Genomic DNA, 53,726 nt, shown 5'->3' with positions numbered 1-53,726 from the left:
ATGGGTGATGATCGCCTCGACCAGCGGGCGCAGATGCGCGTGGGTGTGCAGGTCGAGGCGCTGGTGGGGCGCGAAGCCGGTCGCACGGCAGACGGCGGCGATGTAGGCGCCGGTGTCGTTCTCGATCCCCGGCGCCCAGCGGTGCAGGATGGCGGCGACCGTGTCGAGGCCGTGGCGGTCCTGGTAGCGGATCAGCAGGCTGGCGAGCGCGCGGATGCCGAACTCGTGGCTCTCGAACACCGCGAAGCGGCCGTTGGGCGCATCTTCCTTCCCGACCTGGCCCTGCCAGGGGTTGTTGGCCGACCAGTCTATGTTGCCGGGATTACGATTGCGATAGCCGCGAGAGGATTTCGGGTCGGGCATGGGTCCAGGATTCCTCGTGAGGATGCTGGACCATAATCCTATAGAACAGTTTGTGTCAATAAAATCCTATGATTTCTTCGCTTCACCGATCAGCCCGTTCTGGCGCAGCGCCTCCGCAATCTGCACCGCGTTCAGCGCGCCACCTTTCCGCAGATTGTCCGCCGCGCACCAGAAGGCCAGCCCGTGTGGGACGGAAGCATCGCGGCGCAGGCGGGACAGATAGACGCTGTCCTCGCCGGCTGTCTCCGCGGGCGTCGTGTAGCCGCCATCCTCGCGGGTATCGAGCAGCGTGACGCCGGGGGCGGCGCGCCAGGCGGCGCGGGCCTCGGATTCCGTGACGGCGCCTTCGAATTCCACATGCACGGCGGCGGCGGTGCCGATGAAGACCGGCACCCGCACGCAGGTCGCGATCACCGCGATGTCCGGGTCGAGGATCTTGCGCGTCTCCTGCGCCATCGCCGTCTCGGTGCGGGTGGCGCCGTCCGTGCCGATGGTGTCGGTCTGGGGGATGCAGTTGAAGGCGATCTGCTTGGGGAAGTGCTCGGGCGGCGGCATCTCGTTCACGAACATCGCGCGCGTCTGCGACCACAGCTCGTCCATCGCCTCCTTCCCGGCCTCGGAGACGCTCTGGTAGGTGGCGACCGAGATGCGCTTGATCCGTGCGATCCCGTGCAGCGGCTTGAGCGCCATCAGCATCGGGACCACGGCGGAATTCGGGTTGGCGATGATGCGGCGCTTGGGCAGGGCCTTGATCGCCTGCGGGTTCACCTCCGGGATCACCAGCGGGATGCCCGCTTCCATGCGGAATTCCTCGGTGCAGTCGATCACGATGCAGCCCGCGGCCGCCGCGCGCGGCGCGTGGGTCGCCGACATGGCCCGGGTGCCGGCGAAGAAGGCGAGGTCGACGCTGCCGAAGTCGAAGGCATCGATCGCGCGCACGGTCAGCACAATGTCATCGCCGAAGGAGAGCTGCTGGCCGAGCGCCCGTCCGCTCGCGAGCGCATGGGCGAGGCTCACCGGAAATTCGCGTTCCGCCAGGGTTTTCACGATCTCCCGCCCGAGGGCGGAGGTGGCGCCGATGATGGCGATGCGGTGGGGCATGGGGGGGCTCCTGTTCGCTGGCTCGCGTAGACCCTTGATCGCGGGCCTCCAAGCTCCGATTGTAAGCGGGATGGGTTCGCACCGGGCGCACCCGCAGTGGGAGACGATGACATGAGCTGGAAGAAGCCCCGCGTGACCGAGGTTTCGGTTGCCATGGAAATCAACTGCTACGCCTGCGCCGCCACCAAGTGACCGGGTGCTGGCCATGCGGCCAGCCCCAATAGCCAAAAATAGAAGACGGGGGTCCGGGGGAATTCATTGCCCCGTTCTTTCGTTCTGATGCGCGTCATCATACTGGGTTCCGCCGCCGGTGGCGGCGTACCGCAATGGAATTCCGGCGGGCTGTCTTGCGTGTCCGCCCGTTCCGGCAAGATCCTGCCACGCACCCAATGCTCTCTCGCCGTCTCGGCCGATGGCGAACGTTGGGTCCTCATCAACGCCTCGCCCGATTTGCGCCACCAGGTCAACGCCACGCGCGCCCTGGTTCCGGTGACTCTGCGTGGCAGTCCGATTGTCGCCGTCGTCCTGACCGGCGGCGAGATCGATGCCATCGCCGGCCTGCTCACGATGCGGGAGAGGCATTGCTTCGCGCTGCACGCCGCCCCGCAGGTCCTGGCCCTGCTCGCCGCCAACCCGATCTTCTCGGCACTGGCCCCGTCCATGGTGCCGCGTCGCGCGATGGCACTCGGCGAGGCGTTCGATCTGGCAGGCCTGCGGTTCGAGGCTTTTGCCGTCCCCGGCAAGGTGCCCCTGTTCGCGGAGCGCGATGGTGCCGATCCGGGGCGCGCGGATGACGGGGAGACGGTGGGGCTTGCGGTTTCGGCCGGGGGCGGCGGTTCGCTTGTGTTCATACCCGGTTGCGCGGCGCTCGACGACGCGGTGCGTGCGCGCATCGCCTCCGCGGAGCTCCTGATGTTCGACGGAACGCTGTTCCGCGACGACGAGATGATCCTGGCGGGCGCCGGCCCGAAGACGGGGCTGCGCATGGGGCATATGAGCCTCGCCGGTCCGGATGGGACGCTGGCGGCGCTGCGCGACATCGCGCCACGCCGGCGCGTGCTGATCCACCTCAACAACACCAACCCCGTCCTGCTTCCCGACAGCGCGGAGCGCGCCCAGGTGGAGGCCGAAGGCTGGATCGTGGCCGAAGATGGGATGGAGTTTTCGCTATGAGCGATGTGTTGTCGCCCGAGGGCCTCGAGGACGCGCTGCGCGCCATCGGTGAGGAGCGCTACCACATCCGCCATCCCTTCCACCGCGCACTGCATGGCGGGTTGCTCGACAAGGGCCAGGTGCAGGCCTGGGCGCTCAACCGCTACTATTACCAGGCGAGCATTCCCCGGAAGGACGCGACCCTGCTCGCGCGCCTGCCCACCACCGAGCTCCGCCGCGAATGGCGCCGCCGCCTCATCGACCATGACGGCACCGGCGACGGCCCGGGCGGTGTCGAGCGCTGGCTCGCGCTCACCGATGGGCTCGGCATCGACCGAGACTACGTTATCTCCACCGAGGGCCTGCTGCCGGGTACGCGCTACGCGGTGGATGCCTATGTCGCCTTCGTGCGCGAGCGCACGCTGCTCGAGGCCATCGCCTCCTCGCTGACCGAGATGTTCTCGCCCAACATCATCTCCGAGCGTGTGGCGGGTATGCTGCGCAACTACCCCTTCGTGAATGAGGCGACGCTCGCCTACTTCACGCCGCGGCTCACCCAGGCGCCGCTCGATGTGCAGTTCGCGCTCGGCTATGTCCGCGAGCACGCGCGCACGCCGGAAACGCAGGCCGCGGTGCTTGGCGCGCTGCGCTTCAAGTGCGACCTGCTCTGGGCGCAGCTGGATGCGCTGCACTTCGCCTATGTGGCACCGCGCCTGCCTCCGCCCGGCGCCTTCGTCCCGCGATGAGCCTGACCGAGGCCAGCGCTCCGCGCCTCGCCCGCGGCTACCGGCTGCGCCGGGACGCCGCGCGCGACCGCATGGTGGTGCTCGGCCCCGAGCGCGTCTTCGAGGCCGACGAGACCGCGCTTGCCATCCTCGCGCTGATCGATGGCGAGCGCAGCGTCGCGGAGATCATCGATGCCCTTGCCGCGCAATACGCCGCACCCCGCTCTGAGATCGCCGGCGATGTGCTGGAGATGCTCGCCGACCTCGCCGAGCGCGGCGTCATCGCGCCATGACGATCCCCCCGCCGCTCGGGCTGCTGGCGGAACTGACCCATCGCTGCCCGCTGCGCTGCCCCTATTGCTCGAACCCGCTCGAACTCGCGCGCCTGGCCGCCGAGCTCGACACCGCCACCTGGCTGCGCATCTTCCGCGAGGCCGCCGAGCTCGGCGTGCTCCAGCTCCACCTCTCCGGCGGCGAACCGGCGCTGCGCCGCGACCTGCCCGAGCTCATCCGCGGCGCCGCCGCGGCGGGCCTCTACACCAACCTCATCACCTCGGCCGTCACGCTCGACGCCGCTCGCGTCACCGCGCTGGCCGAGGCCGGGCTGGACCACGTCCAGATCTCCTTCCAGGACGCGGACCCCAGCTCCGCCGACCGCATCGGCGGCTATGCCGGCGGCCACGCGAAGAAGCTCATCGCCGCCGCCGCCATCCGCGTCGCCGGCCTGCCCCTGACGCTGAACGCCGTCGTCCACCGCCAGAACCTCGAACGCCTGCCGGAGATGATCGAGCTCGCCCTCGCGCTCGGCGCCCGGCGCATGGAAGTCGCCCACGTCCAATACTACGGCTGGGCCCTCGCCAACCGCGACGCCCTGCTGCCCACCCGCGCCCAGCTCGACGCCGCCACCGCCACCGTGGATGCCGCCCGCGCCCGCCTCAAAGGCCAACTCACCATCGACTACGTCGTCCCCGACTACCACGCTGCCCGCCCCAAGGCCTGCATGGGTGGCTGGGCCCGCAGCGTCATGGTGATCGCGCCCTCCGGTCGCGCGCTGCCGTGCCACGCCGCCGAGAGCCTGCCCGGCTTCGACTTCCCCAACGCCCGCATCCAAAGCCTGCAGGACATCTGGACCAACAGCGAGGCCTTCAACCGCTACCGCGGCACCGCCTGGATGACCGGTCCCTGCGCCGGCTGCCCCAACGCCGAGATCGATTTCGGCGGCTGCCGCTGCCAGGCCTTCGCCCTGACCGGCAACGCATCCAACACCGACCCCGCCTGCGCCCTCTCGCCGCACCACGCCCTCCTCGCCGACGCTCTTGAAACCGCCACCCAGCCCCACTTCACCTACCGCGAGCCGGGACGAGCGCCGGGAGGGTAGGAAGGCAAGGCGGGGGGCTCCGCCCCCCTTCGACGTATACGTCGAAGCCCCGCCAGGAGCCTGTGGCCCCTGGACCCCCCTTTGTTGGTCCTGGGTTTGGGGGGTGTTGAGCCTCGCCGAAGGCAAGCCGGGTTGGGGAGGGGGCGCATGAAGCTTGCGCGGCACGGGAGTTCCGTCGACGCGCCCCCTCCCCAACCCGCTCCATCACCGCAAGCACACACGTCCCAATCTCAAGAACCAACAAATGGAGGTCGAGGATCGACACGATCCTCGCGGGGTCCAGGGGCAGAGCCCCTGGCCTTGCTTCCTTTGCCCCCTCAGCCCTTGCACGACTCGTGTGGGTGGGGGGATGAGTGGGGGATGTTGCACATGATCAAGTTGTCGGTTGGGCCTCGGGATGTGGCGCAGTTGGCCGCCGTTCAGGCGGCGCGGTTGGCGTCGGAGCCGCCGTTGCGCGCGTGGACCCGGATGATTCCGAAGCGTGCGGCGGAGGTGTGTGACGGGGGTTCGATCTATTGGGTCGTGGCGGGGTTCGTGCGGGTTCGGCAGCGGGTTCTGGCGATCGAGGATGCGGAGTGGGATGACGGGCGGCGCGCGGCGGCCCTGGTGTTGGATCCTGAATTGGTGCCGGTAGCGGCGCGTCCGACGAAGCCGTTCCAGGGCTGGCGGTATTTGAAGCCGGAGGATGCGCCGCGGGACGTTGGGGGAGATGGCGGCGACGTGATGGGGCTGGAGGCCTTGCCGGCGGGGCTGCGCGCGGCGCTGGCGGAGGCGTGCTTGATCTGACCGTCTCGCGCGGCTCGGAATCATCGATTTTTGTGCGTTGCGGCATTTTAAGCCAAGGCCAATGTCGCGGTTAGGTTTGCGGGACCAAGGTTGCTGGATTGCGGTGGCAGACTCCCGGCAACGCCGCCGTTCGACTGGCGCCCGATGGGATGGCCGATGGGCCGGTTGGAGCGATCCGACCGGCCCAATCTTTTTTTGGCACGCCGTGCTCAACCCGCTGACCGTACGCCTGAGAGGCGTTGCGGCGAGACATCGGCGCTCGGGCGCGCATGCGGTCGCACCGTGTCGGCCGTAAGCATGGAGCGCATGATGCGGATGGCGGCGTCCGCGTTGGTCTGATCCATCCGCATCCGTTCCATCGCCTCAAAATCGGCCCCGAGGTTTTCCAGCGATCCGCGCGGATTGATCGCCGCCATGGACCATTCGCCGAAGGCGCGCGTCTCAGCGATGGTGAAGTCGATCAGCCGGAGGTCCCGGTGGCGCATGTCGGCACAGATGCGCTCGAAGGTGGCCTCGACGGCTTCGAGGGGGCCTTCCAGCGCCTGGACGAACATGCCCGACGAGAACAGCAAGGCGCCGGTGATGCCATGCCGTGCGTTGGTCTGCTGTGCATTCTCGACGAGCGAGACGACCTGCGCGTCGACCTCGTCTGGCTCGCAGTCCAGGGCGCAGTGGCTGCTGTAGAGCAGTCGATGGAGCGTTGCCATGATCCCCCCTTCAGGCGACGGCGGATGTCGGCAGGGCGTCCGCATCGAACATCGCGCGGACGTCCGAGGCGGTCACGGGCTTGCTGAACAGGAATCCCTGCAGCTGGCCGCAGCCGGAGGCGGAGACGAAACGCCGCTGGGCATCGGTCTCCACGCCTTCGGCGGTGACGGTCATGCCGAGCTGCTGTCCCAGCGTCGCGATCGCCCGCACGATCGCGGTGCTCTCGCCATCCTCGGGCAGCTGGCGCACGAAGGACTGGTCGATCTTGATCTTGTCGAAGGGGAAGCGGCGCAGGTAGCTGATCGAGGAGTAGCCGGTGCCGAAGTCGTCCATGGATATCCGTATCCCGAGCGCGCGGAGCGCGTGCAGCATGGCGATCGTCCGCCCGTCATCCTGGAGCAGCGCGTTCTCGGTGAGCTCGAGCTCCAGCCGCGCGCCGGACAGGCCGGTCTCGGCCAGGATGCAGGCGACGCGGGCCGCCAGGCGCTGGTCGCGCAGCTGCATCGGCGAGAGGTTGACCGAGACCGTCATGTGCGAAGGCCAGGTCATCGCGTCCGTGCAGGCCTTTCGCAGCACGAACTCGCCCACGGCGCCGATCAGGCCGAGATCCTCGGCGAGCGGGATGAAGGCGGCCGGCGAGACGATGCCCTGGTCGGGGTGGTTCCAGCGCACCAGCGCTTCGGCTCCGTCGAAGCGTCCCGTCGTGCTGTCGACCTGGGGCTGGTAGACGACGAAGAGCTCCTGGCGCGCGATAGCCCGGCGCAGGTCGTGCTCGAAGGTGCGGCGCGCCTGCATCCGGGCATTCATCTCCTGCTCGTAGAAGCGATAGGCGCCGCGGCCTTCCTCCTTGGCGCGGTAGAGCGCGAGGTCGGCGCTGCGCGACAGCGCCTCGGTCGAGGTGCCGTCGGTCGGCGCGAATGCGATGCCGACGCTGACCCCGATCTCGATGACCTGGCCCTTGATGATGAAGGGGCGCGCGAGCACCTCGATGATGCGTTCCGCCGCCGAGCTCACATCCGCGGGCTGGCGCGCATTGTCGAGCACGATCGCGAATTCGTCCCCGCCCAACCGCGCGAGCAGATCGGCGGTGCGGATCGCCTTGGCCAGGCGCTGCGCGACGCGCTTGAGCACCTCGTCGCCGACGCCGTGGCCGAGCGTGTCGTTCACGATCTTGAAGCGGTCGAGATCGAGCATGAACAGCGCGAAGGACCGCCCACCCTCGCGGCGCGAGGCGAAGCGCGTGGACAAGTTGGTGTTGAAGCTGAACCGGTTGGCCAGGCCGGTCAGCGTGTCCTCATGCGCCAGGCGGCGGATCGAGGCCTCGGTGCTGATGCGCTCGCGCTGGTCGCGCACCGCGACGACGATGCGCGTCTTGCCCGCGATGTGGATGAACTTCGCGATCACCTTGACGGGCACCGGGTCGGCGCCTTCGACTTGCAGGGTCGTATCCGTCTCGGCCGCACCTGGCGCCACCCCGCCAGGGAGCTGCGGCAGCAGGGTCGCGATCTCGCGGCCAATGACCTGGTTCCGGTCGGTGCCCAGGATCATCTCGAGGCTGCGGTTCATGCCGACCACGCGATTGTCTTCGCAGATCAGCAGCCCCTCGATCGAGATGTCCGCGAGGTCGCGCATCTGCAGCCAGACCGCGGCGATCGACAGCGCGACGATGCCGAAGGCGAGGTTGGCGACCATCGCCGCGAGCAGGGTGAGGTTGATGCCCTCGCTCGGCTCCGGGATCGTGGGATCGAAGGCGATGGTGACCGCGCTCATGCCGATGAAGTGGTCGAGACACACTGCGAGGATGAGCGCGACCGGCGCGAGGTGCCGTACCCCCCGCGAACGGCTGGCAGGCATCAGCGCGGCGGCCACCGCGAACGCGATGCCGAACGCGACCGAGACCCCGATCACCGGCATGTCCCAGACGAGCGCGCCCTGCGTGCGGAACGCGTTCATGCCGGTGTAGTGCATGGCGGAGATGGCGAGGCCACCGATGCCGCCGCCGATCAAGCGCCCGGCGAGCGACGGCATGGTGAGGATGACGGCGGAGGCGGCGCCGAACAGCGCGAGGGCGATGACGAAGGACCACACGCTCGTCGCCGTGTCGAAGCGATAGGGCAGCCCGGGCTCATAGGCGATCATCGCGATGAAATGGGTCGCCCAGACCGCCGAGGAGGCTGCGAGCACCGCGGCAAGGCCCCACGCCCGCCTGGCGCGCGCCGTCTGCGCCCGCACCGCTTCATGCCCCAGCGCGAAGGACGTCCAGATGCCGACGGCGCAGAGGATGGCCGCCACTGCGACGAGGGGAAGATTGTGGCGCTCGGTGACACACAGATACAGCGTACGCATGCCCAGCGGCACCTCCGGTCTCGACGCGCGCGATCGACGCCGGAGGATGTTTTCATGATTGCAGTAACAAACGATGAAGGCAGCGCCCGGGCGCCCGGGCGCCCGGGCGTCAGGGGCGCCCTTCGGCTTCGAGGATCGCGAGCAGCCCTTCGAGGAATTGCTCGGGCGTGGGCGGGCAGCCGGGGATGACGAGATCGACGGGAAGCGCGGCGCCGGCCCCGCCCTCGACGGCGTAGGTGCCCTTGAAGACCCCGCCATCGATGGCGCAGTCGCCGGCCGCGACCACCCATTTGGGGGCCGGCATGGCGGCGTAGGTGTGTTCCAGCGCCTCGCGCATGTTCGCGGTGAGCGGGCCGGTCACCAGCAGCACGTCGGCGTGGCGGGGGGAGGCGACGAAGCGCAGCCCGAAGCGCTCGAGGTCATGGACGGGGTTCTGCAGCGCGTTGGCTTCGAGCTCGCAGGCGTTGCAGCTGCCGGTATCCACGGACCGGATCGCCAGGGAGCGGCCGAGGCGTGCGCGTGCCGCGGCGTCCAGCCGGGCGCCCAGGGCGGAGACGGTGTCGGGCGGGACGTGCGGGCCGGGCGCGGTGACCGGGTGGGAGAGCAGCGCGCGGATCAGGCGAGGCCAAAGCACCTCAGTGGTCCTTGATTTCGCTGAAGGTGATGCGGTTGCCGAACGGGTCGTGCACCGACACGTCGCGCCATCCCCAGGGCCGATCCTCGATCCCCGGGCGGGCATGGCGGTAGTTCTTGGCCGTGAGGTCAGCGTGCAGCGCCTCCAGCCCGGCCATGCGGATGAGCACATGGGTGCCCGGCGTGCCGTCGCCGAAATGCTCGCTGAGAAAGAGCAGCACCGGCCCGCGCGAGATCTGCGCGAAGAGCGGCGCGTCGGGCGCGAAGCGATGCTCCCAATCCCAGGCGGAGCCGAGGAAATCGAGGTAGAATTCGCGCGCCTTGGGAACATCGAAGATGCGCAGCGTCGGGATGGCGATGTGCAGGGCCACGCTCATAGGTCCACCCCGGAATAGCTGGCGTTGATGCTTTTGTTGATGAGCGGGAAGTCGGCGACGATGTTGTCGCGCACGGCGGCTTCGAGCAGCGGCCAGTGGAGCCAGGAGGGGTCGCGCAGGAAGACGGATCGGATCAGCCCGCCATCGTCGAGGCGGAGCCAGGCGAGGCATTCGCCGCGGAAGCCCTCGACGAGCGCCGCACCCTCGCCGGCGCGCTGCGGCATCGGGGCGGCGAGGTCGCCCGCGGGCATATGGTCGAGCAGGGCGGTCATCAGCCGGATCGCTTCGGGCAGTTCAAGGCGACGGATGCGGGCGCGGGCATCGACATCGCCGGTGGTGAGCGTCGGGATGATGGGCGGGTTTGCGTCATAGGGCGGGTAGGGCAGGGCGGTGCGCGCGTCGAAGGCGCGGCCCGAGGCGCGGCCGACAGGACCGCCGGCGCCAAAGCGCGCGACCAACGCGGCATCGAGAGAGCCGGTGCCGACGACGCGGTCCTGCAGGCTCGCATGGGTGTCGTAGACGCGCGCCAGCGCGGGCAGCTCCGCGGTGATGGCGTCGAGTGCCACCAGCAGCGCGTCGCGGCCATCGGGCGCGATGTCCTGGGCAACGCCACCGGGGATGATGGCGTCCATCATCAACCGGTGGCTAAAGGCCAGGCGGGTCGCGCGCAGCAGGCCCTCGCGCAGCGTGGCGCAGCGCGCGTGGATATAGGCGAATGCCGCGTCGTTGCAGATGAAGCCGAAATCATTGAGGTGATTGTGGATGCGCTCGGCCTCGGCCATCACGCCGCGCAGCGCGGCGGCGCGCGGCGGCGCGGTCACGCCCATCGCGGCCTCGGCGGCGCGGGCGAAGGCGAAGGCGTGGGCGACGGTGCTGTCGCCCGACAGGCGCGCGGCATAGCGTGCCGCGGCGCGCGGCGAGCGGCCGAGCATGAGGCTCAGCGTGCCCTTGTGCGTGTAGCCAAGCCGCGCCTCGAGCCGCACCACGATCTCGCCCTGGACGTGGAAGCGGAAATGGCCGGGCTCGATGATGCCGGCATGGACGGGGCCGACGGGAATCTGGTGGACGCCCTCGCCCTCGACAGGGAGGAATTGCGGGTCCGGCGGGGCGGCGTTGTTCGGCGTTGGGCGCGTGGCCATCGGCGCGGTGACGGCCCAGCGGCCATGGTCGAGCCAGGGGCGGAGATCGATGCCGCCGACGGCCTCCAGCCCCCAGAGGTCGCGCACCATCCGCTCGAAACGGACGGCGCCGGGCCGGGCGGGGGAGAGGGCGGCGTAGCGCCCCTCGGCGGCCGGCGCGCTGGCCAGCAGCAGGGCGGGCGTGGTCTCGTCGAAGAATGCGGCATGGACCAGGCCGGGGTCGGCCCAGAGCGCCAGCAGCGCGAGGCCCGGTTCCAGGGCGAGGGCTTCGGGCAGGGCGTCCCAGGCGCTCGGCGTGAGCAGGTGCCGCGCGCCATCGCGGGGTGCGGCGGTGATCAGGGTGCTCGCCGCGCCGCTCACCGGATCAGCCCCGCGGCGTCGCGCAGCAGGCTGGCGAGGAAGGCGGGCATCGCCAGCGCGAGCCACACCGCGAGGCCCAGGTGCAGCCACAGCGGCAGGGTGGCAGCGACGGTCGTCCGCGCCCCCTGCACGTCCGGGGTCGGCGCACCCAGGCACAGCGATTGCAGCGCGCTCACTAGCGCGGCGGCCGCCGTGAGCAGCGCGATGCCGAGCGGGAGCGCAAGCCAGGGGTTCGTCGCCATGGCCTCCGCCACCAGCCCGAATTCCGAGACGAAGAGCAGGAAGGGCGGCAGCCCCGCGATGCCGGCGATGGCGAGCGCGAGGCCCCAGCCGAGCCCCGGGTGGCTCGCGATCAGCCCGCCGATCGCGGCCATCTTCTGGCTGCCCTTGAGGATGCTCGCCTGGCCCACGCCGAAGAAGATCGCGCTCTTGATCAGCGAATGTCCGAGCATGTGCAGCAGCCCCGCCAGGGTCGCCGCACCGCCGATGCCGAAGGCGAGGGCGGCGAGGCCCATATGCTCGATGCTGCTCCAGGCAAACAGGCGCCGGGCATCCGCGCGGCGCCAGAGCGCGAGCGAAGCCAGCAGCGCCGAGGCGAGACCGAGGGCGATCATGAAGGGGCCGGTGGCGAGCGTGTCGGGATTGCCGCCAATGATGGATTTGCCCCGCAGCACCGCGTGCATCGCCGCGTTGAGCAGCAGGCCGGACAGCACCGCAGAGATGGCGGTCGGGCCCTCGGCATGCGCGTCGGGCAGCCAGGAATGCAGCGGCACCAGCCCGGACTTGGTCCCGTAGCCGACCAGGAGGAACACGAAGGCGAGGTTGAGCAGCCCGGCATCCATCTGCGCCGCCGCACCGTTGAGCGCCTGCCAGGACAGGCCGGCCTCGCCCAGCACCGGCTGCGCGGCGACATAAAGCAAGATCGTGCCGAACAGCGCGAGCGCGATGCCGACGCCGCACAGGATGAAGAATTTCCACGCCGCCTCGATCGCCGCCGGCGTGCGGTGGATGGCCACCATCAGGACGGTCGCGATGGTCGCGATCTCGATGGCGACCCACATCACGCCGAGATTGTCGGCAAGAAGGGCCAGCGCCTGCGCGCCCATGAAGATCTGGAAGGCGGCGTGGTAGGCGCGCGCGCCCAGCGCATCGAGGCCCTCGGCATCCAGCGTCGCGGCCGAATACACCGCCGTCGTCAGTCCGACGACGAAGCCCACAGCCAGCAAGGGCAGGTTCAGCGCGTCCAGATGCGTCCAGCCGGACAGACCCGCGGGCTCGCCGAAGGCGGTGAGCGCGAGGACGAGCGAGACGGCGGAAACGCCGATGTTCACCCGCGCCGCCAGCCGCCCATTGGGGATCGCCGCCAGCACCAGCGCGCCGAGCCAGGGGAAGAACACGATGGCCCAGGGCAGCGGCATCAGCCCTGCTCCCCGCGATGGCGGTGCAGCGCCTGGGTGTCGAGGCTCTGCAGCCGCTCGCGCATCAGCAGCGCGATGACGGCGGCCACGACCGCGAGCATCAGCACCAGCGCCGCGGTCGACAGCTCCACCACCAGCGGCATCCCCGCAGCACCGATCGCGGCCAGCAGCAGCCCATTTTCTACCCCCATCAGCCCGATCACCTGGGCGATGGCGTTGCGCCGGGAGATCATCATCAGCATCCCCAGCAGCACCACCGAGAGCGCGAGGGCCAAATCCTCCCGCGCCAGCGCATGCGCCCCGGCGGTCGCCGGCAGCACCACTAGGATGGCGAGGGCCACCAGCATCACCCCGCCGATCATCGTCGCGCCGATGCCGAGCGCGGGCTCCGCACTGCCTTCGAGATCCAGGCGCTTCAGCACCAGGCGCAGCGCGAGCGGGATCGCCACCGCCTTGGCCGCGAAGGCGATCGCGGCGGTGAGGAACAGCCCCGGCTCGCCCTGCGCGATCCCCTGCCAGGCGGCGGCCAGCGCCACCAGCACGCCCTGCATGGCGAAGGCGTTGATCACCGCGGCGAGGCGACGCTGGTAGAGCAGCATGAACGAGATCAGCAGCACCCCGCCCCCGAGCAGATGCGCGATGTCGTAGGCGAGGTTGCCCAGCATCACGCGAAACCCGTCGAGAGGAACAGGAACACCGCCGCGAGCAGCCCGAGCAGCAGCGCAGCGCCGAGGAATTCCGGCACCCTGAACACCCGCATCTTGGCCAGCGCGCTCTCGAACACCGCCAGCGCGAAGCCGAGCGCAGCAAGCTTCGTCGCGAAGGCGGCAATCCCCACCAGCCAGGACAGCGGCCCAGAGCCTGGCGAGGCCAAGCCTACGGGAAAGAAGATCGTCGCGATCAGGCTCAGCCACAGCATCAGTCGCAGCGCGGACTGGTAGTCCCAGAGCGCGAGCTGCTCGCCGCTCGCCTCCAGGATCATCGCCTCATGCACCATGGTGAGCTCGAGGTGGGTCGAGGGGTTGTCCACGGGGATGCGTGCATTTTCCGAGACGGCGACGGCCAGCATGGCGATGAAGGTGAGTGCGAGGGAGACGCGCACGCCCACCGCGCCGTCCTGGAAGCTGCCGGCGATGGCATCGACATTGGTGGTGCCGGCGATGATGGAGAAGGTGAGCGCGGCCAGGATCAGCGCCGGTTCGGCGAAGGCGGCGAAGGCCATCTCGCGCGCGGCACCCAGGCCGCCGAAGGGCGTGCCGGCATCGAGCCCGGCCAGCGCCATCGCCACCCGCCCGAGCGCCAGAAGCCCCGCGATCAGCAACAGGTCCGCGAGCGGGGCCAGCACCATCCCACGCGCGAAGGAGGGAATGAGGAAGGCCGCGAGCAGCGCACTCGCGACTGCGACGAAGGGTGCCACATGGGTGACCGCGGAGGCGGTCTCGGCCACCACCGCGCGCTTGCCCAGCAGCTTGCGCAGGTCCCGCCAGGGCTGCAGCGGGTGCGGGCCGCGCCGGCCCATCAGCCGCGCCTTGGCCAGCCGGATGAGCCCGAGCAGCAGCGGCGCGCCGGCGAGGATCAGCGCCATGTGCAGCAATTGCGTGAGGATGCCGGCGAGGGTTTCCACTTCAGCCGCGTTCCAGCACGGCGACCAGCGCCAGCATCGCGATGAGCAGGGAGAAGCTCAGCATTAGGCATTGCCGGATGGAGAGGTCGCGCAGCCGCTCCGCTGTCCCGGCCAGCGCGTCGCGCAGCCTCGCCAGCGGGGCCAGCAGGTAGGGGAAGGCCGGGTCCTCGGCGCAGGTGGCGATGGTGGCGGCGCGCGGGTCGCCCGGGTCGGGCATGGTCACGCGCTCCTCCGCACCCAGCAGCGCGCCGCCTAGCATCCGCCGCAGAGGCTGCGCGAGGCCGGCCGCGGAGGGCTGGGTCAGCGGATCGCCGAAGGGCAAGTGCGGAGGGGGTGCCATGAAGCCGCAGGCCCAGGCCGGGCCGGTGGTGAAGCCCCGCGCTCCCCTCGCGCGAAGTGCCACGACCACCGCGCCCGCGATGAGCGCGAGCAGCAGGAATACCCCCGCCGGCCAGAGCCTTGCCGCGCCGTCGCCGGCCGCGAGTCCGAGGGCCGCCATCACCGGCCGGCCCGCGCCGCCCGAGAGCAGCCGCACCCCGCCCGCCGCCAGGTCGAGCAGCGGCGCAGGCAGGATGCCGAACGCGACGGTGAGTGCCGCCAGCCCGACGAGTGCGATGCGCTCCGCCCCCGGATGTTCGGATGCCCCCGCCGCGCGCGGCGTGCGCGGCCGCCCGAGGAAGGCCATTCCCACGAAGCGGACCATGGCCGCGGCCGCGAGTGCGGCCGACAGCGCGGCGATGGCGGTGGCGGCCGCGACGGTGATCTGGAAGCCCAGCGCGCCGGTGCGCCAGCCGGCGAGGAGGGATTGCAGCAGCAGCCATTCTGAGGCGAAGCCCGACAGCGGCGGCAGCGCGGCCGCGGCCCCGGCGCCGACCATCACCGCCGCAGCCGTCCAGGGCATCGGCCGGATCAGCCCGCCCATCGAGTCCAGCCGCCGCGTCAGCGCGGCGTGCAGCACCGCGCCGGCGCCCAGGAACAGCAGCGTCTTGAACACCCCGTGATTCAGCGCGTGCAACAGCGCCGCCCCCGCCGCGAGTGCCGCCAGCGGCGCGAGATCCGCCCCCCGGAACGCCAGCACAAGCCCCATCGCCATCACGATCAGGCCGATATTCTCGATGGTGGAGCAGGCGAGCAGCACCTTGCTGTCCTCCTCCATATTCGCCCGCAGCGCGCCGAGCAGGGCGGAGGCCGCCCCGAGCGCCAGCAGCGGCGCGCCCCACCACAACGGCTGCGCCGGGCCGCACAGGTCGAACAACACCCGCGCCATGACGTAGAGCGCGACCTTGGTCATGGCGCCGGACATCACCGCCGAGACATGGCTCGGCGCGGCGGGATGGGCGAGCGGCAGCCAGGCGTGGAACGGCACCAGCCCCGCCTTGGCCCCCGCGCCGGCCAGCACGAGGCCCAGGATCAGCGTCGCGCGCAGCCCCTCGGGCGGCGTTTCGCGCAGTGCGGCGAAGCCCACCGCCTCCGGCCCGATCGCGAGCAGGCCGACGACCGGGATCAGGCAGGCGGCGGCGAAGATCGCGAAGACCAGATAGAGGCGCGCGGCGCGGCGGTTCTCGGCGCGGTCATGCTCGGCCGCGACCAGCGCCCAGGAGGCGAGTGACATCGCCTCGAAGCCCAGCAGCAGGGTGAAGGCGTCGGCCGCGGCCAGCGTCAGCGCCATGGCGGCGAGAAACAGGGGCCAGGGCACCAGCAGCCGCGCGGGCATGGCCCCCCCGCCATAGCCCAGGGCCGCGAGCGAGGAGGCCCCGCCCGAGAGCCCCAGGATCAGCAGGAACCAGGCGGAAAGGCCATCGAGTGCGACCATCGACGGCCCCCAGAAGGGACCGAAGGGCAGCGCCAGCGCCGGTGCCGCGGGCAGGACCAGGGCCAGGACCGCCACCGCGCAGAACCCGCCGCAAACCGCCGCCGTCCCGGCGTGCACCACCCCGGCCGTCCTGGACGCGCGCACCGCCCCCACCGCCGCGAGCGCGAGCAGCGCGGCCAGCAGGGTCAGAAGCGCCGTCAGCACGGCGGGCGGAGTCGCGCGGTGGTCACCCAACGAGCCTATCCGCTCGGGGCCGCTGCCGCGAGGGGCACGCGTCGCGGCACCTTTGCAGATCAGGGACATGGGGCTAGGAACGCGCGCAATGCACGCCCTCCTTGCCTTCAGCCGCGCGACAGACGCGGTCAGTGAGCGCTTCGGCCGTATCGCGGACTGGATGGTGCTGGGCGCCTGTGCCGTCAGTGCCGGCAATGCCTTCCTGCGCTACGGCGTCTCGGTCTCCTCGAATGCGTGGCTCGAGCTGCAGTGGTATCTGTTCGCCGGCGTGGTGATGCTCGGCGCCTCGCACACGCTGTTCCGCAACGAGCATGTGCGGGTGGATATCCTCTACGGCTGGGTCGCCCCGCGCACGCGGCTGTGGATCGATATCCTGGGGCTGATCGTGTTCCTGCTGCCGGCCATGGCGCTGCTCGCCTGGATGACCTGGCCCCAGTTCCTCGACAGCTTCCTGCGCGGCGAGATGTCGGGCAATCCCGGCGGGCTGATCCGCTGGCCGGCCAAGCTTCTGATGCCGTTGGGCTTCGCGCTGATGGTGGCGCAGGGCCTGTCGGAGCTGATCAAGCGCATCGCGGTGCTGCGCGGCGTGCCGACCGGCGGGACGCAGGTGTTCACGGAATATGCGCGGCCTGAGCAATGAGCGTTGAGATCATGCCGCCGCTGATGTTCGGCGGCCTCGTCGTGTTCCTGCTGGTGGGGTTCCCGGTGGCGTTCTCGCTCGCCGCAGTGGGGCTGTTCTTCGGCTTCCTCTCCATCGAGTTGGGCTTCTTCACCACCGCCTACCTCGGCAACCTCCCGCTGCGCGTCTTCGGCATCCTGTCGAACGAGCTGCTTCTCTCAATCCCCTTCTTCACGCTGATGGGCGCGATCCTGGAGCGCTGCGGCCTGGCCGAGGACCTGCTCGAGGGCACCGGCCAGCTGTTCGGCAAGGTGCCCGGCGGCCTCGCCTATGCCGTGATCCTGGTGGGCGCAGTGCTGGGGGCGATCACCGGCACGGTGGCGGCGAGCGTGATCGCGATGGGCATGATCAGCCTGCCGATCATGATGAAGTACGGCTACGACATGCGCATCGCGACAGGCGTCATTGCGGCGTCGGGCACCATCACCCAGGTGATCCCACCCAGCCTCGTGCTGATCGTGCTGGGCGACCAGCTGGGGCGCTCTGTGGGCGACATGTATGCGGGTGCGATCGGGCCCTCCATCCTGCAGGTGCTGCTGTTCCTGGGCTTCATCGGGGTCGTCAGCATCGTCGCACCCCACAAGGTGCCCCCCCTGCCGCCCGAGGCGCTGGGGCCGCGGGGATGGCCGCTCTACTGGCGCGTGCTGAAGGGCATGGTGCCCTCGATCGTGCTGATCTTCCTCGTGCTCGGCACCATCTTCATGGGCCTGGCCACGCCGACCGAAGCCGGTGCCATGGGCGTCGTCGGCGCCATCCTGCTGGCGATGCTCAACCGCACCTACACCTGGGCGCTGCTGCGCGAGGCCATGGGCAACACCATGCGCATCACCACCATGGTGATGTTCATCCTCATCGGCGCCACCGTCTTCTCCCTGGTCTTCCAAGGCGTCGACGGCGGACGCTGGCTCGAGCACCTGCTCACCGCACTGCCCGGCGGACAGACGGGGTTCCTGATCTTCGTCAACATCTTCATCTTCTTCCTGGCCTTCTTCCTCGACTTCTTCGAGATCGCCTTCATCATCATCCCGCTGCTGGCCCCGATCGCCACGAAGCTCGGCATCGATCTGGTCTGGTTCGGGGTGCTGATCTGCGTGAACATGCAGACCAGCTTCATGCATCCGCCATTCGGCTTCGCGCTGTTCTACCTGCGCGGCATCGCGCCGAAGGAGGTGCGCAGCGCCGACATCTACTGGGGCGCGCTGCCCTGGGTGGGGCTGCAGCTCATCCTCGTGCTGGTCATCATCCTTTGGCCGGAGAGCGTGACCTACTGGATCGACCACGGCACCGGTGTGGACCCGGCCTCCGTCACCATAACTGTGCCGCCCGAGCAGTCGGAGGAGGACAGCGCGGCGCCGGTGTTCCGGTAGGGCGTAAGGCGGGGGGGCTCCGCCCCCCTTCGACGTATACGTCGAAGCCCCGCCGGGGATCGCGCCGATCCCCGGGCCCCTGCGTGTGTTGGCCCCGGGCTTGGGAGCGCTGTGCTTGCTTGAAGCGGCGGGGTGGGAGGGGGCGAGTGCGGTGCCAATGCTGCGGGAACTCCCTCGATGCGCCCTCCTCCCCCCCCCGGCTCGCCGCCGGCGAGACTCCCCTCTCAAATCCAAGAACTAACAGAGGGAGGTCCAGGATCGCCACGATCCTGGCGGGGTCCAGGGGCAGCGCCCCTGGCCTTGCTTCCTTCCCGAACACCCCGGAGAATTGCGCCATGGGCGCGGACGACAAGCACGGCGAAGCCGGCACGAGCAGCATCGAGACGCGCCAATCCTGGACCGTCGCCCTGGCCGCCGTCGCCATGCTCGCGCTCGCGGCGGGTGGGCCCATGACGGTGGTGATCGGCCTGGTGCCCATCGCGGAGACGCTGGGCGGCGGCCGGTCGTTGCCCTCGCTGGCGACGTCGCTCGCCTATTTCGGCACGGGCCTGGGCGGCGTGCTGTGCGGATTGCTGGCCGGGCGGTTCGGGCAGCGCGCAGTGGCCATGTTGGGCGGCTTCGCGATCTTCATGGGCCTGGCGATCGCCTCGCTGGCGGAGCCCTGGTCGCTGCTGGTGGGCATCGGCATCGGCGTCGGGCTGTTCGGCAACGGCGCGCTGTTCCCGCCCATGCTGGCCTATGTGTCGCTGTGGTTCGACCGGCGGCGGGGTACCGCACTCGCCCTCGTCTCGTCGGGGCAATACATCGCCGGCTTCGTGTGGCCATCGGTGTTCGAGCGATCCATCGCCGCCATCGGCTGGCGTTGGACCATGCTGGCCTATGGCGTCGGGGCGGCGGCGATCATCCTTGCACTTGCGGCGCTGGTGGTGCGGCCGGCGCCCGTCCAGCTTGCCGGTGCGGGCACGCTCCGCTCGGTCCCCGGGGCGCGCGTGCTGGGGATGCGGCCGAACTTGGCGCTGGCGCTGATGGCGTTGGCCAGCTTCTTGTGCTGCGTGCCCATGGCGATGCCGGCGTCGCACCTGGTGGCGCTGTGCGGCGACCTGGGCATCCGCACCTCGGTGGGGGCGGCGATGCTTTCGGTGCTGCTGCTCGCGGCCTTCGTCGCGCGGCAATTCTGGGGCTGGCTGTCGGACCGGATCGGCGGGTTGTGGACCGTGCTCATCGGCGGCGTGGCGCAGACCTTTGGGATGATGGGCTTCCTCGCGACGCAGGACGAGGCCGGGCTGTTCTTCGCGGCCGCGGCCTACGGGCTTGGCTTCGGGGGGATCGTGCCGGCCTATGTGCTGGCGGTGCGGGAGCTGTTCCCTGCGGTCGAGGTCAGCTGGCGGGTGCCGGCGCTGCTGCTGTGCAGCCTGACGGGGATGGCCTTCGGCGCCTGGCTGGCCGGTGCGATCTACGATGCGGTGGGCTTCTACGCGGCGGCCTGGTGGGCCGGTATCGCGTTCAACATCGCGCAGGTGTTGCTGGTCGGCGCTCTGGTGCTCCGCCAGCGCGGCGGGCGGTCGCTCTCGCCTGCGCTCGCCTAGGCCAGGGCCTCAGCGCCCAGCGGCGCGACGCTGCTCATAGGCCTTGGCGTGGATGAAGGCCGCCTCGTGCAGTTCGTCGGGCACTCCGGCGCGGCGCGCCGCGTCGAACAGGAAGCCCAGGATGTGGTCCGCCTCGATGCGGTTTCCGCCCTCGATGTCGCGCAGCATCGAGGCCGCGTATTGGCTGGCCGGGTCGGAGAAGACCTGCGTGTATTCGGCGAGGAAGCCGGGGCGGACGGGGTGGCCGTGATGCGCGGCGATGGCGATGTTGCGCTCCAGGATGCGCGCCATCAGCGCCACCCCGCCGGGGCTGCGCGCGATCTCGCCGACATTCGCGCGCATGAGCACGGTGGCCATCGCGCTGGTGCCCAGATGGGTGAGCTTCTCCCAAAGCCGCGCCATCACGTCCGGCACGGCCTCGGCGACCACGCCGGGAGCGGCGGCGAAGGCGTCGCGCAGCGCGAGGACGCGCGGCGAGAGGGTGCCATCGAGCTCGCCGAAGGTGATGTACCGCCAGTCGTTGAGGTGGCGGATCGCCCCTTCGGGCGTCAGCGTCGCCTGGATCTTCGCGAGCCCACCCAGCACATGCGGCGCGCCGACGATTTCCGTCAGCGTCTCGATATGCGCGAGGCCGTTGAGCACCGGCAGGATGGCGGTGTCAGCACCAACCGCCGGTCGAATCGCAGCCATGGCCGCCTCCAGGTCATACGCCTTGCAGGCGAGCAGGATGACGTCCCAGCCCGGGGTGGCCGCGGTCAGCGTGGTGACCGGGCGGTGGAAGGCGCCGAAGGGGCTGTCGATGCGCAGCCCCTGGTCCGCCAGCAGGGACGCGCGCGCGGGCCGCACCAGGAAGGCCACCTCCGCGCCGGCCTCGATCAGCCGCGCACCGAAATAGCCGCCGAGGGCGCCGGCGCCGAGGACCAGGATGCGCATGGAATCAACTCCTTTGCCGCAAGGCTAGGCGGCAGACGTGTTGCGGCCAAGCCGTGGCAGCGGCAGGATCGCGCCGACAGGGAGACGCACCATGGCCAAGATCATCATCAGCTGCGCCGTGACCGGCGCCATCCACACGCCCTCCATGAGCGACCACCTGCCCATCACCCCGCAGCAGATCGCCGAGCAGGCCATCGCCGCCGCCGAGGCCGGGGCCGCGATCCTGCACCTGCACGCGCGCAACCCCGAGGATGGCAGCCCCACGCCGGACCCGGCCGTGTTCATGCAGTTCCTGCCGACCATCAAGCAGTCCACCGACGCGGTGATCAACATCACCACCGGCGGCGGCCTGGGGATGACGCTGGACGAGCGCCTGGCCGCGCCGCTGCTGGCCAAGCCCGAGATGTGCAGCCTCAACATGGGCAGCATGAACTTCAACATCGCGCCCAGCGCGGCACGGGTGAAGACCTGGAAGCACGCCTGGGAGAAGCCGTATCTGGAGAACACGACCAACTACATTTTCCGCAATACCTTCCAGGATATAGAGCAGGTGGTGGAGCGGCTGGGCAAGGCGCACGGCACGCGGTTCGAGTTCGAATGCTACGATGTGGGGCACCTGTACAACCTGGCCCACATGCTCGATCGCGGCGTCGTCGAGGGGCCGCTCTTCGTGCAGACCATCTTCGGCATCCTGGGCGGCATCGGGGCGGAGCCGCGCAACCTGATGTTCATGAAGGAGACGGCGGAACGGCTGTTCGGCGACCAGTATGTCTGGTCGGTGCTCGCGGCCGGGCGCCACCAGATGCCGTTCACGACCATGGCGGGGATGCTGGGCGGCAATGTCCGCGTGGGGCTGGAGGACAGCCTTTGGCTGGGGAAAGGTGTCGCGGCGAAGTCGAATGCGGAGCAGGTGGCAAAAATCCGGCGCATCCTGGAGGAGCTCTCGCTCGAGATCGCCACGCCGGCCGAGGCGCGGGCGATGCTCGCGCTCAAGGGCGGCGACCTGGTGGGGTTCTGAGATGATCCCGCGCATCAGCTTCCCCGGCGGTGTGTCGGTGCCCGCGCTGGGGCAGGGCACCTGGCACATGGGCGAGGACGGAGCCTCGCGCGCGCGCGAGGCTGATGCCCTGCGCCTCGGGCTCGATCTGGGCATGACGGTGATCGACACCGCCGAGATGTACGCCGATGGCGCGGCCGAGGAGGTGGTGGGCGACGCCGTCGATGGGCGGCGCGCGGATGCCTTCATCGTCAGCAAGGTCTATCCGCACAATGCCTCGCGCAGCGGCGTGGTCGCGGCGTGCGAGCGCAGCCTGAAGCGGATGCGCGTGGAGAGCATCGACCTGTACCTGCTGCACTGGCGCGGCGCGGTGCCGCTCGCCGAGACGGTCGCGGGGTTCGAGGCGCTGGTCCAGGCCGGCAAGATCGCGCGCTGGGGTGTCTCCAATTGTGACGTCGATGATCTGGAGGAGCTGGGCGCGGCGCTGCCGGGATGTGCCACGGACCAGGTGCTCTACAGCCTCGAGAATCGCGGCATCGAGTTCGACCTGCTGCCGTTCTGCGCCAGGCACAGCATGCCGGTGATGGCCTATTCGCCGGTGGGACAGGGCGGGCGGCTATTGCGGGTGCCGGCGCTCATGGCCGTGGCCGCGCGCCATGGGCGGAGTGCGGCGCAGGTCGCACTCGCCTGGGCCATTCGCAGCGGCGGGGTCATGGCCATTCCGAAGGCCAGCGATGCGGCGCATGTGCGGGAGAATGCGGCGGCCGCCGCGCTGGTGCTCGATGATGAGGACCTCGCCGCGCTGGACGAGGCCTTTGCGCCGCCGTCGCGCAAGCGCGGGCTGGCGATGCTGTGACGATGATCGATCTCGCCCGAGCGTTGGCCGAAGGCCGCGTCAGCGCCGAAGCCCTGGTCGACCAGGCGCTGGACCGCATCGCGGATCCGGCCGGGGAGGGGGCGCTCGCCTTCATCAAGGTCCATGCCGAAAGCGCGCGGGCCACGGCGCGGGCGATGGATGCGCTGCGGGCCGCGGGGCGTGCGCCCTCCGCGCTCGCGGGCATCCCGATCAGCGTGAAGGATCTGTTCGACGAGGCCGGGGAGGTCACCGCGGCAGGCTCGGCGGTGCTGCTCGACGCGGCGCCGGCCAAGGCCACCGCGCCCTGCGTGCAGCGCCTGGTCCGCGCCGGCCTGGTGGTGCTCGGGCGCACCAACATGACGGAGTTCGCCTTCACCGGGCTCGGCGTGAACCCGCATTACGGCACGCCGGCGAGCCCGTGGGACCGCGCCTCGCGGCGGCTCCCGGGCGGCTCCTCCTCCGGGGCCGGGGTCGCGGTGGCCGATGGGATGGGCTTCGCAGCCCTGGGCAGCGACACCGGCGGGTCCTGCCGCATCCCGGCCGCGCTGAACGGCGTGGTGGGATGGAAGCCGACCGCGAAGCGAGTGCCGCTCACGGGCGTGCTGCCGCTGTCGCCGACGCTCGATTCGATCGGTCCGCTGGCGCGCAGCGTCGCCGATTGCGCGCTGGTCGATGCGCTGATGGCGGGTGGCGAGGATCCGCTGCCGCCCATCGCGCGCCCGCTGGCCGGGCTGCGGCTCGGGCTGCCGCGCGGCACCTACCTCACCGACGGGCTCGACGCGACGGTGGGCGCCGTGTTCTCCCGCGCGCTGACGCGGCTTTCGGCGGCCGGCGCGCGCATCGAGGAGTTCGAATGGCGCGGCCTCGCGGACATCCCGGCCGCGAATGCGACGGGCGGCTTTGCGGTCAGCGAGGCCTGGACCTGGCACCGCGCGCTGATCGCCGAGAAGGGGGACGGGTACGATCCGCGCATCCTCGCCCGGATCATGCGGGGGGAGGGCATGCGCGCGGCCGACTACATCACGCTGCGCGCCGACCGCGCGCGGATCATCGCGCAGGCCGCGATCCGCACCGCCCCCTTCGACGCGGTGATATGCCCGACCGTGCCGATGGTGCCGCCGCGCATCGCCGAGGTGGCGGAGGAGAGCGCCTACAACCGGATCAACATGGCGCTGCTGCGCAACCCGAGTGTGGCGAATTTCCTCGACCGCTGTGCGATCAGCCTGCCCTGCCACGTGGCCGGCGAGGCGCCTGTCGGGCTGATGCTGATGGGCGAGCACGGCGGCGACGGCGCGCTGTTCCAGGTGGCGGCCGGCGTCGAGGCGGCGCTCAGCGCTGACGCATGAAGATCCCGTAGAAGCGGACATTGTGTCCGCCGCACTGGTTGTTGTCGCGCAGCACCAGGTAGGGGCCGCGGCGGGTGCCGGTGACGGTGCACTCGGCGATCGGTTCATGCGCGGTGAAGCGGCTTGGTTCGAGCTGCACGGGTGAGTCGAGCTCGCCGTAGTTCACGGTCGTGAAGCCGCGCCAGAACGCCTCGCCGGTGATGCGCAGCGCAGCGTCGCCGCCGGCGAAGGTGACATGGGACATGCCGTCAAAGCCGTTCCACCGGCCGCGCAGGAAGGCCGCGTCGACCGCGGGGGCCTCGGGCTCCGGCGCCAGAGCCGCCTCGGGCAGGAAGCCGGTGATGAGCGTCCCGCGCCGGGTGCCGAAGTAGGCGCAGCGGAATCCGCGCCTGGGCGCGCTGGCCAGCACCGTGTCGCCGACCACCAGGTAGCCGGCGCGGCGCCAGGGGCAATCGCCGGTGGCGGGGCAAAGGCGGGCCTGGTCGAAAAGATTCTGGCGGGCGACGCGTATGCGGAACAGCGGGGCCGCGCTGTAGCGATCATCATAGGGGACGCAGGTTTCGCCGGGCGGGCCGGGTGGATCCCAGTCCTGCGCCCCCGCCGGCGCCGCGAGGAGCAGCAGCGCGAGCAGCCTCCGCTTCACGGCGCATCACCCGGCAGCTTGATGCCGGTGAGCGCCTGCCAGACCCGGATCACGAAGCCATCATCCTTCTGGCCCTGGCCCATCGCGCGAGCCGCGGTGAACAGCTGCTGCGCCTGGGCGGCGAGTGGCACCGGGAAATCGAGGCTGCGCGCCATGTCGGTGACCAGGCCCAGATCCTTGATGAAGATGTCGACCGCGCTGCGCGGCGCGTCGTCGCCGGTGAGCACGCGGGCCATGCGGTTCTCGAACATCCACGAATTGCCCGCCGCACTCGTCACCACGTCGTAGAGCGCCTGCGGATTGGCGCCGGCGCGGATGCCGAGTGCCATGGCCTCGGCGGCGACTGCGATGTGCACGCCGGCGAGAAGCTGGTGCACCACCTTCACCGTCGCGCCGATGCCGACCGCGTCGCCCAGGCGCCACACCTTGGTGGCGATGGCGTCGAGCACCGGCTGCGCGGCGTCGAACGCGGCCGCACTGCCGCTGGCCATGACCGTCATCGCGCCCTCCCGCGCCTTGGCTGCGCCGCCGGAGACCGGGGCGTCGAGCCAAAGCAGGCCCAGCGCCTCGGCGCGCGAGGCCAGGGCGCGGGCGCTGTCGGGTGCCATGGTGGCCGACGAGATCACCACCGCGCCGGGTGCCAGGTGCGCGGCCGCGCCGGACTCCCCGAAGATCGCCGCTTCGGTCTGCTGCGCATTGACGACGAGGAGGAGCAGCGCCTCGGTGCCCTTGGGAAGCTCGGCCGCGCTGGCGATTGCGGCACCGCCGGCGGCGGCGAACTCGGCCCGCGCGGCCTCGCGCATGTCGCAGCCGGTCACCGTGTGACCCGCCTTGAGCAGCGAAAGCGCGGCACCCATGCCCATGCTGCCCATCCCGATCACACCGACGCGCATCGCCCTGCCTCCCGCAATTTGGACCAGACTGGCCACGCCGCAGGCGGGCGGCAAGGATGATGGCGGGCGACGCGCTCAGCGCAGCGCGACCACCACCAGTTGCACCACTGCGACCACGCAGGCGAGGATCAGCGCGATGCGCGAGAGGACGTGGATCGGCGGCATGGTTCAGCGCATGCCCGTCATCGCCGCGGGGCCGCGCGCCTCGCCCTCATCGCGGCCCTGCGCGTCGCGGTAGCGGGCCGTGTCGCCGCGGCGCTCGATGCGGCCGACGACGCGGTTCTGCGGGTCGTAGCGCGTGGCGTCGCCGCCGCGCAGCTCCACCCGGCCGGTCGGGCGGTTCTGCGCGTCGAAGCTCGTGGTGGTGCCGCCGCGCACCTCGGAGCGGCCGGTGGCGCGGCCCTGCGCGTCGAAATGGCGGATCGTCGTGCCGCTGCGCTCGCTCCGCCCGGTCATGCGGCCGGTGAGGTCGTAGAAGGTGGTCGTGTTGCCGCGGGTCTCGGCCCGCCCCGTGGCGCGGCCCTGCGGGTCACGGAACTGCGTGGGCTGCGCATGCGCGGCCCAGGGTAGCAGCAGGAGCAAGGCGAGGAGCAGGCGGCGCATGGCGTGGGTCTCCGTGGCTGCGGCGGAGTTCGCCATGAGCGGCGGTCCTCGCGCAAGGGCGCGGCTTCGGGAACATCTCGCAAGGGCGCGGCTCGGGATCATCGCGCAAGGGCGCGGCTCGGGATCATCGCGCAAGGGCGCGGCTTGCGATTTACACGCGATGGTCACATTGCTATGCAGCCGTCGCGCGCGACCCCCGGCGCGCTGGCTGTGGAGCCTTGCCCGCATGAAGATCGTGGCCTGCAACAGCAACCGCCCCCTGGCCGAGGCGGTGGCCGCATCGCTGGGACTGCCGCTGACCAACGCCTCCGTGCGTCGCTTCGCCGACATGGAGATCTTCGTCGAGATCCATGAGAACGTGCGCGGCGAGGATGTGTTCGTCATTCAGAGCACGTCGTATCCCGCGAACGACAATCTCATGGAGCTTCTGATCACGCTCGACGCGCTGCGCCGCGCGAGTGCCAGGCGCATCACCGCCGTGATCCCATATTTCGGTTATGCCAGGCAGGACCGGAAATCGGGCTCCCGCACGCCGATCTCGGCCAAGCTGGTGGCGAACCTCATCACCGCGGCTGGTGCCAACCGCGTGCTCGCGATGGACCTGCACGCCGCCCAGATCCAGGGCTTCTTCGACATCCCCGTCGACAACCTCTTCGCCGCGCCGCTGTTCTCGCGCGACATCCAGGAGCGCTACCAGGGGCGCGAGCTGATGATCGTCTCCCCTGATGTCGGCGGCGTGGTGCGGGCGCGCGCCATTGCATCCCGCCTGGGCACCGACCTCGCCATCGTGGACAAGCGCCGCCCGCGGGCGGGGGTGTCCGAGGTGATGAACGTCATCGGCGAGGTCGAGGGTCGGCATTGCCTGCTGGTCGACGACATCGTCGATTCCGGCGGCACCCTGTGCAACGCGGCCGAGGCGCTGCTCAGCCGAGGGGCTAAATCGGCCGGCGTCTATGTCACGCACGGCGTGCTCTCGGGCGGCGCGGTGGCGCGCATCGGCGCTGCGCCGATCGAAAACATGACGGTGACGGATTCCATCATGGCGACCGAGGCGGTGCGCATCTCGCGCAACATCCGCCAGCTCACCATCGCCCCGCTGCTCGCTGAGGCGATGAAGCGCATCAGCGACGAAACCTCCGTCTCTTCCCTGTTCTGCTGAGGCGGCCTAGCCTTCGCGGGCAACGCGGAGGGACGCCATGACCAACACTTTGTTCTACTCGCCCGGCGCCTGTTCGCTCGGCATCCACATCATCCTCGAGGAGATCGGCAAGCCCTATGAGCTGTCGCTGGTCAACCTCAAAGGTGGTGCGCAGCACCAGCCCGAATACATGGCGGTGAACCCGAAATCGAAGGTGCCGGCGCTCAAGCGCGAGGATGGCACGCTGCTGACGGAATACCCCGCGATCGCCACCTGGCTCGCGAAGTCCAACCCCGAGGCGGGGCTGCTGCCGACGGACCTCGAAGGCGAGACGCGCGCGGCCGAGGCGATGGCCTATTTCACCGGCACCATCCATCCCTACGGCTTCACCCGGCAGTATCGCCCAGGCAATTTCACCCCGAACGAGGCCGACATCCCCAAGGTGGTCGAGACCGGCAAGGCGGCGGCGGACAAGTACTTCACGCTCGTCGACGGCCAGTGGCTGGGTGGCGATTGGGTGCTGCCGTCGGGCTATTCGGTGGCCGACACCGCCTTGTTCTTCGTCGAATACTGGGGCGGCAAGCGCTCCGGCCTCACGCTGCCGTCCAAGCTCGCCGCGCATATGGAGCGGATGATGGCGCGCCCGGCGGTGCGGCGGATGATGGAACAGGAAGGGCTCTCGGCCTGATGGTGCTCAACCGCGTCCCCTTCTGGTTCCTCCGCCATGGCGAGACGGACTGGAATGCGGAAGGGCGCAGCCAGGGCCGCACCGACATTCCGCTCAACGCCGTCGGCATCGCCCAGGCGGAGCGCGCGGCGGCGGCGATGCCGGGGCGTGACATCGTGCGTATCATCGCCTCGCCGCTCGGCCGCGCGTTGCGCACGGCCGAGATCGTCAACGCGAAGCTCGGCCTGCCGCTCTCGACCGATGACGACCTGATGGAGGTCTCCTTCGGCATCGAGGAAGGCACGCCGATGGGCGACTGGTACGACGACTGGATCGACGGGAACTTCACGCCCGAGGGTGCTGAGACCTTCGCCGGGCTGCGCGAGCGCGCGGTGGCCGCGATCAACCGCGCGACGGCGGAACCGGGCCTCGCGCTGGTGGTGGCGCATGGGGCGCTGTTCCGCGCGCTGCGCCAGGCGCTCGGCCACAAGCCGAATGTGCGGACGCCGAACGCGCTGCCCATCCTGTGCTCACCACCCGAGGACGGGGACATGTGGTCGGTGGAGCCGCATCTGCTGGATTGACGCGGCAGGCCGGTCGCTCACACCGTCAGGTGTTTGCGGACTTCGTCCTCGTCGAGGCTTTGCGTTGGGCCAGCCAGCGCCATCTCGCCGCGCACCATGATGGCCAGCGTATCGCCCAGGTCGCGCGCGAACTCGAAATACTGCTCCACCAGCACCACCGCCATGCCGCGGTCCCGCGCCAGGTAGGCGATGACGCGCGCGATGTCCTTGATAACGTTGGGCTGGATGCCCTCGGTCGGTTCATCGAGGATCAGCAGCCGCGGCTGCGCGGTCAGCGCGCGCCCGATCGCGAGCTGCTGCTGCTGGCCGCCCGAAAGGTCGCCCCCGCGCCGACGCAGGAAATCCCGAAGGATGGGAAACAGATCGAAAATCTCCTGTGGCACCACGGATCCCCGCGGCGCGGCGGCGAGCGCCGTCTCAAGGTTCTCCTGAACGGTGAGGAAGGGAAAGATCTCCCGCCCCTGCGGGACATAGCCGATCCCGGCCCGCGCCCGCTCCGCCGGCGCCGTACTACCGATGTCGCGCCCCTCCCAGGTGATGCGGCCCTTCTGCGCCCGCTCCAGCCCCACGATCGCGCGCATCAGCGAGGATTTGCCTACGCCGTTGCGCCCCAGCACGCAGGTGATCTGCCCGGGCGTCGCCGTCAGATCCACGCCCCGCAGACACAGGCTGGCGCCATAGGAGAGTTCGAGGGCTTCGACCGACAGCATGCCTCAGCGCCCCAGATAGACTTCGATGACCCGCGGGTCGTTCTGCACGTGGTCGATCGCGCCCTCGCTCAGCATGGTGCCCTCATGCAGCACCGTCACCTTCTGGCCGAGCGCGCGGACGAATTCGAGGTCATGCTCCACCACGACCACGCTCCGTTCGCCGGCGATGCGGCGGAGCAGGGCGGCGGTGTGCTCGGTTTCCTGGTCGGTCATGCCGGCCACCGGCTCGTCGACCAGCAAAAGCTGCGGGTCCTGCATCAACAGCATGCCGATCTCCAGCCACTGCCTCTGTCCATGCGACAGGATGGCAGCACGATCCCCCGCCCGCGCCGTCAGCCCGATCTCGTCCTGCACTTGCTCGATCCGCGAGCGCGCTGCGCCGCCCAGCGCCCAGCGCAGGCACGCGAACGGCCCGCGCGGCGCCTTCAACGCCAGCTCCAGATTCTCGAAAACGGTCAACGCATCGAACACCGTGGGCTTCTGGAACTTCCGCCCGATGCCGAGATTGGCGATCGCCGCCTCGTCCATGCGCGTCAGGTCGTGGTCGCCAAACCGCACCGTGCCCTTGGTGGGGCGCGTTTTGCCGGTGATGACGTCCATCATGGTGGTCTTGCCGGCACCGTTGGGGCCGATCACGGCGCGCATCTCGCCAGGCTCAACGATGATGGAAAGATTGTTGAGCGCGCGGAAACCGTCGAACATGACGGTGACGCCGTCGAGGTAGAGCTGGTTGCCCTTCATGGAAGGAAGGCTGGGGAAACGAATTTCCCCAGACCCCATTCTTTCATTTTTGAATATTTGGCACTGGTCGTCAGGTCGCACTGCCCTGCGAAGGCCGCACCGGCCTGCGCACGAGAACCATTAAATAAAAAAGAAAGAATGGGGGTTTGGGGGAAATTCATTTCCCCCATTCTGTCGTCCGTGATCATCGGTCGCCCTTCCGTACCAATCCCAGCAATCCCCGCGGCAGCAGCAGCGTCACCGCCACGAAGAGTCCGCCGAGCGCGAAGAGCCACAGGTCGGGTGCCACGGAGGTGAGCCAGGTCTTGATGGCGTTGACCGAGAAGGCGCCGAGTGCCGCGCCGATGAGTGTGCCGCGGCCGCCGACGGCGACCCAGATCACCGCCTCGATGGAGTTGGTGGGGGCGAACTCGCCGGGGTTGATGATGCCGACGAGCGGGACGTAGAGCGCGCCGGCCAGGCCCGCGATCATGCCGGAGAGGACGAAGACGAAGAGCTTGGCCTGTGTGACGGAGTAGCCGAGGAAGCGCACGCGGCTTTCGGCATCGCGGATGGCGATCAGCACGCGCCCGAGTTTTGACCGCGTGATGTAGGCGCAAAGAAAATACACGCCGACGAGGGAGAGCAGTGCCGCGTAAAACAGGGAACTGCGGGCGAGCGCGGTGTTGAGCGGTTGGCCCAAAAGTTCCTTGAAGTCGGTGAAGCCGTTGTTGCCGCCGAGGCCCATGTCGTTGCGGAAGAAGGCCAGCATCAGCGCATAGGTCATGGCCTGCGTGATGATGGAGAAATACACGCCCGTGATGCGGCTGCGGAAGGCGAGGAAGCCCACGATGCCCGCGAGCAGGCCGGGGATGAACAGCGCCATGAACAGCGCGTAGGGGAAGGATTGGAACCCCCACCAGAAGAAGGGCAGCTCGGTGTAGCCGAGGAAGACCATGAAGTCGGGCAGCACCGGGTGGCCGTAGGAGCCGCGCGGGCCGATCAGGCGCATCAGGTGCATGCCGATCGCGTAGCCCCCGAGCGCGAAGAAGGCGCCGTGGCCGAGCGACAGCAGCCCCGCATAGCCCCAGGCAAGATCGATCGCCAAGGCGAGGATCGCGTAGCAGATCCATTTCCCGGTGATGGAGACCAGGAAGTCGGAGACATGGAACGCGCTGTCCACCGGCAGGCGATTGAGCAGCGGCATCGCGGCGAGTGCGATGACCACGGCGATGGTCGCCGCGCGCAGGCCGAGGCGCAGGCGGGAGGGGGCGGGGTCGGCCAGTGTCGCGCTCATGATGCCGCGCGCCCCTTTTGCGGGAACAGCCCGCGCGGGCGGCGCTGAATGAACAGCATCAATCCCACCAGCACGGCGACCTTGGCCAGCACCGCGCCGGCCCAGGGCTCCAGTAGCTTGTTGACCACGCCGAGCGACAGCGCGCCCACCAGCGTGCCGGCCAGCGACCCGACGCCGCCGAACACCACGACCATGAAGCTGTCGATAATGTAGCCGGTGCCGAGGTTGGGTGAGACGTTGTCGATCTGGCTCAGCGCGACGCCGGCCATGCCCGCGATGCCGGACCCGAAGGCGAAGGTCAGCGCGTCCACGCGCCCGGTGCGGATGCCCATGGTGGCCGCGATGCGCCGGTTCTGCGTCACCGCGCGCATCTCCAGCCCGAAGCGGGTGTAGCGGATGGCGGCGATGGTCAGCCCGAGCACGACCAGGGAGAAGACGATCACCCAGAGCCTGTTCTGCGTCACCATCAGCCCGAACGGCATCTCCAGCGTGCCCTGCATCCAGGCCGGGGAGATCACCTCGCGGTTTTGCGCCCCGAAGGCCAGGCGCACCGCCTGCTGCAGGATCATGCCCACGCCGAAGGTCATCAGCAGCGTCTCGAGCGGGCGGCCGTACAGGTGGCGGATCAGCCCGCGCTCGAGCAGCGCGCCGGCCAGGCCGGCGACGAGGAAGGCGGCGGGCACGGCTAGCGGCAGCGACCAGGGCTGCAGCCAGGGAATGTCCTTGCACAAATCCTGCACAATCACGGTCGCATAGGCGCCGAGCATGACGAACTCGCCATGCGCCATGTTGATCACGCCCATGACGCCGAAGGTGACCGCGAGACCGAGTGCTGCGAGCAGCAGCACCGAGCCGAGCGACAGGCCCTGGTACAGCGTCTCCGCCGCGCGTCGGATCGCGAGCGCGCGGTCCACGGCGACCAGCGCCGCATTGACCTCATCGGCCAGCGCCGGCGTGTTGTTGCGGGCTTCGAGCAGCAGCGCGCGGGCGTTCTCGGTGCCGGCATTGGCAAGGGCGGCGATGCCCTGCCGCTGCACGCCCGGATCGGACGCCATCAGGCGCGAGGCCGCGAGGGAGAGCTCCATCTGCGCGCGGATGCGCGGCACGCTCTCACGCGCCAGTGCGGCTTCCAGGATGGGGATGTTCTCGGCCGAGCGGGAGCGGTAGACGGCCTCGGCGGCGGCCGCGCGCTCGGTGGCGTCGGGCGAGACCAGGGCCAGGCGACCGATCGCGCCGCGCAGGGCGACGCGGACGCGGTTGTTGAGCCGGATCGCCTCGGCGCCGGCGGCATCGGCGGCAGCACCGGTCACGGCATCGGTGGTGGCGGCATCGCTGCGGATCAGCAGCGTGGTCTCACGCTTGAGCAGCCGCCCGTCGCTGAGTGCGCGCAGCAGCGGCAGGGCGCGCGGGTCGCCGGCATTGGCGAGCTGGTCCACCGATGTCGCGATGTCGTTGAAGCCGCCGAACAGACCCGGCAGCGCGGCGGTGAAGGCGTCCTGTGCGCGCGCCGGCAGGGCGAAGCTCAGGACGACCAGGCAGGCGAACAGGAAACGCATCATGCAGGGTAACCCCGCCCGCGCGGCGCATCAGCGCCGCGCGGGTTCAGGCGTGGGAACGGATCAGCCGCGGCGGCGATTGGCGTTCTCGGGGATGAAGGGAGACCAGTTTTCCGCGGGGATGGCGGTGGGCGTCCGGTAGACGATGTTGAACTGCCCGTCGGCCTGGATCTCGCCGATCATCACCGGCTTGGACAGGTGATGGTTGCGGTGCATCTCCTCGGTGTAGCCGCAGGGCGCGTCCACCTTCTGGCCGATCATCGCGGTGCGCACGGCATCGACCGCGGTGGTGCCGGCCTGGGCGACGGCCTGGGCCCACATCTTGAAGCCGGTATAGGTGGCCTCCATCGGGTCGTTGGTGACGCGGCGCGGGTTGCGGATATAGGCCGCCCACTGCGCCTTGAACGCCGTGTTCACCGGCGACTGCACGGACATGAAGTAGTTCCACGCCGCCAGGTGGCCGACCAGCGGGCGGGCATCAATGCCGGCCAGCTCTTCCTCGCCGACCGAGAAGGCCACCGAGGGGATGTCTTCCGCCTTGATGCCCTGGTTGCCGAGCTCGCGGTAGAAGGGAACGTTGGCGTCGCCGTTGATGGTGGAGACGATCGCGGTCTTCTTGCCCTCGGAGGCGAAGCGCTTCACCCGCGCGACGATGCCCTGCCAATCGGAATGGCCGAAGGGGGTGTATTCTTCCATGATGTCGGCATCGGTGATGCCCTTGGAATTGAGGAAGCCGCGCAGGATGCGGTTGGTGGTGCGCGGATAGACATAGTCGGTGCCGAGCAGCGCGATGCGCTTGGCCGAGCCGCCATCGGCGCCGAGCAGGTATTCGACCGCCGGGATCGCCTGCTGGTTCGGCGCGGCGCCGGTGTAGAAGATGTTGCGGCTCTCTTCCTCGCCCTCGTACTGCACGGGGTAGAACAGCAGGCCGTTCAGCTCCTCGAACACCGGCAGCACCGACTTGCGGGACACCGAGGTCCAGCAGCCGAAGGTCACGTCGACGCGGGCGACGGCGAGCAGCTCGCGCGCCTTCTCGGCGAACAGCGGCCAGTTGGAGGCGGGGTCCACGACCACGGCTTCGAGGCGACGGCCCAAAATGCCGCCGGCGGCGTTCTGCGCCTCGACCATCATCAGCACGGTGTCGCGCAGCGCGGTCTCGGAGATCGCCATCGTGCCGGACAGCGAATGCAGCACGCCGACCTTGATCGGCGCGCCCTGGCCAAAGGCGGGGCGGATGGCGGGCATCGCGAGCGCGCCGCCCATGCCGGCGACGAGCGCGCGGCGCGAGATGGGGGGGAAGGTCTTGCTCATGGGCGGGTCTCTCTCCTGTGCCCCCGCGATACGGGGCGGTCGATCGCGATGCCGTGGGACAGGCTCTTGCGGCCTGTGCCGGGCAGTCCGGCGGCATCGAGATAGCGATAACCGTGCCAGCGGCGGTGCAGCCGAACGCGCAAGTGGCGGAAGTTGCACGCGGTTACGGTTGATCAAACCGTGGCTGCAATTCGCGCCACATGCTCAAATCATTGCCACTCCAACGCGTCTCGACAGGATGGTTTCGCTGCCGCAGCCTTGCGGCACGCTTCACAGGATGGCCATGCAGCCCTTTGCGCGCCTCGCCCTTATCCACCGCGGTCCGGCCGTGGAGAGCCTCCACCATGGCGTCGTCGCCGTGGCGGATGCCGAGGGCCAGCTGGTCCTTACCCGTGGCGATGCGGATCTGGTGACCTTTCCGCGCTCCTCGCTCAAGCCGTTCCAGGCGATCGCGCTGGTCGAGACCGGCGCCGCGGATGCGCTGGGGCTGACGCCTGCGCATATCGCGCTCGCCTGTGCCTCGCATCATGCGCAGGATTTCCAGGTGGCGATGGTGCGCGACTGGCTGGCGCGGCTCGACCTGGACGAGCGCGCGCTGGTCTGCGGCCCGGCGCTGCCGCATGGCCAGGCGGATATGGCGGCCGTGCTGCGTTCCGGCGGCGGTCCCAGCCGGGTGTTCCACAATTGCTCGGGAAAGCATTGCGGCTTCCTCACCCTCGCCCGCCGCATCGGCGCGCCAAGCACAGGCTATGAACTCGCCGATCATCCCGGCCAACGCCTGTTTGTCGACGCTTTCTCCGAGCTGCTGGGACGCGACGCGGCGGCCCTGCCCCGCGGCGTGGATGGCTGCGGGCTGCCCGCGCTCGCACTCCCCGTCGCCGCCATGGCGCGGGCGGCGGCGCGCTTCGCGGGGGTACGTGTGGCAGGCGCCGAACGTCAGCGCGCCATCACGCGCATCCTCGGCGCGATGCGCGATCACGCCGACCACATCTCCGGCCGCGACCAGCCGACCGAGCGCCTGGTGCGCGCGACCGGCGGCCGCGTGGTGGTGAAGGGCGGCGCGGAGGGCTTCTGCCTGGCCTTCGTGCCCGAGCGTGGCCTGGGGATTGCGATCAAGCTCGCCGATGGCGCCTCACGGGCGAAGATGGCGGTGCTGGTGGGCGTGCTGGCCGAGCTCGGCATCGTGAAGCGGGAGGCGGCGCCGGCGCTGATGGCGGCGGTGGAGGCGCCCATCCGCGACAGCAACGGGCACGAGGCCGGCCGGATTCAGGTCACGCTGTAGCGGCGCATGAAGGCGCGGTCGATGCGGTCCTTCCACCGCCACACCCAGCGCCCCTCCGCGACGAAGCCATTCCGCGTGCCGATGGCGCGGCCATCGCCGGTCGAGAGCAGCACCAGCGCGTGGCGCTGCGGTCGGAAGGGCAGGGGTGGAGCGCCGGCCGCGGCGCGGCGCAGGTTGGCCGCCAGCACCGGGCCCTGCCGAACCGCGTAGAGCCCCGCCTTGGGCAACGCGCGCGGCAGGAAGGACGCCGCGTCGCCGGCGGCGAAGATTTCGGGGTGGCCGGGCACGTTGAGCCCCGCCTGCACGCGCAGGAACCCCTCCGCGTCGCAGGGCAGGCCACTCGCGGCCAGAATGGCGGGGGCCGCGGCGCCCGTGCACCACAGCAGCGCGTCCGCGGCGATCGGCGGGCGTCCGTCGAACTGCAGCACCCCGTCCTGGACATGGGTGACCTCATGGCCTTCGGAGAGGGACACGTCGTGGCGCGCGAGCGCGGCCGCCGCGCGGCGGCGCACCCCTTCCGGCAGCGCCGGCAGCAGCCCGGGCAGCCCCGCGGCGAGGGTGACGCCGGCGCCAGGCTGTCGCGCACGCAGGCCCAAAGCGATCTCGAACCCCGCAGGGCCGCCGCCCACCACGGCAACGCTCCGCGCCGAGGCGATGGCCTCGAAGCGCGCGAGCAGCGCGTCGATGGGCTTGATCGGCAGCACCCGCCCCTCGGCACCTTCGGCATCGATCCGCGGCGTCGCGCCGATGTCGATCGAAAGCAGGTCGTAGGTGAGCGCGCCGCCGGATGCACCGCGCACCTGGCGCTGGCTGGGATCGATCGCCGTGGCCTCGTCGTGCAGGAAGATGGCCCCCGCCTTGGCCGCGAGCGCCGGGGCATCAACCAGCGCCTCGCCCGGCGCATACCGGCCCCCGATCACCCCGGGCAGCATGCCCGAATAGGGCGAGAGCCGCTCGCGGCTCATCACCGTGATTCGCAAGCCGGGCACCGGCGCGCGCGCGAAATCGCGCAGCACCTCGACATGGGCGTGGCCGGCGCCGAGCAGCACCAGGTGTTTGCTTGCATCCATCCGCACGCTCTAGCCCAGGCACCGCGCAGTTAGAACCGACCGGCGGCGGCATGCGGCTTGCTAAACTCGGGCCAATGCCCAACCGGTCCAGACCCTCGCGGCCATTCCACCGCCCGTGAACCTTCCCACGCTCACCGCCCTGTGGCCGCGCAACAGGCTCTTGGGGCCGCGCTGCCGATGATCGCCCGAAATCCGGTCGCGCGTTACGTCGAAGCCCCGGCGCGCTGGGTGGCGCTGGCCGGCGGCTGGTGGCTGCTCGCGTTGTCGCTGCTCACCTGCGTCGAGATCCTGCTGCGCAAGTTCGCCGGCATATCGCTCCAGGGTGTCGACGAGATCGGCGGCTATACGCTGGCCATCTTCTCCTCGCTCTCCTTCGCCTGGGCGCTGGTCGCGAAGTCCCATGCGCGGGTGGATTTTTTGCTTGGCCGGATGCCAGGCTGGGTGCGCGCCGTGCTCAATGCCAGCGCCTACGTGCTGCTGGCGGCCTTCGCCATCTATACCGCCTGGCGCGGATATTCCGTGCTGGAGGAGAGCCTGGAATTCCAAGCGCGCGCCAATTCGCCGCTGCAGACGCCGCTGTGGATCCCGCAGGGCGCCTGGCTCGCGGGACTGGTCGTCTTCGCACTGGCGAGCGGGGCGTATGCCGCGCATGCGCTGTGGCTGCTGGTGGTCGACCGTTCGCGGTTGAATGACCTCTACGGCCCGATGACGCTCGACGAGGAGGTGGCGACCGAAGCTTCGGCCATCCTCGCGCGCCTGGATGAGGCGGAAGCCCGATGATCGGCATCACGGAAGCGGCCATGGGCTTCGGCCTGATGGTCGTGCTGCTGTTCCTGGGCCTGCATGTGGCGGTGACCATGCTGATCGTCTCGGTGCTGGGGGCCTCGCTGTATCTCAGCCCCGCCCTGGTCGAGGCGATCGGCACGCAGTTCTGGGCCTCGATGGAAGATTACGTCCTGCTTGCCATCCCGCTGTGCATCCTGCTGGGCGAGATCCTGGTGCGCAGCGGCAGCACAGACCGGCTGTATCGCAGCCTCGCGGACTGGCTGAATTTCTTGCCGGGCGGGCTGCTGCACACCAATGTCGGCGCCTCGGCGATCTTCTCGGCGGTGTCGGGGTCCTCCGTCGCGACGGCGGCCACCGTCGCGACGGTGGCACTCCCCTCCTTCAGACAGCGCAACTACGATGAGCGCCTGGTGCTCGGCTCCATCGCGGCGGGCGCGTCGCTGGGCAACCTCATCCCGCCGGGCATCGCGCTGATCGTCTATGGCGCGCTCACCAACACCTCCATCGGGCAGCTCTATGCGGCCGCCGTGATCCCTGGCGCGGTGATGACGGTGCTGTTCATGGGCACTATCGTGCTGATCGCGCTCGCGCGGCCGGGGCTGGTGCGGCAGGAGCCGGTGACGGACAGGCTCGCCGTGCGACTGCTGCGCACAGTTCACTTGCTGCCGCCGCTGGTGATCTTCGTGATCATCATGGGGTCCATCTACACCGGCTGGGCGACGGTGACGGAGAGTGCGGCCCTCGCCGTCGTGGCCGCCTTGCCGATCGCTGCGCTGTACGGCCGGCTCAATGTAAAAATGCTGCACGAGTGCTTCCTCGCGACCGCGAGCCTGACCGCGATGAGCATGCTGATCCTCGCCGCCGCCTTCTACCTGAACTTCGTCATGGGCCTGCTCGGCGTGACACCGGCGCTCGGCGCCTTTGTCGCGTCGATGAACGCGACGCCGCTCGAGCTCATCATCGCGCTTACCTTTTTCTACCTGCTGCTCGGCGTGTTCTTCGAGACGCTGCCGATGCTCGTCGGCACGGTCCCGGTGGTCTTTCCCGTGGTGGTCGCGGCCGGCATCGATCCCGTCTGGTTCGGCGTCTTCATCGTGCTCATGGGCGAGATTTCGCTGCTCAGCCCGCCGGTGGGCATGACGCTCTACGTCATCCAGGCGGTGCGGCGCGAAGGGACCATCGGCCAGGTCTTCGCAGGCACGCTGCCCTTCTTCATCGCGATGGTCGTGATGACCGCGCTGCTGATCGCATTCCCTGAGATGGCGCTGTGGATGCCGCGCCAGTTCTACGTGCAATGAAGGAGAAACCGATGCTGAGTGCACTCCGTTCCGCGGGGCTCGCCCTGCTGCTGGCCGCACCGGCCATGGCACAGACCGGCCCGGCCATGCCGCTGCGCGTCACCGGCCACTTCGCCGCCAACCAGAAGCACATCGATATCGAGCGCGCCTTCTACGGCGGCCTCGCGGCCGAGACCGGCATCAACCTCCAGATCTCCTACAACCCGATGGACCAGGTGGGCGTGCAGGCCGCCGACGCGCTGCGCCACCTCCGCTCTGGCGCCTTCGACGTGATGTCCGTCGTCATCGGCCCCGTCGCGCGCGACGAGCCCTTCTTTGACGGTATCGACCTGATCGGCGTGAGCCCAACCGTCGCCGAGCTCCGCACCGCGGTCGACGCCGCACGCACCGCCTTCGACGCGCGCCTGCTGGAACGCTTCGGCGCGCGCGCCATGGCGCTGTGGCCCTTCGGCCCGCAATACTTCTTCTGCAACGCGCCCATCCGCAGCGTCACCGACCTGCGCGGCCTGCGCGTGCGCTCCTACACGCCGAGCATGACCGCACTGTTGACCCATCTCGGCGCATCCCCGGTCAGCCTGCAGTTCAGCGAGGTCTACCCCGCCCTGCAGCGCGGCCTGGTCCAGTGCGGGATCACCTCCGCCGTCTCCGCCCACGCCGGCAACTGGGGCGAAGTCATCACCCACGTCCTCCCACTCTCGCTCGCCGGCGGCATCCAGGGCCACTTCATGTCCGCGCAAGCCTGGCGCCGCTTCAACCCGGACCAGCAAGCAGCACTCACCCGCGCCTTCACCCGCCTGGACCGCGAACTCTGGCAACTGGCCGAAGTCTCCGACGCGCAGTCGCTCGCCTGCCTGCGCGGTGCGAGCGAATGCGAAGGCCGGCGCTTCAACGCGACCATCGTGGCCGTGCCGCCGGAAGACGAGGCCCGGGTGCGGGAGGCGGTCTCGACGGCGGTGCTGCCGGGGTTCCGCGATGGCTGCAACCGCGTGTGGGCAGAGTGCTCACAGGTGTGGAACCGGACCGTGGGTGCGGCGCGGGGGTATGTGATTCCGTGAGGAAGAAAGGCCGGGGAAAGGAATTTCCCCGGACCCCATTCTTTTATTTTTGGCTACTTGGTGATGGGTGCGCGGACAGCACTGAGTCGAGGTGGTGCGTGCGAACTGCCAACGCGTGCCAGGGATATTTTACTGGCCCTGCCTGAGCGGTCAGTGCCGTCTCGCCAAAGCTGGTGCGCGCCACCAACCTGCACCCGAAGATAAAAATAAAATAATGGGGGTTTGGGGGAAATTCTTTTCCCCCAACCTTAGCTCAGCCCCGATCAATCCGCAGCGGCCCGAAGCTCTGCACCACCGGCATCAGCTGCAGCGTGTTGATGTTCACCCTTGCCGGGCGTGTCGCCACCCAGTGCACCGCGTCCGCGATGTCCTCGGGCGTCAGCGCGTCGGTGTTAGCGTAGATCGAGGCGGCTTTCGTGTCGTCGCCTTTGAAGCGGATGTTGGAGAATTCGGTGCCACCGACCAGGCCGGGTTCGATGTCGGTGACGCGCACCTTGGTGCCGAACAGGTCGGCGCGCAGGTTCAGGCTGAACTGGCGCACGAAGGCTTTCGTCGCGCCGTAGACGTTCCCGCCGGGGTAGGGGAATTCGCCCGCGGTGGACCCGATGTTGACGATGTGGCCGGTGTTGCGCGCGACCATGCCCGGCAGCACCGCGCGGGTCATATAGGTCAGGCCCTTGCAGTTGGTGTCGATCATCGCGTCCCAGTCGTCGAGGTTTGCGGCCTGGGCGGGCTCAAGGCCCAGGGCGAGGCCGGCGTTGTTCACCAGCACGTCGATGGCGGCCCACTCCGCCGGCAGGCCGGCGATGGCGGACTCGATCGCCGCGCGGTCGCGGACGTCCAGGGTGATCGGCAGGACGCGGTTCTCGCCGAGCTCAGCCTCGAGGGCGGCAAGCCGGTCGGCGCGTCGGCCTACGGCGATGATGTGCGCGCCATCGGCGGCGAAGCGCCGCGCGATGGTGAGGCCGAAGCCGGCGGTGGCGCCGGTGACGAGAATGATCAAGGCGTTATCCCTTCGAGGACAACCTTGCCGATCATGCGCCCGGTCGCGACCAGGCCATGGGCTTCGGCAAGGGAGGTGGCGGTGAGTGGGCCGAGGTTGCGCGTCATGGTGTGGCGTAGCGCGCCGGTGTCCACCAGATGCGAAATCTCGTCCAGCAGGTGATGCTGCGCGATCATGTCGGGCGTGGTGTTCAGCGCGCGGGCGAACATCGCCTCGAAGGCCAGGAACCCGGCCTTGGGGCGGATGCGCTGGAGGTTGGCGGTCTTGATCTCGTCGATCACGCAGATGCCGCCTTGCGGGGCGAGCGCATCGGCGAGCGCGTTCCAGTGCTGGTCGGTTTGCGTCACCGAGAAGATGTAGGGAATGGGCAGGCCCAGCGCCTTGATCTGCGCGCCGAGGTCGCCGCTATGGTCCAGCACGTGGTGCGCGCCCATCTCCTCGCACCAGGCGCGGGTTTCCGGGCGCGAGGCGGTGGTGATGACCTTCAGCGCGGTCAGCCGGCGCGCAAGCTGGATGGCGATGGATCCCACGCCCCCCGCACCGCCGGTGATCAGCACCGCAGCACCTTGGGCGGCCCCGCCGCGCTGGATGCGCAGCCGCTCGAACAGCGCCTCCCACGCGGTGATGCCGGTGAGCGGCAGGGCGGCGGCCTCGGCGAAGGAGAGGGTGCGCGGCTTGTGGCCGACGATGCGCTCATCGACCAATTGGAACTGCGCATTGGACCCCGCACGGTTGACCACGCCGGCGTAGAACACAGCATCGCCCACCTGAAACAGCGACGCCTCCGGGCTGCGTGCGCGCACGATGCCGGCGGCGTCGAAGCCCAGCACGCGCGGCTCGCCGGCCGGGTCGGCATTGGCGCGCAGCTTGGCGTCCACCGGGTTGACAGAGACGGCGCGCACCTCGACCAGCAGCTCGCGCCCGCGCGGCACCGGCGGGTCGGGAAGCACCAGGTCGTGGAAGCAATCCGGGTCGGTGGTCGGGCGGCAGTGGGTGTAGGCGACGGCCTTCATGGCGGCGTTCCTCCGTAACCGCGAGAGCTCGCGGTTTTTGTGCTCCGCCATCCTAGGCGCTTCGCGGCAGGGTTTGGCCCTGGGTTTGCTTCCCTCCCGGCCAAAATGCCGGAGACCTTGCAATGCAACGCCGCAGCCTTCTCGCGCTGACCTCTGCCTGCCTCGCCGCGCCGCACCTGGCGCGCGCGCAGGCAGGCACCATCCGGATGATCGTGCCCTTCGCGCCAGGCGGGGCGTCGGACACCACCGCGCGGATCATCCAGCCAGGCCTCGCCGCCGGCCTCGGGCGGACCATCGTCATCGAGAATCGCGCCGGCGCCTCGGGGTCCATCGGGTCTCGGCTGATCGCGCAGGCGCCCTCCGATGGCAGCGTCATCGGCATCTCCAACACCTCGCCGCACGGGATCGTCCCGCTCGCGATGGTGCCCAAGCCCTACGACGGCGATACCGACTTCACGCATATCGCGATGGTCGCCGACACGCCCACCGCCATGCTGCTGCCCGGCAACAGCCGCTACACCAGCTTCGCCGAACTCGTGGCACTCGCCCGCAGCACGCCCCAGGGCGTGTCCTACGGCAGCTCCGGCGTCGGGGGCATGCAACACCTGCAAGGGGAGATGATGGCCAGGCTCGCCGGTGGCACCTGGGTGCACGTGCCCTACCGCGGCACCGGCCCCGGCCTGCAAGCCACCATCACCGGAGAAGTCGACTGCTTCCTCACCCCGCTCGCCGGCACAACCGGCGCCATCGAGGCGCGCCAGGTGAAAGCCATCGCCGTCTCCACGCCCGAACCCTTCGCCGCCCTGCCCGGCGTGCCCACCTATCGCGCCCTCGGCCTGCCCGACCTCACTGTCTCCTCCTGGACCGGCATCTCAGGACCCCGCGGCATGCCGCCCGCCATCGTCGCCGAGATGCACGCCGCGATGCAGCGCGTGCTCGCCGACCCCGATACCGAACGACGCCTCATCGCCGCCGGCCTCTACCCGCTGGGGCGCACCGTCTCCTCGGCCGAATACCAACAAATCCACACCGACTTCGCCCGCATTTGGGGCCCCGTGGTCCGCGAGGCACGCATCAGCATCGACTGATAGGGAAGCAAGGCCAGGGGCTCTGCCCCCTTCGACGTATACGTCGAAGCCCGCGAGGATCGTGTCGATCCTCGACCTCCATCTGTTGGCTCCTGGATTGGGAGGGATGTGCTTGCGATGATGGGCCGGGCTGGGGAGGGGGCGCGTCGAGGGCGCTCGTATGATACCGGGAGCATCATGCGCCGCCTCTCCAACCCGGCTCGCCTTTGGCGAGGCGCAACACCCTCTCAGGTCCAGAACCAGCGAATGGGGGTCCAGGGGCCACAGGCTCCTGGCGGGGGTCGAGGGGGCGGAGCCCCCCGCCTTGCTTAACCCCTCACCCGATCCTGAGCAGTGCCGCGCCGTGGTCGCGGAGCCAGGTGACGGCGGCTTCACGGTGGGATGTGAGGGTTTCGACGTGGGCCCAGAATCGGTGGGAGTGGTTGAGTTCGCGGCGGTGCGCGACTTCGTGCGCGACGACGTAGTCGAGCACCCAGTCGGGTGCCATGACCAGGCGCCAGGAGAAGGCGATGGTGCCGTCGGGGGCGCAGCTGCCCCATCGGGATTTGGTGTCCTTGAGGCGGATGGCGGGTACACGGACGGCCAGCGCGGTGGCGTGTTTCACGATGAGCGGCGAGATGCGGCGCTTGGCTTCGGCGCGCAGCGCATCGGTGACGCGGCGGGCCAGGAATTCGGGTGCGCCGCCGACGATGATGGCGCCGCCTTCGATGCGGGAGCCGCGCGCGGCGGGGTCGTGGCGGATGACGTGGGGAATGTTGCCGACGGGGATTTCGGAACCGGGCGCGAAGGCGCGGGAAGGGGCGAGCGCGCGGATGCGTTGCATCACCCAGGCGGCGTGTTCCGTGAGCAGCGCCATGCCCGCGCGGCGTCCGGCGCGGGGCGGCAGGGTGATGACGACGGCGCCTTCGCTCGGGTCAATCCGCAGGCTCACCCGGCGGGCGCGGGCGGAGCGTTTCCACACCACCGTGCAGGGCAGCGGCTGCGTGTAGGCGGGGATGCGGAGTGCGACGGTTTCGGGGGAGGGAATCTCCATGCGCGCATCATCGCGCGCATGGCGTCCGGCGTCACCCAGGGAGATGTTTCAATTCGATCTCAACGAAGCTGAGCGGTGCGTCGCCGGCGTTGACGACGTTGTGCTCGACGCCGGCTGGGCGCGTGTAGGAGACGCCTTGCGTGAGGGTGGCGGTGGCGGTGCTGCCATCGGCAAGTTCGAGCAGCAGCGTGCCGTCGGTGACGGGCACGACGACGTAGGCGAGGCCGTGGCGATGGAAGCCCGTCTCCGCGCCCGGCGCGAAGTCCCAGCGGGTGACGCGGGTGTGCGCGTCATCCTGCTGGGTGGTGGGTGTCGCGGGTTCGCGGCAGCGCAGCGGCTCGCTCATTCGGCGGCCTTGGCCTGGGTGAGGCCCGGCAGCGGCAGCGCGCCCGCCGCATCCCACGCCGCCCAGATTGCGTCACCCTGCGCCGCGTTGAGCGGCAGGTGCGGCGGCCGGATCGTGCGCCAGCCATCATCACCGGTGCTGCGCGCGATGATCTCGCGCAGGCCGGAGATCAGCGGGACGGAGGTGGCCGCCTTGCGCGTCGCGGTCAGCATGGCCTGCGCTGCGTCGGCTTCAGCACCGGTGCGCTTGGCGTAGACGATGCCGCCCCAGTGGCTGTTCGCGTTTGACGCCGCGGTGATGCAGCCCGCGCCGCCATCGGCGAGGATGCGCTGGAGGTATTCATCGCTGCCCGAATAGACCTCGAAGCCGTCGGCGGCGAAGGCGTCGACCATGGCCTTCATGTTCGCGTAATCGCCCGAGCTGTCCTTCACGCCCTGGATCGCGCCGGGGAAGGCCTTCAGCAGGCGCCCGATGAGGTCGAGTGTGAAGGGCACCGCGCTCTGCTGGGGGAAGTGGTAGAGATAGAGCGCGATGCCGCCGCCGACGCGGTTCACCACCTCGGAGAAATAGGCGAAAAGGCCGTCGTCGCTGGGCGCCTTGTAGTAGAAGGGCGGCAGCACGAGCACGCCGCGGCAGCCTTGCGCGCGGGCGTGCAGCGTGAGCTCCACGGTGTCGGACAGGTTCGAGCAGCCGGTGCCCGGCATCAGCTTCGCGGCCGGGATGCCGCGCGCGATCAGCCCTTCAAGCACCGCCTTGCGTTCGAACAGGCCGAGCGAGTTCGCCTCGCCCGTGGTGCCAAGCATGCCGAGGCCATTGCAGCCATTCGCCAGCAGCCAGCGCGCATGCGCGGCCATGCGGTCGAGGTCGGGCGAGAGGTCAGGCTTCAGCGCGGTCAGGATGGCGGCGTTGACGCCACCGAACAGGGGGGGGTGCATGGCGGGCTTCCTCGGTGTCTTCCGCCAGCTTGGTGGCCCCGCGCGCGGTCCACGTCAATCCGAGCGGTACGCAGGCGCGAGGGGCCACGCGGTCGCGGATGCGCGCGGCCTCGGCGGGGTCGAGGATGACGGGGAAATTGCCGGGCGGGCGTTCGGCCGACAGCTCCAGGCCAAAATCCACGAACTGCGCGGCGAGGCCGGCATTGTCGAATGCATCGCGGCGTCCGTCATCCAGCCAGCTTTCCGCCGGCAGGCCCTCGGCGAGAAGGATGGCGTGCTCGGGCAGTTCCAGGTGCAGGTAGGTGATCGCCGCCCACCAGCGCTCCTGGATGATGGAGGCGCCGTTGACCAGCAGCTTTGCCGGCACGAGCGCGCCTTCGAGATAGATGCCGTGGTCGGGCGAGACGCGCAGGTCACGCCGGGGCAAGCCTGCGCCCAGCGCGCCGGCGCGGATCAGCACCGGCCAGGCGCGTTCGGGATGCGGGTGGCCGGCGAGCTGCGCCTCGATCCGCCCGATCCAGAGAATGGGTTGCACGCCGCGATCGGCGCAGAGCACAAGCTCGCCAACACGCAGCGCCTCGATCGGCACTTCGCCGCGCGGTGTCGCAATGCGGGTGCCTGCGGCGTAGCAGAGCACGGTCTCGGCGCTGCGCGCGAAGAGCGCGGCTTCGGCGGCGGCGCCATCGGGGTTGTAGCTGTAGGTCGCCGCACCGCTGCCATCGGTGCCGGTCGTCCAGGCGGAGCCGCCAAACAGCGCACCGAGGTCGAGCGTGTCGGAAGGCGCACCGCCATCGCTGATGGTGTCGCCCGCCGCGCCGGACCAGGCGATCGTGTCGTTGCCGCCGGCGCCGTGGAGCGTGTCGTCGCCCGCGTGGCCGTCGGCGGCATGGCCCGCATCATCCCGGTTGAAGGGGGTGTGGCCGCCATCGGGGTCGGAGGTCCAGGACATCGCGCCGCTCCTCGGTATCCGCACCGGCGTTTTGCCGGGGGGGGGCCGCGTCGCATGGAAGCGGACCGGCGTGAGGATCCGTCGGGCGCACTTAAAATTCCGATAAGCGCGCGGCCTGGATCGCGCGCCGGCGACGGGCTAGACCGCATGCGTGATCATCACGCGATTCTTCCTCATCCGGCACGCCCTCGTGGAGGCGACCGCGCGCGCGCGCTTCTACGGATCGATGGACGTGCCCCTGTGCGAAGCGGCGCTGGTGGAGGAGGTCGCACTCTATCGCTGGTGGGCGGCGCGCCTGCCGCGGCCGGCGCGCTGGGTGGTCTCCAATCTCGGGCGCACGCGCGGCACCGCGGCGGCCATCTTCGCGGCCGGCTACCCGGAGGCGCCGCTGTTTGTGGAACCCGATTTCGCCGAGCAGCATCTGGGCGACTGGCAGGGGCTGGAGCACGCCGCACTGCCGGCGCTGCTCAGCGCCCCGGCGCACCCCTTCTGGCCGCATGCGGGCGAGGAGAAGCCGCCCGGGGGCGAAAGTTTTGCGGAGATGCAGGCGCGCGTCGGCCCGGCGCTGGAAGCCGCCTGCGAACGGTTCGCCGGCGAGGATGTGGTGGTGGTGGCCCATGGCGGCTCCATCCGCGCCATGCTGGCCCATGCCATGGGGCTGAGCGCGCACCAGGCACTCACCTTCTCGATCCGCAACCTCTCGCTGACGCGGATCGAGAAGCATGGGCCCGACTGGCGCGTGCAATCGGTCAACGAGGACCCCTGGGCGGCGGACTGAACGCAATCTTGGACTTGGCGGTCGAATCGGCTTAAAACAGCCTGCCGACAAAGGTTTGCGGGAGAATGCTCATGCAACGTCTTGGTATCTCGGGTGCCTTGATGGGGATCGCTCTGCTGGCCGCGCCACAGGCGATGGCCCAGGCGGAGCAGCAGAGCATCGTCGACCGCGCGACGCTCACGGTGCAGGACATCATGAGCTACGAGCGCAACGCCGAGAATGCGCTGAGCCTGCTGCGCCGCGCCCGCGCGGTGATGGTCTGCCCGCGCCTGTTCCGCGCCGGCTTCATCTTCGGTGGCGAGGGCGGCGATTGCGTCCTGATCGCCCGCGACGGTGCCGGCTCCTGGTCCTCGCCGGCGTTCTACACCATGGGGACGGGCAGCGTTGGCCTGCAGATCGGCATCCAGGACGCGCAGGTGATGATGATGATCCTCACCGACCGGGGCCTGAACGCGGTGCTCGACAGCCAGTTCAAGGTGGGCGGCGATGCGTCGGTGTCTTTCGCGCATCTGGGCGTGGGCATCGAGGGCTCGACCACGGCGGCGGCGGGCGCGGATATCGTGACGCTGGCGCGCTCGCGCGGGCTTTATGCTGGGGTGTCGCTGGAGGGCTCGCTGCTGCGGTCGCAGAGCACCTGGAACCAGAGCTATTACGGCCGCGACCTGGCGGCGCGGCAGATCGTGGTCGGGATGGAAGCGCACAACCCGGGCAGCGACCCGCTGCGCGGCATGCTCATCCGGTATTCACAGCAGGCGCAGGCCGGCATCGCGGTGCCCGCCTTGCCGCCGCCGAGCGCTGGCCCGTCCGGCAATGGCGGATACCAAGCGGGCAGCGGGGCGCCCCCTGCCGGCCGGGTGGCCCAGGAAAGCCTGCCGACCCCACCTCGCGCTCCGCGCTGAGCAACGCTCCCCGGGGTAAGTCTACTCGGCGGCGCCAAAGGTGCTGCCTGCCGATCCGATCCTGAAAGCGTTTGGTGACGCTGGAGGAACAACATGACTCGCACCCGGTCAATCAAGCTTGTTGATTGAAGACGCTGTGAGCTGCTCATTAATCATACGGGATGCGGATTTTGCTATTCTGCCAACTTGGAACGGGTTGAATCGGCAACATTTCTGGCGGTTTTGGGCGTGGTTTCCAAGCCTCAGGCAGACGAAATTGGGCCGATATTCATAGTTACAAAGAAAGTCGAGCGGACTATTCATTGACGATTGCGTGACCCGACAGCTTTGTGAGATGCCCGGGACATGACCCAGACCAGCCCGCTCCGGACCTCTGATCTTGTCGACCGCCTCGGCGTCGCGACGCACCTGGCCTACACCGACGGGGGCTACCGAGAATTAAGCGCAACCACCAATGCGCTCGGCTACCTCGGCATCGATCACGTCCGCGACGAAGTCACCAATCCGGCCTTCGACCCCTATGGGCAGGCGCATTTCGCCCAGGCCGCCGCAGCCGGCATCCACTTCACCTTCCTCGTCGATGGCCGCGTTAACCCCGCGACTGAAGTCGCCCGCATCCACGCCATCGAGCAAGCCACGCGCGGTGCGGTGACCGCCATCGAGGGACCCAACGAGGTCAACAACTTCCCCTTCTCCTATCAGGGGCAGGGCGGCACCGCCGCCGCCCAGGCCTACATGCGCGACCTGTTCAACGCCGTGCAGGCGGATCCCCTGCTGCGCGACATCACCGTCACCGGCTTCACCGACTACCCGAACCACGCCAGCACATCCGACGCGAGCACCATCCATCCCTACGCCAAGAACGGCGACCAGCCGCTCGCGCGCATCCAGGCGGACATGGCCGACCAGAACGCCGTCGACCCGGGCAAGCCCTTCTTCATCACCGAGACCGGCTATCACACCCAAATCAACCCCACCGTCGGCTGGGAGGGTGTGAGCGAGGCGGTCCAGGCGAAGCTGGTGCTCAACACCTACATGGACGGCGTGCTGCTGGGCGCGAAGGAGGTCTATGTCTACGAGCTCCTCGACGCCTATGCCGGCAACACCCAGGAGGAGCATTTCGGCCTGTTCCGGCTGGACAATTCGCCCAAGCCCGCCGCGACCGCCATCCACAACCTCACAACGATCCTGGCCGACACCGCCGGCAATGCCGGCTCCTTCGCAACCCAGGCGCTGGACCTGACCGTCACCAACGCGCCCGCCGCCGGCCACACCCTGCTCACCGAGAAGAGCAATGGAAGCTACCAGGTGATCACCTGGGCCGAGCCCGACATCTGGAACCAGGACACCAACCAGGCCATCGCGGTCGGCGCCACGAACGAGACGATCGGCTTCGGGCGGAGCTTCGCGACGGTCGAGGTGTTCGACCCGCTGCTGGGCAGCTCACCCATCCAGATCCTGCACAACGTCAACACCGTGACCGTCGGGGTAACCGACCACCCGCTGATCATCCAGCTCTCGGGGGCGACGGGCGGGCAGGCGCCGGTGACCGTGCCGGTGCCGCCGGCGTCGCCAGGCATCTCGCCTTCGCCATCGAGCAACCAGCCGGAAAGCCTGCGCTCCGGCCCGGTCGATGACGTGTTCTACCTGGGCCACAACCCGGACGTACTGGCCGCCGGCATCGATGCCAAGACGCATTACGACAACTACGGACGGTTCGAGGGGCGCAATCCGGATGCGTATTTCGACACCGCCGGCTATCTCGGAACCTATCGAGACGTTGCCGCCGCCGGCATGAATCCGCTCGACCATTACCTGATCTATGGCTGGCGCGAGGGGCGCGACCCTTCCGCCAAGTTCGATGGCGACGCCTATCTCGCCGCCAACCCCGACGTCGCGGCGGCTGGGATGAACCCGCTGGTGCATTTCCTGGCGTATGGTCGCGCCGAGGGCCGCCATGCGTTCGATGACGGCCTGATCAACTGAGCCCGTCCTGGCTGCGCTGTGGCGCAGCCCAGGTCTTCAACGGGCGTCCACGCCCGCCCGCACCCCGGCCATGTCGGAGGACATGCATCCTCGACACCGACCGGGATGCGGGCGCCACGGACCCCAGGGCGCCGCGCTTCCCATCATTGGGAAGCGCCGCATCGCGGCGACGCTCCCGGCCCGATCCCTATCAGATGTAGTGTTCGGCCAGCGGCTTGAAGCCGTTGAAGCTCTGCGCCGCATAGGTCGTCACATAGGCGCCGGTCGAGATCAGCTCCACCCGGTCGCCGGCCTCGAGCGCCATCGGCAGGCGGTAGTTGGACTTCTCGTACAGCGTGTCGGTGCTGTCGCAGGTGGGGCCCGCGATGGTCACCGGCCCTTCGACCGTCCCGTCATGGGGCGTGCGGAAGGCGTACTTGATCGCCTCGCCCTCGGTCTCGGCAAGACCGCCGAAGCGGCCGATGTCGAGGTAGACCCAGCGCACTGGGTCGTCCTTCGCCTTGGTCGAGACCAGCACGACCTCGGCCGAGACGACGCCGGCATCGCCGACCATGAAACGGCCGGGCTCGACCAGCATCTCGGGCAGGTCATTGCCGAAATGCTGGGTCATGGCGCCCATGATGGCGTCGCCGAAGGCGTCGATCTCGGGCACCTCGGCGCGGTAGCGCACCGGGTAGCCGCCGCCGAGGTTCACCATGCGCAGGTTGATCCCGGCCTGCTTGAGGTCGGTGAAGATCGAGGCGACGCGTGCGATGGCAACCTCATAGGCGCCCGTCGTCGTCTGCTGCGAGCCGACATGGAAGGAGATGCCGTAGGGGTCGAGGCCCCAGGCGCGGGCGAGGACCATGAGGTCGCGCGCCATCTCCATCTCGCAGCCGAACTTGCGGCTGAGCGGCCACTCGGCGCCCTTGTTCTCCACCAGGATGCGGCAATAGACCTTCGCGCCGGGCGCATGCGCGGCGAGCTTCATCAGCTCCGGCTCGGAGTCGAAGGCGAACATGCGGATGCCCGCCGCATAGGCGGCCTGGATGGCCGACACCTTCTTGATGGTGTTGCCGTAGGAGATGTTCTCCGGGCGCGCGCCGGCTTCCAGGCACATCTGGATTTCTTCCCACGACGCGGCGTCGAAGGAGGAGCCGAGATCCGTCAGGCGGCCGAGGATCGGCGCGCCGGGATTGGCCTTCACCGCGTAATAGACGCGGGCCAGCGGCAGCGCGGCCTTCAGCCGGCGGTAATTCGTCTCGACGCGATCGACGTCCAGCACCAAGCAGGGCGTGGCAGGAGCGAAGTCGCGCAGATACGCGGCGATCTTGGAGGTCATCGCAGCATTCCCCAGGTCAGCCGGGACGCCTTGTCAGGCGGCGCCCCGAGGTTAACGAAACGGTCGAACGAACCAGCGACCAAAACGAACCGCCGGGCTTTCGCCCTGCGGGGTTGCCAGAACGCTTGACGTCGTTGCGTAAACCCTTGCTCGGCGATCCAACCTTCGGATCACCAGTCTGGGGGCCAGAGGCACGTGCGTACTGCGTCTGAGGGGGGAAATAATGCCGCTGTCCCCGGGGTGCAAGGGAATTTTCGCGTGCGGCCGGATTTTTTTCGCGAAACCCCGGCAAAGCGCCGGAAACTCCCCTTGAGGCGGCAGTTTCCGCGGGAACCGCGCCCGAAATCGTGACGGAAACCGGTAGCCATTCCTGCCAAGCAGAGAATCCGCTGCGTTACATGCGCCGCGCGAGGACCATGCCGTCCATCGGTGCGCGTGTCGCGAGCGGAATGGGCGCGCCGCGAAAGGCGTCGAGCCCGCGTCCCTGCGTCCCAGGTGCGGCCGCGATGACCTGCGCGCGATCGCCGCCATTGGTTAGCAGCGCGGCGCCGAGGGTCGAGGGCGTCGCCGGCCGCGGCGCGGCGGCGAGCGTCGCCGGCACCGGCGCCGGGCTGCGCGCCTCCTGCGCCCAGAGCTCGGCGACGCGCGCCTGGTAGCGGGCGGCGTTTTCCGGCGTGCGCGAGTGGTAGGCCGCGCTCGCGCGGTTCCAGTCGCCCAGCTCGGCGCGCAGCTCGGACAGGAAGCGCGCGGCGTAGCGGGTGTTCGCGACGGGGTCGAAGGCCTCCTCCAGGCTGGCGAAGGCGTTGGGGTGGTGGCGGAGGTTGACCTGCATGCAGCCGATGTCGATCGAACGCACGCCCTGCGCCTGAAGCTGCCGCACGGCGGCAATCGCTGCCGCGCGGTCGGGGAAGAAACTGCCGCGCCCCTCGGCGTTGATGGTCCAGGGCCAGGGGTGGAAGACGCCCGTCGCCGGGTCGGCGCGGCCGGATTCAGCGCGCCCGATCGCCATCAGCAGATGCGCGGGAATGCCCGCATGGGCCTCCGCCGCGCGGATGCCGGCGCGGCAGAGCTGGCCCTGCTCCAGCGGCTGCGCCTGGAGCGCGGGCGCGGCCGCAAGGATTGCGAGGAGCAGCAGGAGCAGCAGGAGCATCCGTGTCATGTCGCCGCAGGCGCAAGCGATGTGCCAGCCAGCCGCAGGCGCTAGCCAGTCCAGCCCGCCGCAGGCGCAAGCGATGCCAGCCCGCCGCAGGCGCAAACGGTGCCAGCCGGCGCGGCGGCGTTGACGGTTTCGCAGCTTCTCGCCGCGCAGGATGCGGGCATGACGACGCACCCTCGATGGCGGGCCGACGAAGCGTGAGGGACCGATGAGCGTGCTCTCGCCGCTGGGCACGGCGCTGCGCGAGGCCGCGCGCGCGGGGCCGTTCCACATCGAGGGGCGGCTGGTCGCAGCCGGTGGCCTCACGCTCGAGATCGAGGGCCTCGCCAGCCTCGCCGCGCGAGGCGACCGTCTCGGCATCGCCCATGGCGGGCGCGAGCTTGTCGCCGAGGTCACCGATATTGCCGCCGCGCGGGTGCGCGCGGTCGGGTTCGAGGCGCTGGAGGGCGTGCGCCTGGGAGCCGCCGCGCGGCTGCTGGGGCCGGCGACGCTGGCCCCCTGCCACGCCTGGCTCGGCCGCTTGGTGGACCCCTTCGGCCGGCCGATGGACGGGCGCGGCGCCCTGCCGGCCGGACCCTCGCCGCGACCCCTGCGTGCCTCGCCGCCACCGGCCGGGCTGCGCGCCAGGCTGGGCGCGCGGCTGGACCTCGGGGTGCGCGCGCTCGATGCCTTCTGCACCTGCCGCCAGGGCCAGCGGCTGGGCCTGTTCGCGGCCTCGGGCGTGGGGAAGTCCACGCTCATGGCCATGCTCGCGCAGGGTGCCACCGCCGATGTGGCGGTCTTCGCGCTGGTCGGCGAGCGCGGGCGCGAGCTGCGCGAGTTCATCGAGGATGACCTGGGCGCCGAGGGCATGGCGCGCTCGGTCGTGGTTTGCGCGACCTCCGACGCGCCGCCGCTGATGCGCAGGGAAGCCGCCTTCGCCGCCATGGCGGTGGCCGAGCATTTCCGCGATCAGGGCCTGCATGTGCTGCTGATGATGGATTCCGTCACCCGCTTCGCGACGGCGCTGCGCGAGATCGGGCTCGCCGCCGGAGAGCCGCCGACCACGCGCGGCTATACGCCCTCCGTCTTCGCCGAGCTGCCGCGCCTGCTGGAACGCGCCGGACCCGGCCTTGAGGGGCAGGGGGCGATCACCGGCCTGTTCACCGTGCTGGTCGAGGGCGACGATCATGACGAGCCGGTGGCCGATGCGGTGCGCGGCATCCTCGATGGCCATGTCGTGCTGGACCGGCGCATCGGCGAGGGCGGGCGCTATCCAGCCATCGACGTGCTGCGCAGTCTCTCCCGCACCGTGCCTGGCTGCCTGAGCGGCCCCGAGGCGGCGCTGATGCTGCGGGCGCGCCGGGCGCTTTCGCTGCATGCCGAGGTGGCCGATCTCGTGCGCCTGGGCGCCTATCGCGGCGGCGCGGATGCCGCCGTCGATGCCGCGGTCGCGGTGACGCCGCGCATCGAGGCTTTCCTCACCCAGCCCAAGGGAGAGGTCAGCAGCGTGGCCCTGGCCTTCGCGGCCCTGGCGGAGGCGATGGATGCGGCGTGATCCCATCCTCGCGCTGCTGCGGCTGCGCGGCTTCGCGACGCGCGAGGCGCAGCGCCTGCTCGGCCTGCGCATCCAGGCCGAGGCGGCGGCGGCGGCCGAGGCCGCGTCGCGCGACGGCGCACCGGCGCGCGAAGAGGCGGGTGGCGGT

54 protein-coding genes (1 of these 54 running past the window's edge) are annotated in these 53,726 nt (G+C 69.8%); 24 read left to right on the top strand and 30 right to left on the bottom strand.

Annotated features, from left to right (window positions below; genetic code table 11):
• Positions 1-363, bottom strand: partial view of a structural protein gene (locus tag GXW79_RS09625; protein WP_211874171.1) — the 5' portion only. It extends 276 nt beyond the left edge of the window; only the first 363 of its 639 coding nucleotides appear in the window; its start codon is at positions 361-363; its stop codon lies beyond the left edge, outside the window.
• A gap of 66 nt (positions 364-429) precedes the next feature.
• The gene (locus GXW79_RS09620; RefSeq protein WP_211874170.1) at positions 430-1,464 is read right to left on the bottom strand and encodes an aspartate-semialdehyde dehydrogenase; all 1,035 of its coding nucleotides are present in this window, start codon (positions 1,462-1,464) and stop codon (positions 430-432) included.
• Between the two features lie 111 nt (positions 1,465-1,575).
• Here GXW79_RS09620 and pqqA point away from each other — a divergent pair, with 111 nt between their 5' ends.
• The 6 genes from pqqA to GXW79_RS09590 all read left to right on the top strand — a co-directional run bounded on the left by pqqA (position 1,576) and on the right by GXW79_RS09590 (position 5,505).
• Complete coding sequence (gene pqqA / locus GXW79_RS21770; RefSeq protein WP_367614873.1) at positions 1,576-1,656, top strand: pyrroloquinoline quinone precursor peptide PqqA; 81 nt, start codon at positions 1,576-1,578, stop codon at positions 1,654-1,656.
• Between the two features lie 84 nt (positions 1,657-1,740).
• A complete protein-coding gene (pqqB, locus tag GXW79_RS09610) occupies positions 1,741-2,637 on the top strand; it encodes a pyrroloquinoline quinone biosynthesis protein PqqB (protein ID WP_211874250.1) in 897 nt (298 codons plus the stop codon).
• Positions 2,634-3,362 carry a pyrroloquinoline-quinone synthase PqqC gene (gene pqqC, locus GXW79_RS09605; protein ID WP_211874168.1) on the top strand — a complete coding sequence of 243 codons (729 nt, stop codon included), beginning with the start codon at positions 2,634-2,636 and terminating at the stop codon, positions 3,360-3,362. Before pqqB ends, pqqC begins: the two co-directional genes overlap by 4 nt.
• Positions 3,359-3,634 carry a pyrroloquinoline quinone biosynthesis peptide chaperone PqqD gene (pqqD, locus tag GXW79_RS09600; protein WP_211874167.1) on the top strand — a complete coding sequence of 92 codons (276 nt, stop codon included), beginning with the start codon at positions 3,359-3,361 and terminating at the stop codon, positions 3,632-3,634. Before pqqC ends, pqqD begins: the two co-directional genes overlap by 4 nt.
• Positions 3,631-4,719 (top strand): pyrroloquinoline quinone biosynthesis protein PqqE, encoded by a 1,089-nt coding sequence (gene pqqE, locus GXW79_RS09595; RefSeq protein ID WP_211874166.1) that lies wholly within the window; start codon positions 3,631-3,633, stop codon positions 4,717-4,719. Before pqqD ends, pqqE begins: the two co-directional genes overlap by 4 nt.
• 360 nt (positions 4,720-5,079) lie before the next feature.
• The gene (locus GXW79_RS09590; protein ID WP_211874165.1) at positions 5,080-5,505 is read left to right on the top strand and encodes a DUF1489 family protein; all 426 of its coding nucleotides are present in this window, start codon (positions 5,080-5,082) and stop codon (positions 5,503-5,505) included.
• A 209-nt stretch (positions 5,506-5,714) separates the two neighbouring features.
• Here the strand turns inward: GXW79_RS09590 and GXW79_RS09585 are convergent, their stop codons facing one another.
• From GXW79_RS09585 to GXW79_RS09545, 9 genes are all read right to left on the bottom strand, one after another.
• Positions 5,715-6,212, bottom strand: coding sequence for a BLUF domain-containing protein (locus GXW79_RS09585; RefSeq protein WP_211874164.1), 498 nt, complete (start codon positions 6,210-6,212; stop codon positions 5,715-5,717).
• Between the two features lie 10 nt (positions 6,213-6,222).
• Positions 6,223-8,559, bottom strand: coding sequence for a bifunctional diguanylate cyclase/phosphodiesterase (locus GXW79_RS09580; protein WP_211874163.1), 2,337 nt, complete (start codon positions 8,557-8,559; stop codon positions 6,223-6,225).
• A 109-nt stretch (positions 8,560-8,668) separates the two neighbouring features.
• Positions 8,669-9,193 carry an NADH-quinone oxidoreductase subunit B family protein gene (locus GXW79_RS09575; RefSeq protein WP_408901548.1) on the bottom strand — a complete coding sequence of 175 codons (525 nt, stop codon included), beginning with the start codon at positions 9,191-9,193 and terminating at the stop codon, positions 8,669-8,671.
• Between the two features lies 1 nt (position 9,194).
• Complete coding sequence (locus GXW79_RS09570; protein ID WP_367614864.1) at positions 9,195-9,563, bottom strand: glyoxalase superfamily protein; 369 nt, start codon at positions 9,561-9,563, stop codon at positions 9,195-9,197.
• A gap of 2 nt (positions 9,564-9,565) precedes the next feature.
• Positions 9,566-11,068 (bottom strand): hydrogenase large subunit, encoded by a 1,503-nt coding sequence (locus GXW79_RS21765; RefSeq protein WP_211874161.1) that lies wholly within the window; start codon positions 11,066-11,068, stop codon positions 9,566-9,568.
• Positions 11,065-12,486 carry a hydrogenase 4 subunit F gene (locus GXW79_RS09560; RefSeq protein ID WP_211874160.1) on the bottom strand — a complete coding sequence of 474 codons (1,422 nt, stop codon included), beginning with the start codon at positions 12,484-12,486 and terminating at the stop codon, positions 11,065-11,067. Before GXW79_RS09560 ends, GXW79_RS21765 begins: the two co-directional genes overlap by 4 nt.
• Positions 12,486-13,151: a hydrogenase-4 component E gene (locus GXW79_RS09555; RefSeq protein ID WP_211874159.1), complete on the bottom strand. Its 666-nt coding sequence runs from the start codon at positions 13,149-13,151 to the stop codon at positions 12,486-12,488. Before GXW79_RS09555 ends, GXW79_RS09560 begins: the two co-directional genes overlap by 1 nt.
• Positions 13,151-14,110, bottom strand: coding sequence for a respiratory chain complex I subunit 1 family protein (locus GXW79_RS09550; protein WP_367614863.1), 960 nt, complete (start codon positions 14,108-14,110; stop codon positions 13,151-13,153). Before GXW79_RS09550 ends, GXW79_RS09555 begins: the two co-directional genes overlap by 1 nt.
• 1 nt (position 14,111) lies before the next feature.
• The gene (locus GXW79_RS09545) at positions 14,112-16,157 is read right to left on the bottom strand and encodes a proton-conducting transporter transmembrane domain-containing protein (protein WP_211874158.1); all 2,046 of its coding nucleotides are present in this window, start codon (positions 16,155-16,157) and stop codon (positions 14,112-14,114) included.
• 88 nt (positions 16,158-16,245) lie between these two features.
• Between GXW79_RS09545 and GXW79_RS09540 the strand changes: the two genes are divergently transcribed.
• The 3 genes from GXW79_RS09540 (at position 16,246) to GXW79_RS09530 (ending at position 19,789) form a co-directional block, all read left to right on the top strand.
• Positions 16,246-16,797, top strand: coding sequence for a TRAP transporter small permease subunit (locus tag GXW79_RS09540; RefSeq protein WP_211874157.1), 552 nt, complete (start codon positions 16,246-16,248; stop codon positions 16,795-16,797).
• A complete protein-coding gene (locus GXW79_RS09535; RefSeq protein WP_211874156.1) occupies positions 16,794-18,203 on the top strand; it encodes a TRAP transporter large permease in 1,410 nt (469 codons plus the stop codon). Before GXW79_RS09540 ends, GXW79_RS09535 begins: the two co-directional genes overlap by 4 nt.
• A 335-nt stretch (positions 18,204-18,538) precedes the next feature.
• Complete coding sequence (locus tag GXW79_RS09530) at positions 18,539-19,789, top strand: MFS transporter (RefSeq protein ID WP_211874155.1); 1,251 nt, start codon at positions 18,539-18,541, stop codon at positions 19,787-19,789.
• 9 nt (positions 19,790-19,798) lie between these two features.
• Here the strand turns inward: GXW79_RS09530 and GXW79_RS09525 are convergent, their stop codons facing one another.
• Complete coding sequence (locus GXW79_RS09525) at positions 19,799-20,722, bottom strand: ketopantoate reductase family protein (protein WP_211874154.1); 924 nt, start codon at positions 20,720-20,722, stop codon at positions 19,799-19,801.
• A 91-nt stretch (positions 20,723-20,813) separates the two neighbouring features.
• Here GXW79_RS09525 and GXW79_RS09520 point away from each other — a divergent pair, with 91 nt between their 5' ends.
• From GXW79_RS09520 to GXW79_RS09510, 3 genes are read left to right on the top strand one after another with little or no spacing between them, the layout of a single operon-like run.
• Positions 20,814-21,740, top strand: coding sequence for a BKACE family enzyme (locus GXW79_RS09520; RefSeq protein WP_211874153.1), 927 nt, complete (start codon positions 20,814-20,816; stop codon positions 21,738-21,740).
• A gap of 1 nt (position 21,741) precedes the next feature.
• On the top strand, positions 21,742-22,575 hold the full coding sequence (locus tag GXW79_RS09515; RefSeq protein ID WP_211874152.1) for an aldo/keto reductase: 834 nt from the start codon (positions 21,742-21,744) through the stop codon (positions 22,573-22,575).
• Between the two features lie 2 nt (positions 22,576-22,577).
• Positions 22,578-23,921 carry an amidase gene (locus GXW79_RS09510; RefSeq protein ID WP_211874151.1) on the top strand — a complete coding sequence of 448 codons (1,344 nt, stop codon included), beginning with the start codon at positions 22,578-22,580 and terminating at the stop codon, positions 23,919-23,921.
• On the opposite strand, the gene GXW79_RS09505 is transcribed toward GXW79_RS09510, so the two are convergent.
• From GXW79_RS09505 to GXW79_RS09495, 3 genes are all read right to left on the bottom strand, one after another.
• On the bottom strand, positions 23,905-24,564 hold the full coding sequence (locus GXW79_RS09505; RefSeq protein WP_211874150.1) for a hypothetical protein: 660 nt from the start codon (positions 24,562-24,564) through the stop codon (positions 23,905-23,907). The two genes, GXW79_RS09510 and GXW79_RS09505, sit on opposite strands and share 17 nt — an antisense overlap.
• Positions 24,561-25,457: an L-threonate dehydrogenase gene (gene ltnD / locus GXW79_RS09500; protein ID WP_211874149.1), complete on the bottom strand. Its 897-nt coding sequence runs from the start codon at positions 25,455-25,457 to the stop codon at positions 24,561-24,563. Before ltnD ends, GXW79_RS09505 begins: the two co-directional genes overlap by 4 nt.
• Positions 25,458-25,625: 168 nt before the next feature.
• Positions 25,626-26,060, bottom strand: a complete 435-nt coding sequence (locus tag GXW79_RS09495) for a hypothetical protein (RefSeq protein WP_211874148.1) — start codon at positions 26,058-26,060, stop codon at positions 25,626-25,628.
• A gap of 226 nt (positions 26,061-26,286) precedes the next feature.
• Here GXW79_RS09495 and GXW79_RS09490 point away from each other — a divergent pair, with 226 nt between their 5' ends.
• Genes GXW79_RS09490 through GXW79_RS09480 form a run of 3 tightly spaced genes read left to right on the top strand, consistent with a single transcriptional unit; the run spans position 26,287 to position 28,449 of the window.
• A complete protein-coding gene (locus GXW79_RS09490) occupies positions 26,287-27,219 on the top strand; it encodes a ribose-phosphate pyrophosphokinase (protein ID WP_211874147.1) in 933 nt (310 codons plus the stop codon).
• 37 nt (positions 27,220-27,256) lie between these two features.
• On the top strand, positions 27,257-27,886 hold the full coding sequence (locus GXW79_RS09485) for a glutathione S-transferase family protein (RefSeq protein ID WP_211874146.1): 630 nt from the start codon (positions 27,257-27,259) through the stop codon (positions 27,884-27,886).
• On the top strand, positions 27,886-28,449 hold the full coding sequence (locus GXW79_RS09480; protein ID WP_211874145.1) for a histidine phosphatase family protein: 564 nt from the start codon (positions 27,886-27,888) through the stop codon (positions 28,447-28,449). Before GXW79_RS09485 ends, GXW79_RS09480 begins: the two co-directional genes overlap by 1 nt.
• Before the next feature lie 17 nt (positions 28,450-28,466).
• Here the strand turns inward: GXW79_RS09480 and urtE are convergent, their stop codons facing one another.
• The 6 genes from urtE to urtA form a co-directional block, all read right to left on the bottom strand.
• Complete coding sequence (gene urtE, locus GXW79_RS09475; RefSeq protein WP_211874144.1) at positions 28,467-29,159, bottom strand: urea ABC transporter ATP-binding subunit UrtE; 693 nt, start codon at positions 29,157-29,159, stop codon at positions 28,467-28,469.
• A 3-nt stretch (positions 29,160-29,162) separates the two neighbouring features.
• Positions 29,163-29,900 (bottom strand): urea ABC transporter ATP-binding protein UrtD, encoded by a 738-nt coding sequence (gene urtD / locus GXW79_RS09470; RefSeq protein WP_211874143.1) that lies wholly within the window; start codon positions 29,898-29,900, stop codon positions 29,163-29,165.
• Positions 29,897-30,088: a hypothetical protein gene (locus GXW79_RS09465; protein ID WP_211874142.1), complete on the bottom strand. Its 192-nt coding sequence runs from the start codon at positions 30,086-30,088 to the stop codon at positions 29,897-29,899. The genes urtD and GXW79_RS09465 overlap by 4 nt, the downstream gene beginning before the upstream one ends.
• A complete protein-coding gene (gene urtC / locus GXW79_RS09460; protein WP_211874141.1) occupies positions 30,085-31,176 on the bottom strand; it encodes an urea ABC transporter permease subunit UrtC in 1,092 nt (363 codons plus the stop codon). Before urtC ends, GXW79_RS09465 begins: the two co-directional genes overlap by 4 nt.
• Entirely contained in the window at positions 31,173-32,732 is a 1,560-nt protein-coding gene (gene urtB, locus GXW79_RS09455) for an urea ABC transporter permease subunit UrtB (protein WP_211874247.1), read from the bottom strand. The genes urtC and urtB overlap by 4 nt, the downstream gene beginning before the upstream one ends.
• A gap of 63 nt (positions 32,733-32,795) precedes the next feature.
• Positions 32,796-34,043 (bottom strand): urea ABC transporter substrate-binding protein, encoded by a 1,248-nt coding sequence (gene urtA / locus GXW79_RS09450; protein WP_211874140.1) that lies wholly within the window; start codon positions 34,041-34,043, stop codon positions 32,796-32,798.
• Between the two features lie 283 nt (positions 34,044-34,326).
• Between urtA and GXW79_RS09445 the strand changes: the two genes are divergently transcribed.
• Positions 34,327-35,325, top strand: coding sequence for an asparaginase (locus tag GXW79_RS09445; RefSeq protein WP_211874139.1), 999 nt, complete (start codon positions 34,327-34,329; stop codon positions 35,323-35,325).
• Here GXW79_RS09445 and GXW79_RS09440 read toward each other — a convergent pair.
• Complete coding sequence (locus GXW79_RS09440) at positions 35,310-36,395, bottom strand: FAD-dependent oxidoreductase (RefSeq protein WP_211874138.1); 1,086 nt, start codon at positions 36,393-36,395, stop codon at positions 35,310-35,312. The genes GXW79_RS09445 and GXW79_RS09440 overlap by 16 nt on opposite strands.
• Before the next feature lie 177 nt (positions 36,396-36,572).
• On the opposite strand from GXW79_RS09440, the gene GXW79_RS09435 reads away from it, so the two are divergent.
• The 3 genes from GXW79_RS09435 to GXW79_RS09425 are packed head-to-tail and all read left to right on the top strand — an operon-like array spanning position 36,573 to position 39,534.
• Complete coding sequence (locus GXW79_RS09435; RefSeq protein ID WP_211874137.1) at positions 36,573-37,175, top strand: TRAP transporter small permease subunit; 603 nt, start codon at positions 36,573-36,575, stop codon at positions 37,173-37,175.
• Complete coding sequence (locus GXW79_RS09430) at positions 37,172-38,479, top strand: TRAP transporter large permease (protein ID WP_211874136.1); 1,308 nt, start codon at positions 37,172-37,174, stop codon at positions 38,477-38,479. The genes GXW79_RS09435 and GXW79_RS09430 overlap by 4 nt, the downstream gene beginning before the upstream one ends.
• Before the next feature lie 11 nt (positions 38,480-38,490).
• Positions 38,491-39,534, top strand: a complete 1,044-nt coding sequence (locus GXW79_RS09425) for a TRAP transporter substrate-binding protein (protein ID WP_211874135.1) — start codon at positions 38,491-38,493, stop codon at positions 39,532-39,534.
• A gap of 253 nt (positions 39,535-39,787) precedes the next feature.
• Here the strand turns inward: GXW79_RS09425 and ydfG are convergent, their stop codons facing one another.
• Both ydfG and GXW79_RS09415 read right to left on the bottom strand, forming a co-directional pair.
• The gene (gene ydfG / locus GXW79_RS09420) at positions 39,788-40,537 is read right to left on the bottom strand and encodes a bifunctional NADP-dependent 3-hydroxy acid dehydrogenase/3-hydroxypropionate dehydrogenase YdfG (protein WP_211874134.1); all 750 of its coding nucleotides are present in this window, start codon (positions 40,535-40,537) and stop codon (positions 39,788-39,790) included.
• Entirely contained in the window at positions 40,534-41,550 is a 1,017-nt protein-coding gene (locus GXW79_RS09415) for a zinc-binding alcohol dehydrogenase family protein (RefSeq protein ID WP_211874133.1), read from the bottom strand. The genes ydfG and GXW79_RS09415 overlap by 4 nt, the downstream gene beginning before the upstream one ends.
• A gap of 122 nt (positions 41,551-41,672) precedes the next feature.
• Here GXW79_RS09415 and GXW79_RS09410 point away from each other — a divergent pair, with 122 nt between their 5' ends.
• A complete protein-coding gene (locus GXW79_RS09410) occupies positions 41,673-42,638 on the top strand; it encodes a Bug family tripartite tricarboxylate transporter substrate binding protein (protein ID WP_211874132.1) in 966 nt (321 codons plus the stop codon).
• A gap of 316 nt (positions 42,639-42,954) precedes the next feature.
• Here GXW79_RS09410 and GXW79_RS09405 read toward each other — a convergent pair whose 3' ends face one another.
• The 4 genes from GXW79_RS09405 to GXW79_RS09390 are packed head-to-tail and all read right to left on the bottom strand — an operon-like array spanning position 42,955 to position 45,901.
• A complete protein-coding gene (locus GXW79_RS09405; RefSeq protein WP_211874131.1) occupies positions 42,955-43,671 on the bottom strand; it encodes a M48 family metallopeptidase in 717 nt (238 codons plus the stop codon).
• A 31-nt stretch (positions 43,672-43,702) separates the two neighbouring features.
• Complete coding sequence (locus tag GXW79_RS09400) at positions 43,703-44,017, bottom strand: cupin domain-containing protein (protein WP_211874130.1); 315 nt, start codon at positions 44,015-44,017, stop codon at positions 43,703-43,705.
• Positions 44,014-44,952 carry a dihydrodipicolinate synthase family protein gene (locus GXW79_RS09395; protein WP_211874129.1) on the bottom strand — a complete coding sequence of 313 codons (939 nt, stop codon included), beginning with the start codon at positions 44,950-44,952 and terminating at the stop codon, positions 44,014-44,016. Before GXW79_RS09395 ends, GXW79_RS09400 begins: the two co-directional genes overlap by 4 nt.
• Positions 44,894-45,901: a Hint domain-containing protein gene (locus GXW79_RS09390; protein WP_211874128.1), complete on the bottom strand. Its 1,008-nt coding sequence runs from the start codon at positions 45,899-45,901 to the stop codon at positions 44,894-44,896. The genes GXW79_RS09395 and GXW79_RS09390 overlap by 59 nt, the downstream gene beginning before the upstream one ends.
• A gap of 151 nt (positions 45,902-46,052) precedes the next feature.
• Here GXW79_RS09390 and GXW79_RS09385 point away from each other — a divergent pair, with 151 nt between their 5' ends.
• The 3 genes from GXW79_RS09385 to GXW79_RS09375 all read left to right on the top strand — a co-directional run bounded on the left by GXW79_RS09385 (position 46,053) and on the right by GXW79_RS09375 (position 49,564).
• Positions 46,053-46,679, top strand: coding sequence for a histidine phosphatase family protein (locus GXW79_RS09385; protein WP_211874127.1), 627 nt, complete (start codon positions 46,053-46,055; stop codon positions 46,677-46,679).
• A 71-nt stretch (positions 46,680-46,750) separates the two neighbouring features.
• Positions 46,751-47,578 (top strand): lipid-binding SYLF domain-containing protein, encoded by an 828-nt coding sequence (locus GXW79_RS09380; protein ID WP_246503868.1) that lies wholly within the window; start codon positions 46,751-46,753, stop codon positions 47,576-47,578.
• Positions 47,579-47,923: 345 nt separating this feature from the next.
• On the top strand, positions 47,924-49,564 hold the full coding sequence (locus GXW79_RS09375; protein WP_211874125.1) for a hypothetical protein: 1,641 nt from the start codon (positions 47,924-47,926) through the stop codon (positions 49,562-49,564).
• A 190-nt stretch (positions 49,565-49,754) separates the two neighbouring features.
• On the opposite strand, the gene GXW79_RS09370 is transcribed toward GXW79_RS09375, so the two are convergent.
• Both GXW79_RS09370 and GXW79_RS09365 read right to left on the bottom strand, forming a co-directional pair.
• Positions 49,755-50,885, bottom strand: coding sequence for a type III PLP-dependent enzyme (locus GXW79_RS09370; protein ID WP_211874124.1), 1,131 nt, complete (start codon positions 50,883-50,885; stop codon positions 49,755-49,757).
• A 394-nt stretch (positions 50,886-51,279) separates the two neighbouring features.
• The gene (locus GXW79_RS09365; RefSeq protein WP_211874123.1) at positions 51,280-52,035 is read right to left on the bottom strand and encodes a lytic transglycosylase domain-containing protein; all 756 of its coding nucleotides are present in this window, start codon (positions 52,033-52,035) and stop codon (positions 51,280-51,282) included.
• Positions 52,036-52,249: 214 nt separating this feature from the next.
• On the opposite strand from GXW79_RS09365, the gene GXW79_RS09360 reads away from it, so the two are divergent.
• A complete protein-coding gene (locus tag GXW79_RS09360; RefSeq protein ID WP_211874122.1) occupies positions 52,250-53,578 on the top strand; it encodes a FliI/YscN family ATPase in 1,329 nt (442 codons plus the stop codon).
• The last annotated feature ends 148 nt before the right edge of the window (positions 53,579-53,726 follow it).

It is taken from the genome of Plastoroseomonas arctica (assembly GCF_018128965.1).
GTDB classification, from domain to species: domain Bacteria; phylum Pseudomonadota; class Alphaproteobacteria; order Acetobacterales; family Acetobacteraceae; genus Plastoroseomonas; species Plastoroseomonas arctica.
Note: the sequence above shows the minus strand (reverse complement) of the source record. Positions and strands in the feature narration are given on the sequence as shown.

What these genes read in the sequence shown, in the direction of transcription:
- urtD (WP_211874143.1), bottom strand. Translation starts at nt 29,900, where the DNA reads ATGAAGGGCAACCAGCTCTACCTCGACGGCGTCACCGTCATGTTCGAC.
- GXW79_RS09445 (WP_211874139.1), top strand. Translation starts at nt 34,327, where the DNA reads ATGCAGCCCTTTGCGCGCCTCGCCCTTATCCACCGCGGTCCGGCCGTG.
- GXW79_RS09435 (WP_211874137.1), top strand. Translation starts at nt 36,573, where the DNA reads ATGATCGCCCGAAATCCGGTCGCGCGTTACGTCGAAGCCCCGGCGCGC.
- GXW79_RS09380 (WP_246503868.1), top strand. Translation starts at nt 46,751, where the DNA reads ATGCAACGTCTTGGTATCTCGGGTGCCTTGATGGGGATCGCTCTGCTG.
- GXW79_RS09415 (WP_211874133.1), bottom strand. Translation starts at nt 41,550, where the DNA reads ATGAAGGCCGTCGCCTACACCCACTGCCGCCCGACCACCGACCCGGAT.
- pqqA (WP_367614873.1), top strand. Translation starts at nt 1,576, where the DNA reads ATGAGCTGGAAGAAGCCCCGCGTGACCGAGGTTTCGGTTGCCATGGAA.
- urtC (WP_211874141.1), bottom strand. Translation starts at nt 31,176, where the DNA reads ATGAGCGCGACACTGGCCGACCCCGCCCCCTCCCGCCTGCGCCTCGGC.
- GXW79_RS09560 (WP_211874160.1), bottom strand. Translation starts at nt 12,486, where the DNA reads ATGCCGCTGCCCTGGGCCATCGTGTTCTTCCCCTGGCTCGGCGCGCTG.
- GXW79_RS09480 (WP_211874145.1), top strand. Translation starts at nt 27,886, where the DNA reads ATGGTGCTCAACCGCGTCCCCTTCTGGTTCCTCCGCCATGGCGAGACG.
- GXW79_RS09395 (WP_211874129.1), bottom strand. Translation starts at nt 44,952, where the DNA reads ATGCACCCCCCCCTGTTCGGTGGCGTCAACGCCGCCATCCTGACCGCG.
- ltnD (WP_211874149.1), bottom strand. Translation starts at nt 25,457, where the DNA reads ATGCGCGTCGGTGTGATCGGGATGGGCAGCATGGGCATGGGTGCCGCG.
- GXW79_RS09585 (WP_211874164.1), bottom strand. Translation starts at nt 6,212, where the DNA reads ATGGCAACGCTCCATCGACTGCTCTACAGCAGCCACTGCGCCCTGGAC.
- GXW79_RS09465 (WP_211874142.1), bottom strand. Translation starts at nt 30,088, where the DNA reads ATGATCACGGACGACAGAATGGGGGAAATGAATTTCCCCCAAACCCCC.
- GXW79_RS09535 (WP_211874156.1), top strand. Translation starts at nt 16,794, where the DNA reads ATGAGCGTTGAGATCATGCCGCCGCTGATGTTCGGCGGCCTCGTCGTG.
- GXW79_RS09490 (WP_211874147.1), top strand. Translation starts at nt 26,287, where the DNA reads ATGAAGATCGTGGCCTGCAACAGCAACCGCCCCCTGGCCGAGGCGGTG.
- GXW79_RS09580 (WP_211874163.1), bottom strand. Translation starts at nt 8,559, where the DNA reads ATGCGTACGCTGTATCTGTGTGTCACCGAGCGCCACAATCTTCCCCTC.
- GXW79_RS09365 (WP_211874123.1), bottom strand. Translation starts at nt 52,035, where the DNA reads ATGCTCCTGCTGCTCCTGCTGCTCCTCGCAATCCTTGCGGCCGCGCCC.
- GXW79_RS09410 (WP_211874132.1), top strand. Translation starts at nt 41,673, where the DNA reads ATGCAACGCCGCAGCCTTCTCGCGCTGACCTCTGCCTGCCTCGCCGCG.
- GXW79_RS09530 (WP_211874155.1), top strand. Translation starts at nt 18,539, where the DNA reads ATGGGCGCGGACGACAAGCACGGCGAAGCCGGCACGAGCAGCATCGAG.
- GXW79_RS09555 (WP_211874159.1), bottom strand. Translation starts at nt 13,151, where the DNA reads ATGCTGGGCAACCTCGCCTACGACATCGCGCATCTGCTCGGGGGCGGG.
- GXW79_RS09515 (WP_211874152.1), top strand. Translation starts at nt 21,742, where the DNA reads ATGATCCCGCGCATCAGCTTCCCCGGCGGTGTGTCGGTGCCCGCGCTG.
- GXW79_RS09440 (WP_211874138.1), bottom strand. Translation starts at nt 36,395, where the DNA reads ATGGATGCAAGCAAACACCTGGTGCTGCTCGGCGCCGGCCACGCCCAT.
- GXW79_RS09525 (WP_211874154.1), bottom strand. Translation starts at nt 20,722, where the DNA reads ATGCGCATCCTGGTCCTCGGCGCCGGCGCCCTCGGCGGCTATTTCGGT.
- pqqC (WP_211874168.1), top strand. Translation starts at nt 2,634, where the DNA reads ATGAGCGATGTGTTGTCGCCCGAGGGCCTCGAGGACGCGCTGCGCGCC.
- GXW79_RS09510 (WP_211874151.1), top strand. Translation starts at nt 22,578, where the DNA reads ATGATCGATCTCGCCCGAGCGTTGGCCGAAGGCCGCGTCAGCGCCGAA.
- GXW79_RS09405 (WP_211874131.1), bottom strand. Translation starts at nt 43,671, where the DNA reads ATGGAGATTCCCTCCCCCGAAACCGTCGCACTCCGCATCCCCGCCTAC.
- urtB (WP_211874247.1), bottom strand. Translation starts at nt 32,732, where the DNA reads ATGCGTTTCCTGTTCGCCTGCCTGGTCGTCCTGAGCTTCGCCCTGCCG.
- GXW79_RS09400 (WP_211874130.1), bottom strand. Translation starts at nt 44,017, where the DNA reads ATGAGCGAGCCGCTGCGCTGCCGCGAACCCGCGACACCCACCACCCAG.
- GXW79_RS09430 (WP_211874136.1), top strand. Translation starts at nt 37,172, where the DNA reads ATGATCGGCATCACGGAAGCGGCCATGGGCTTCGGCCTGATGGTCGTG.
- GXW79_RS09390 (WP_211874128.1), bottom strand. Translation starts at nt 45,901, where the DNA reads ATGTCCTGGACCTCCGACCCCGATGGCGGCCACACCCCCTTCAACCGG.
- urtA (WP_211874140.1), bottom strand. Translation starts at nt 34,043, where the DNA reads ATGAGCAAGACCTTCCCCCCCATCTCGCGCCGCGCGCTCGTCGCCGGC.
- GXW79_RS09425 (WP_211874135.1), top strand. Translation starts at nt 38,491, where the DNA reads ATGCTGAGTGCACTCCGTTCCGCGGGGCTCGCCCTGCTGCTGGCCGCA.
- GXW79_RS09360 (WP_211874122.1), top strand. Translation starts at nt 52,250, where the DNA reads ATGAGCGTGCTCTCGCCGCTGGGCACGGCGCTGCGCGAGGCCGCGCGC.
- GXW79_RS09485 (WP_211874146.1), top strand. Translation starts at nt 27,257, where the DNA reads ATGACCAACACTTTGTTCTACTCGCCCGGCGCCTGTTCGCTCGGCATC.
- GXW79_RS09375 (WP_211874125.1), top strand. Translation starts at nt 47,924, where the DNA reads ATGACCCAGACCAGCCCGCTCCGGACCTCTGATCTTGTCGACCGCCTC.
- urtE (WP_211874144.1), bottom strand. Translation starts at nt 29,159, where the DNA reads ATGCTGTCGGTCGAAGCCCTCGAACTCTCCTATGGCGCCAGCCTGTGT.
- GXW79_RS09620 (WP_211874170.1), bottom strand. Translation starts at nt 1,464, where the DNA reads ATGCCCCACCGCATCGCCATCATCGGCGCCACCTCCGCCCTCGGGCGG.
- pqqD (WP_211874167.1), top strand. Translation starts at nt 3,359, where the DNA reads ATGAGCCTGACCGAGGCCAGCGCTCCGCGCCTCGCCCGCGGCTACCGG.
- GXW79_RS09590 (WP_211874165.1), top strand. Translation starts at nt 5,080, where the DNA reads ATGTTGCACATGATCAAGTTGTCGGTTGGGCCTCGGGATGTGGCGCAG.
- GXW79_RS09370 (WP_211874124.1), bottom strand. Translation starts at nt 50,885, where the DNA reads ATGACCTCCAAGATCGCCGCGTATCTGCGCGACTTCGCTCCTGCCACG.
- GXW79_RS09540 (WP_211874157.1), top strand. Translation starts at nt 16,246, where the DNA reads ATGCACGCCCTCCTTGCCTTCAGCCGCGCGACAGACGCGGTCAGTGAG.
- pqqE (WP_211874166.1), top strand. Translation starts at nt 3,631, where the DNA reads ATGACGATCCCCCCGCCGCTCGGGCTGCTGGCGGAACTGACCCATCGC.
- GXW79_RS09520 (WP_211874153.1), top strand. Translation starts at nt 20,814, where the DNA reads ATGGCCAAGATCATCATCAGCTGCGCCGTGACCGGCGCCATCCACACG.
- GXW79_RS09495 (WP_211874148.1), bottom strand. Translation starts at nt 26,060, where the DNA reads ATGCGCCGCCTGCTCCTCGCCTTGCTCCTGCTGCTACCCTGGGCCGCG.